The organism is Veillonella sp., from assembly GCF_018381775.1.
In the GTDB taxonomy this organism is placed as follows: Bacteria; Bacillota; Negativicutes; order Veillonellales; family Veillonellaceae; genus Veillonella.
The window spans coordinates 57,672-115,342 of sequence record NZ_JAGZRH010000002.1; the positions used below are offsets into that span (position 1 = coordinate 57,672).

Annotated in this window: 56 protein-coding genes (2 of these 56 cut by a window edge); 1 reads left to right on the forward strand and 55 read right to left on the reverse strand. The window is 37.3% G+C overall.

The genetic code is table 11. The features are described 5' to 3' along the window. The 29 genes from KH109_RS01485 to nth form a co-directional block, all read right to left on the reverse strand. Positions 1-234: the 5' end (the start) of a fimbrial assembly protein gene (locus tag KH109_RS01485; protein ID WP_295215015.1), read on the reverse strand. The gene continues 363 nt to the left of window position 1, outside the view; the window shows 234 of its 597 coding nt (coding positions 1-234); its start codon is at positions 232-234; its stop codon lies beyond the left edge, outside the window. Continuing rightward, positions 218-1,072: a hypothetical protein gene (locus KH109_RS01490; protein WP_295215017.1), complete on the reverse strand. Its 855-nt coding sequence runs from the start codon at positions 1,070-1,072 to the stop codon at positions 218-220. Before KH109_RS01490 ends, KH109_RS01485 begins: the two co-directional genes overlap by 17 nt. A 9-nt stretch (positions 1,073-1,081) precedes the next feature. After that, the gene (locus KH109_RS01495) at positions 1,082-1,489 is read right to left on the reverse strand and encodes a hypothetical protein (protein WP_295215020.1); all 408 of its coding nucleotides are present in this window, start codon (positions 1,487-1,489) and stop codon (positions 1,082-1,084) included. Next, entirely contained in the window at positions 1,470-1,934 is a 465-nt protein-coding gene (locus KH109_RS01500) for a hypothetical protein (protein WP_060924327.1), read from the reverse strand. The genes KH109_RS01495 and KH109_RS01500 overlap by 20 nt, the downstream gene beginning before the upstream one ends. 107 nt (positions 1,935-2,041) lie before the next feature. Beyond that, a complete protein-coding gene (locus tag KH109_RS01505) occupies positions 2,042-2,398 on the reverse strand; it encodes a hypothetical protein (protein WP_295215025.1) in 357 nt (118 codons plus the stop codon). A gap of 7 nt (positions 2,399-2,405) precedes the next feature. Further along, positions 2,406-2,867 carry a hypothetical protein gene (locus KH109_RS01510; RefSeq protein WP_060924232.1) on the reverse strand — a complete coding sequence of 154 codons (462 nt, stop codon included), beginning with the start codon at positions 2,865-2,867 and terminating at the stop codon, positions 2,406-2,408. Then, entirely contained in the window at positions 2,822-3,388 is a 567-nt protein-coding gene (locus KH109_RS01515; protein ID WP_295215028.1) for an A24 family peptidase, read from the reverse strand. The genes KH109_RS01510 and KH109_RS01515 overlap by 46 nt, the downstream gene beginning before the upstream one ends. Positions 3,389-3,429: 41 nt before the next feature. Then, positions 3,430-3,876 (reverse strand): prepilin-type N-terminal cleavage/methylation domain-containing protein, encoded by a 447-nt coding sequence (locus tag KH109_RS01520; RefSeq protein ID WP_295215031.1) that lies wholly within the window; start codon positions 3,874-3,876, stop codon positions 3,430-3,432. Between the two features lie 72 nt (positions 3,877-3,948). Beyond that, positions 3,949-5,124 carry a type II secretion system F family protein gene (locus KH109_RS01525; protein WP_156718983.1) on the reverse strand — a complete coding sequence of 392 codons (1,176 nt, stop codon included), beginning with the start codon at positions 5,122-5,124 and terminating at the stop codon, positions 3,949-3,951. An 8-nt stretch (positions 5,125-5,132) separates the two neighbouring features. After that, a complete protein-coding gene (locus KH109_RS01530; RefSeq protein ID WP_195185842.1) occupies positions 5,133-6,152 on the reverse strand; it encodes an ATPase, T2SS/T4P/T4SS family in 1,020 nt (339 codons plus the stop codon). Beyond that, entirely contained in the window at positions 6,136-7,146 is a 1,011-nt protein-coding gene (locus KH109_RS01535) for a GspE/PulE family protein (protein ID WP_024065659.1), read from the reverse strand. The genes KH109_RS01530 and KH109_RS01535 overlap by 17 nt, the downstream gene beginning before the upstream one ends. 188 nt (positions 7,147-7,334) lie before the next feature. Then, the gene (eno, locus tag KH109_RS01540; protein WP_024065658.1) at positions 7,335-8,618 is read right to left on the reverse strand and encodes a phosphopyruvate hydratase; all 1,284 of its coding nucleotides are present in this window, start codon (positions 8,616-8,618) and stop codon (positions 7,335-7,337) included. Positions 8,619-8,733: 115 nt separating this feature from the next. Then, entirely contained in the window at positions 8,734-10,260 is a 1,527-nt protein-coding gene (gene gpmI, locus KH109_RS01545) for a 2,3-bisphosphoglycerate-independent phosphoglycerate mutase (RefSeq protein WP_295215037.1), read from the reverse strand. Positions 10,261-10,273: 13 nt separating this feature from the next. After that, on the reverse strand, positions 10,274-11,044 hold the full coding sequence (tpiA, locus tag KH109_RS01550; RefSeq protein ID WP_295215040.1) for a triose-phosphate isomerase: 771 nt from the start codon (positions 11,042-11,044) through the stop codon (positions 10,274-10,276). Between the two features lies 1 nt (position 11,045). Further along, complete coding sequence (locus KH109_RS01555) at positions 11,046-12,224, reverse strand: phosphoglycerate kinase (protein WP_105085796.1); 1,179 nt, start codon at positions 12,222-12,224, stop codon at positions 11,046-11,048. Between the two features lie 13 nt (positions 12,225-12,237). Next, the gene (gap, locus tag KH109_RS01560) at positions 12,238-13,248 is read right to left on the reverse strand and encodes a type I glyceraldehyde-3-phosphate dehydrogenase (protein WP_004697289.1); all 1,011 of its coding nucleotides are present in this window, start codon (positions 13,246-13,248) and stop codon (positions 12,238-12,240) included. 58 nt (positions 13,249-13,306) lie between these two features. Next, positions 13,307-14,332 (reverse strand): sugar-binding domain-containing protein, encoded by a 1,026-nt coding sequence (locus tag KH109_RS01565; RefSeq protein ID WP_295215047.1) that lies wholly within the window; start codon positions 14,330-14,332, stop codon positions 13,307-13,309. Positions 14,333-14,539: 207 nt separating this feature from the next. Beyond that, complete coding sequence (gene upp, locus KH109_RS01570) at positions 14,540-15,166, reverse strand: uracil phosphoribosyltransferase (protein WP_295215050.1); 627 nt, start codon at positions 15,164-15,166, stop codon at positions 14,540-14,542. Positions 15,167-15,353: 187 nt separating this feature from the next. Continuing rightward, the gene (glyA, locus tag KH109_RS01575; protein WP_105085798.1) at positions 15,354-16,586 is read right to left on the reverse strand and encodes a serine hydroxymethyltransferase; all 1,233 of its coding nucleotides are present in this window, start codon (positions 16,584-16,586) and stop codon (positions 15,354-15,356) included. Between the two features lie 46 nt (positions 16,587-16,632). Continuing rightward, complete coding sequence (gene rpiB / locus KH109_RS01580) at positions 16,633-17,070, reverse strand: ribose 5-phosphate isomerase B (RefSeq protein WP_295215053.1); 438 nt, start codon at positions 17,068-17,070, stop codon at positions 16,633-16,635. An 11-nt stretch (positions 17,071-17,081) separates the two neighbouring features. Next, positions 17,082-17,528: a low molecular weight protein arginine phosphatase gene (locus KH109_RS01585; RefSeq protein WP_060924217.1), complete on the reverse strand. Its 447-nt coding sequence runs from the start codon at positions 17,526-17,528 to the stop codon at positions 17,082-17,084. A gap of 113 nt (positions 17,529-17,641) precedes the next feature. Next, positions 17,642-18,673, reverse strand: coding sequence for an L-threonylcarbamoyladenylate synthase (locus KH109_RS01590; RefSeq protein ID WP_295215057.1), 1,032 nt, complete (start codon positions 18,671-18,673; stop codon positions 17,642-17,644). A gap of 1 nt (position 18,674) precedes the next feature. Then, a complete protein-coding gene (prmC, locus tag KH109_RS01595) occupies positions 18,675-19,544 on the reverse strand; it encodes a peptide chain release factor N(5)-glutamine methyltransferase (RefSeq protein WP_295215060.1) in 870 nt (289 codons plus the stop codon). Then, positions 19,537-20,619, reverse strand: a complete 1,083-nt coding sequence (gene prfA, locus KH109_RS01600; RefSeq protein ID WP_295215063.1) for a peptide chain release factor 1 — start codon at positions 20,617-20,619, stop codon at positions 19,537-19,539. The genes prmC and prfA overlap by 8 nt, the downstream gene beginning before the upstream one ends. A gap of 2 nt (positions 20,620-20,621) precedes the next feature. Beyond that, a complete protein-coding gene (locus KH109_RS01605) occupies positions 20,622-21,527 on the reverse strand; it encodes a DUF1385 domain-containing protein (protein ID WP_295215357.1) in 906 nt (301 codons plus the stop codon). Between the two features lie 57 nt (positions 21,528-21,584). Next, positions 21,585-21,782, reverse strand: coding sequence for a 50S ribosomal protein L31 (rpmE, locus tag KH109_RS01610; protein ID WP_004696185.1), 198 nt, complete (start codon positions 21,780-21,782; stop codon positions 21,585-21,587). 79 nt (positions 21,783-21,861) lie between these two features. Next, on the reverse strand, positions 21,862-22,131 hold the full coding sequence (locus KH109_RS01615; protein ID WP_005386267.1) for a PC4/YdbC family ssDNA-binding protein: 270 nt from the start codon (positions 22,129-22,131) through the stop codon (positions 21,862-21,864). A 110-nt stretch (positions 22,132-22,241) separates the two neighbouring features. Continuing rightward, positions 22,242-23,681 (reverse strand): hypothetical protein, encoded by a 1,440-nt coding sequence (locus KH109_RS01620; protein WP_295215066.1) that lies wholly within the window; start codon positions 23,679-23,681, stop codon positions 22,242-22,244. A gap of 1 nt (position 23,682) precedes the next feature. Further along, positions 23,683-24,318: an endonuclease III gene (gene nth, locus KH109_RS01625; protein WP_105098328.1), complete on the reverse strand. Its 636-nt coding sequence runs from the start codon at positions 24,316-24,318 to the stop codon at positions 23,683-23,685. Positions 24,319-24,441: 123 nt separating this feature from the next. Here nth and KH109_RS01630 point away from each other — a divergent pair, with 123 nt between their 5' ends. Continuing rightward, positions 24,442-24,711 (forward strand): DUF896 domain-containing protein, encoded by a 270-nt coding sequence (locus KH109_RS01630; protein WP_295215071.1) that lies wholly within the window; start codon positions 24,442-24,444, stop codon positions 24,709-24,711. A gap of 132 nt (positions 24,712-24,843) precedes the next feature. Here the strand turns inward: KH109_RS01630 and KH109_RS01635 are convergent, their stop codons facing one another. The 26 genes from KH109_RS01635 to KH109_RS01760 all read right to left on the reverse strand — a co-directional run. Next, positions 24,844-26,091, reverse strand: a complete 1,248-nt coding sequence (locus KH109_RS01635; protein ID WP_295215073.1) for an aminotransferase class I/II-fold pyridoxal phosphate-dependent enzyme — start codon at positions 26,089-26,091, stop codon at positions 24,844-24,846. Positions 26,092-26,331: 240 nt separating this feature from the next. Then, positions 26,332-26,901, reverse strand: a complete 570-nt coding sequence (locus tag KH109_RS01640; RefSeq protein ID WP_295215076.1) for a porin family protein — start codon at positions 26,899-26,901, stop codon at positions 26,332-26,334. Between the two features lie 81 nt (positions 26,902-26,982). Beyond that, entirely contained in the window at positions 26,983-28,026 is a 1,044-nt protein-coding gene (gene ftsZ / locus KH109_RS01645; protein WP_129823114.1) for a cell division protein FtsZ, read from the reverse strand. A 138-nt stretch (positions 28,027-28,164) separates the two neighbouring features. Continuing rightward, positions 28,165-28,509, reverse strand: coding sequence for a small basic family protein (locus tag KH109_RS01650; protein WP_295215078.1), 345 nt, complete (start codon positions 28,507-28,509; stop codon positions 28,165-28,167). Continuing rightward, positions 28,506-29,201: a DUF881 domain-containing protein gene (locus KH109_RS01655; protein ID WP_295215080.1), complete on the reverse strand. Its 696-nt coding sequence runs from the start codon at positions 29,199-29,201 to the stop codon at positions 28,506-28,508. Before KH109_RS01655 ends, KH109_RS01650 begins: the two co-directional genes overlap by 4 nt. Positions 29,202-29,224: 23 nt before the next feature. Beyond that, positions 29,225-30,082: an FtsQ-type POTRA domain-containing protein gene (locus KH109_RS01660; protein WP_024065457.1), complete on the reverse strand. Its 858-nt coding sequence runs from the start codon at positions 30,080-30,082 to the stop codon at positions 29,225-29,227. Between the two features lie 28 nt (positions 30,083-30,110). Next, complete coding sequence (locus KH109_RS01665) at positions 30,111-31,043, reverse strand: D-alanine--D-alanine ligase (protein ID WP_295215083.1); 933 nt, start codon at positions 31,041-31,043, stop codon at positions 30,111-30,113. After that, complete coding sequence (gene murC / locus KH109_RS01670) at positions 31,040-32,422, reverse strand: UDP-N-acetylmuramate--L-alanine ligase (protein ID WP_295215085.1); 1,383 nt, start codon at positions 32,420-32,422, stop codon at positions 31,040-31,042. The genes KH109_RS01665 and murC overlap by 4 nt, the downstream gene beginning before the upstream one ends. Positions 32,423-32,436: 14 nt before the next feature. Next, positions 32,437-33,546 carry an undecaprenyldiphospho-muramoylpentapeptide beta-N-acetylglucosaminyltransferase gene (gene murG, locus KH109_RS01675; RefSeq protein WP_295215087.1) on the reverse strand — a complete coding sequence of 370 codons (1,110 nt, stop codon included), beginning with the start codon at positions 33,544-33,546 and terminating at the stop codon, positions 32,437-32,439. Further along, positions 33,546-34,916, reverse strand: a complete 1,371-nt coding sequence (gene murD / locus KH109_RS01680; RefSeq protein ID WP_295215090.1) for a UDP-N-acetylmuramoyl-L-alanine--D-glutamate ligase — start codon at positions 34,914-34,916, stop codon at positions 33,546-33,548. Before murD ends, murG begins: the two co-directional genes overlap by 1 nt. Before the next feature lie 84 nt (positions 34,917-35,000). After that, positions 35,001-35,987, reverse strand: a complete 987-nt coding sequence (gene mraY / locus KH109_RS01685) for a phospho-N-acetylmuramoyl-pentapeptide-transferase (RefSeq protein ID WP_024065462.1) — start codon at positions 35,985-35,987, stop codon at positions 35,001-35,003. A gap of 58 nt (positions 35,988-36,045) precedes the next feature. Next, positions 36,046-37,404: a UDP-N-acetylmuramoyl-tripeptide--D-alanyl-D-alanine ligase gene (gene murF / locus KH109_RS01690; protein ID WP_295215093.1), complete on the reverse strand. Its 1,359-nt coding sequence runs from the start codon at positions 37,402-37,404 to the stop codon at positions 36,046-36,048. Position 37,405: 1 nt separating this feature from the next. Continuing rightward, a complete protein-coding gene (locus KH109_RS01695; protein WP_295215096.1) occupies positions 37,406-38,890 on the reverse strand; it encodes a UDP-N-acetylmuramoyl-L-alanyl-D-glutamate--2,6-diaminopimelate ligase in 1,485 nt (494 codons plus the stop codon). 55 nt (positions 38,891-38,945) lie between these two features. Continuing rightward, positions 38,946-39,350: a cell division protein FtsL gene (ftsL, locus tag KH109_RS01700; RefSeq protein ID WP_295215099.1), complete on the reverse strand. Its 405-nt coding sequence runs from the start codon at positions 39,348-39,350 to the stop codon at positions 38,946-38,948. A gap of 21 nt (positions 39,351-39,371) precedes the next feature. Next, positions 39,372-40,304, reverse strand: a complete 933-nt coding sequence (rsmH, locus tag KH109_RS01705) for a 16S rRNA (cytosine(1402)-N(4))-methyltransferase RsmH (RefSeq protein ID WP_295215102.1) — start codon at positions 40,302-40,304, stop codon at positions 39,372-39,374. Between the two features lie 9 nt (positions 40,305-40,313). Continuing rightward, positions 40,314-40,745 carry a division/cell wall cluster transcriptional repressor MraZ gene (mraZ, locus tag KH109_RS01710; RefSeq protein ID WP_060924200.1) on the reverse strand — a complete coding sequence of 144 codons (432 nt, stop codon included), beginning with the start codon at positions 40,743-40,745 and terminating at the stop codon, positions 40,314-40,316. A 400-nt stretch (positions 40,746-41,145) separates the two neighbouring features. Next, the gene (locus tag KH109_RS01715) at positions 41,146-49,089 is read right to left on the reverse strand and encodes an ESPR-type extended signal peptide-containing protein (protein WP_295215103.1); all 7,944 of its coding nucleotides are present in this window, start codon (positions 49,087-49,089) and stop codon (positions 41,146-41,148) included. Positions 49,090-49,467: 378 nt separating this feature from the next. After that, the gene (gene trxA, locus KH109_RS01720; RefSeq protein WP_129823123.1) at positions 49,468-49,788 is read right to left on the reverse strand and encodes a thioredoxin; all 321 of its coding nucleotides are present in this window, start codon (positions 49,786-49,788) and stop codon (positions 49,468-49,470) included. A 9-nt stretch (positions 49,789-49,797) separates the two neighbouring features. Further along, positions 49,798-50,172: a CoA-binding protein gene (locus KH109_RS01725; protein WP_295215106.1), complete on the reverse strand. Its 375-nt coding sequence runs from the start codon at positions 50,170-50,172 to the stop codon at positions 49,798-49,800. Positions 50,173-50,297: 125 nt separating this feature from the next. Continuing rightward, positions 50,298-51,266 (reverse strand): tRNA glutamyl-Q(34) synthetase GluQRS, encoded by a 969-nt coding sequence (gene gluQRS, locus KH109_RS01730; RefSeq protein WP_295215109.1) that lies wholly within the window; start codon positions 51,264-51,266, stop codon positions 50,298-50,300. Positions 51,267-51,383: 117 nt separating this feature from the next. Then, positions 51,384-54,293, reverse strand: coding sequence for an insulinase family protein (locus tag KH109_RS01735; RefSeq protein WP_295215112.1), 2,910 nt, complete (start codon positions 54,291-54,293; stop codon positions 51,384-51,386). Positions 54,294-54,431: 138 nt separating this feature from the next. Further along, positions 54,432-54,749 (reverse strand): hypothetical protein, encoded by a 318-nt coding sequence (locus tag KH109_RS01740; RefSeq protein WP_295212603.1) that lies wholly within the window; start codon positions 54,747-54,749, stop codon positions 54,432-54,434. A 7-nt stretch (positions 54,750-54,756) separates the two neighbouring features. After that, the gene (locus tag KH109_RS01745; RefSeq protein ID WP_060924195.1) at positions 54,757-55,986 is read right to left on the reverse strand and encodes an aspartate kinase; all 1,230 of its coding nucleotides are present in this window, start codon (positions 55,984-55,986) and stop codon (positions 54,757-54,759) included. 220 nt (positions 55,987-56,206) lie between these two features. Then, positions 56,207-56,596, reverse strand: coding sequence for a class II SORL domain-containing protein (locus tag KH109_RS01750; RefSeq protein ID WP_060924194.1), 390 nt, complete (start codon positions 56,594-56,596; stop codon positions 56,207-56,209). Between the two features lie 148 nt (positions 56,597-56,744). Further along, on the reverse strand, positions 56,745-57,287 hold the full coding sequence (cobO, locus tag KH109_RS01755; protein ID WP_295215115.1) for a cob(I)yrinic acid a,c-diamide adenosyltransferase: 543 nt from the start codon (positions 57,285-57,287) through the stop codon (positions 56,745-56,747). A 2-nt stretch (positions 57,288-57,289) separates the two neighbouring features. After that, positions 57,290-57,671 carry the end of a cobyrinate a,c-diamide synthase gene (locus KH109_RS01760; RefSeq protein WP_295215117.1) on the reverse strand. 998 nt of this gene lie beyond the right edge of the window, so 382 of the gene's 1,380 nt are visible here — the last part of the coding sequence; the start codon falls outside the window, past its right edge — the gene reads right to left on this strand; its stop codon occupies positions 57,290-57,292.

Below are 57,671 nucleotides of genomic sequence, written 5' to 3' on the forward strand. Positions count from 1 at the left end.
ATACTGTTTCCCTATGGACTGATACTGTGGATTTTCTAATAGACTCAATAGTTCTGATTTTTCAGCTTTATAATGTTCGTAACTAGACCAGCAACAACCTAGAGATAATAATCCTACTATTCCGTATATAATACTCATTCCATATAGATAATATCGATATCTATGCCACATACTATGCCAATATAACGAACGAGGCATTAAATTAATGTGTCTATCCTTACCAGCCCAAGCCAATCCATTTAAGCCCCCTTGCTGCCATACCAATGGCCATATCCCAATCTAGTTGGCCTAGTTTACACCGATTACGACCACGACCTAAAAATAGTAGAGGAATATAGTCCGTCTCTCCATATATAGAAATAATAGCTTCTATATCCTTTCGTTCCTCTTCAGTTAACTGTTCTAAACCATACAGCTTAATGCCTTGTATTTCATCTACGCCAAACTCCTGCAATCTAGCCTCAAGCTGTTCTATCCCTTCTGATACATCGGTACTAGTAATTGGAATTCTACATTCTTGAATACATATATCGTTCCACCATAGCCATAAGTGTAAATCACCCTTTTCAACAACGCCTGTTACAGTCCCACTACGCCGCATCAAACTGTAACAAATAGGGATAGGCCAAAAATCGATTACATCTACTGGAGCATAAGTGTCTCGTATTCCTTGTTTTAACAGTTCTAATGAATGACGCTCTACAGCTACCATAAACATATGATAATTATGTCTTGGATATTCTCGGCGACACGCATCCATTTGGAAGCTATCTCCATCAAAGCTAAAGTAGTCCTCTACATTCCACTTGATGAACTCTTTCATATCAAAATCATGAGGATCATAAGGTGCCACATGCATTTGTGTATCAATATTTGCAACAATGCTGTAGGCACCATCATCTAAATCATACATTTCAATAAATTTTCGAATATCCTCATCAATAGGTGCACTGCGTTTCATTTCTAGTGCATCGGTAATGACCATAGTTTTATTTTCTACATGAGCTGTAACACATACAATATGTTCATCTGTAATGCATACTCCAGTATGTATTTTCTTTTTTCGTTTCATAGATTCACCTCAATATGGTTTCACCTTTATAACATGCATATTATTATCCTTATCTACCGTCACATACATATGTACTCGACTGACAATTTTGTGGCGCTTCAATTTCCCATAACTCATAACATGACGAGGGTTTTCTGATACTGAGTCAGCTTCAATCATTATTTCCACGTCCGCATCATCAGCTACTATTAACTTTTGCTGAAAGTCCCATGTATTACCCGCTCTACAATAGCCTACAAACCAATGTGCTCCACTTTGAGCTGCATAGTGTGCCTCTTCTAAATGCAATTCATCTATTGCATTACCTTCACAAATTTGACCAATACGCAGCCCCATAAAGGCTAACAATAATAAAAAAGACATTGTGAGTATCGCTACATATGTAATGAATCCAGCATTATGGGCTCCCATGTTCATGACTCGGTTCCTCATAATATTTATACCAATCATATATACTACTTTGACCTATAGAAACTTCATATATAGCTAATCCTCCATATCCAGCAGTATATTGCTTATCACCAGTAAATCGATTTGTAATATACCAACGCATGTGGATAGTTTCACTTTCATCTATACTAAATGGATGCTCTTGTGTATACCCAACATTTCGCTTATCTTTTGTACCTATAATGCGGCTACCGCTAACCGGCTGCAAGCTGCCATCCGTAAGTTTTCTATACAGCGCATGGCGTTGTACAGTTAATGTAGTCCGTTTAGTATCGTGAACATATAAAGTCTTATTTCTATCCTCTACAGTTACCTGTACAGGATTCCATATAATTTGAGCTACAACCATACGCCTTGTATACCTGCCATCCTCCATCATAGCAACACTATCTATTAATTTTGCATTCCACATAACTCCGTAAAAAACTATCCCTAATAATAAGGTTAGAACGATAGTAGAAATAGTTATACTCATAAGTGTGGAATACAAAATAAAACCACTTTGTTTATCATGAGTAATCAACGTATTTCCTCCAAAACGAGAGATAAGCTATACACAATAGTTTCATTATCTATGGCCTGTACAGTTAATCGTTGTAGGGCAATGCCATTTTCTACGGTAGGTTCTATGTGTGTTTTATAAGTAATAGATTCCCTAGGGCTCATAATAAATTGAGAGTTATGAATCCCTTCTTGAATGTGACCTGTTTTGTAATACTGGGACTTACTTTCCTCTAAATATGTTACAGTATCTTGTACTATATGATCCCAATAATAAGCCTTATAAATTGTCAAGGTAGCCATCCAAAATACAGATAGTATAACAGGCAATATAAACATAATAATGGCTGTTGATACTAAGGCATCTCCATACATAAATCCCTTAGTGTACTTCTTCCCATCGAATACGTCCCGTCTGCACAGATATCCATATACGATTTCTCTCACCACTTTCTCGATCCCGTAAAATAAGTTCCGTTCCATCATAAGGTAATCCTAGAGAAGAAAAAGAAATAATCGTTAAAGGTTGTACGTTTTCAATCCCTGTAGGTAACGATATATCGACTGTATGATGATGCGCATCCTCCTCTAAGGTATAGCTATCTTTATTTAATATGAATAACATGCGCCCTTTCCCATTCGACTTATGACCAAGCATGGACCAAAGTTGAACCTTTTTTAACATATATACTACTTCTTGAGTACTTCCATTTAAGGTATAACGACTGGGCGTCGTAACAATGGGCAAAGACAGAGAAATCAAAAGTAAAAATAAACTAATAGCAATAATCCACTCGGCTAACAAAGAGCCAAACTGATGATGTATAGGTTGTGCCTTAACCATTGATATAACACCTCCATATAGGATCCGCCATGTAAGGCACACCAAGCACCAAAGCATAGAAAGGGACCAAATGGAATATATCGATTACGATAGCTCGTTAGTAAGAGATAGAGAGAACCAACGCAAAAGGCTACGTAAAAAAAGCATATAATCTCCCAGGGCGTAAGCCACATGGAAATAGCAGAAAACCATTTCACATCGCCTAGTCCAAAACCTTTATGACTAATAAGACGAAGTCCATATGTAATAGCACCTACACTCATAACACTTATACTCGTTACAAGCATAGACTTATCATTTATAAAGCTATAAAGTATGCCACCTAAAACAAGCACTAACGCCCCTTCATCAGGCAATATATAGTAATGCATATCGATGGTAGCACCTGCTATGATGATGAGTGAAAATACAGCATACAAAGCAACGTGAATAAAGGATATTACCTGGGATGAAACTATAATAGGTAGTACTATGGATGCTATATACACGATCAGGGCTATAACATAATGAGTCCCTTTCATACCTTGTCCTTCCATACAATCAACTATAGATATAAGTTACGTTAAGGTGCATCAGGTGCTTTAACTACAACTGCTTTTGCCGTACCGCCATTAACCACTTCATAAGTAATGGTATATTCCTTATCCTTTGCAGTCTTAACATGTTCTGTAAGATAACCTTCTTTATATAGATTTTCTACAGTTGGTGGTGTATCTACATTCTTGTCGATCATATAGAGCTGCGTTGCATTTTTAATTATTTGAATATCTGCTGTTTCCTTCGCATTTCGTGCTCTATCAGCAGCCGATAAGAATTGTGGCATCGCAATAGCTGCCAATATGGCAATAACTGCTACCACAACCATTAACTCAACAAGGGTAAAGCCCCCTTTTCTCGACTTCTTGAGATTTTCCCGAACATGAGAAATATGTAAGTGGTCTAAAACCCATTGACCACATAGTTCTAATCGAGAATTTAAACCATGAACCATATGTATAACAGAACTCATAATATCCTCCTTATAATGATTAAATAACATCTATCCATTACTATTGACCTCTATTGTGCTAACTATAAATAGCTATTGTCCTCCCAACTTAGCAATAGACGTAAATAATGGATACATAACAGATACAACTAAAACGGCTACACCAATTCCCATTACAGTTAGCAAAATTGGTTCTAAAAGTCTCTCTAGTCGGGCGATATATTTTGAAAGTATAGATTCATAGTAATGTCCACAATGATGTAGCATCTTAACGAGCTCTCCACTTTCCTCGCCAATAGAAATCATTTGCCATATAAAGGAATTTCCAATATTCTCAGTTCTAAGGCTCTCTTCAAAAGAATGGCCAGTTAATAACTTTGCTTCTACTTTCTCACTACATTCGGCACCATACATATTGCCCCATAAAGGTCTTGTGATATTCATAGTATGAATAATAGAAATTCCAGAATCTAACAAAAGGGCCCAAACCTTTAGCATACTTGTATAGTAAATGCAGGTCATCCATTGGTATCTGTGAGCCAACAGCCAAAGCCAACGATGTACTTTGCGTTTTATACTATGTTGATGGTATGCAAAGACTAAAGCGCCTATCCCTACACACTGCATAATAAAGACTAATATAGGATGATTCTTTAGCCCTTGTCCTAATGCAAAGAGGGCTCGTGTCATCAATGGTAATGTAATATGCATGGTAGTAAAAACCTTCTCAAAGGATGGAATGATAAACAAGATGGTAACGAGAAAGAATACGTTCATCATGAGAAGAAGAAATATAGGATAAGAAATAGCACTCATAACCTTTTGCCGCAATTGTCGCTCCCAGTCATAGTGACGTGAAATGTATTGTAAGCTTTCACCTAAAGTGCCTGCTGCCTCTCCACTTTCTAGTAGTGCTAAGGCTATCGCAGGGCATCCTTCACTACGCAATGCTTGCGATAAGGTTTGACCTCTCTCAATCGATTCATAGAGGGCTGTATATAAAAGCCCTTGCTTCCCATGACAGAGTAACTGTAATGCCCTCCGTAAAGGTACACCAGACTCAATAAGTAGTCCTAATTGATAGGTTACATCTACCACCATGGTATGATTCCACTTATGCTTTTTCTTATTTACTTGTAAAGTGATTTTATAAATCTTGTATCCATCGCGCTTTAACCGTGTACCGACCTCCTGTTCTGAATCTGCCCACATCAAACCTTTTACTGTTTCATTATTCTCATTTTTTATGACATATTCATAAGCCTCCATATCTGCACCTACGATAATTGTTGATCTAATAGCGTATGTAGTTGATGCTGCGTTCCATATTGTGCTTTTACATCTCGTACGGCCATTTCTAGTGTTTTCATAGGCAGTTGTGTTTCTTGAATAGAGATAATTTGCGGTTCCTTACGAGTGCGTATTAAATTTGCCACTGCATGAGTGTTTAACAAAATATCACGAATGGTAATAAACTTTTTATTCCACCTAAGAAGTCGTTGACATATAACAGCACGTAACACTTGAGATATTTGACTGCGAATCTCCTCTTGTTGTTCACCCGGAAATAGTGAAATCATGCGGTGAACTGCCATCACGGCCCTTTGCGTATGCATAGTGGCCATCACAAGATGACCCGTTTCGGCCGCATGAAGTGCGGCCTCTAATGTTTCACGATCTCGAAGCTCTCCAACCATAATGACATCTGGGTCTTCTCGCAATGCATCGCGAATACCATTAGACATAGACTTAATATCGGCACCTAATTGGCGTTGATGAATTAAAGATTTCTTAGGCTTAAACTCAAATTCTATGGGGTCTTCTAAGGTAATGATATGCCGCTCCATAGTTTGATTTATATAGTCAATACAACAGGCTAAGGTAAAACTTTTCCCACTACCTGTAGGCCCGCATACAAGTAATAGACCATCATGTGCTTCACATAGTTTTTGAAGTAAATGTCCTTCACTGTTATCCTCTAACTTAAGTTGTTGATGGCACAATAACCTCAGTGTCCCACATATTGTTTGATTAGCCTTATATAGATGAACACGTATACGCACGCCACAACAGGAACAAGCCTCATCGAGAGATTGCCATTCATAAGAGGCTATACCACAACGTCGTAAAATATCTTCAATTAAGATAGTAGTACATATAAACGAAGTAGCCTTCAATCCATCACCATGTCGCAAATAGATAGGTTCACCACATTGTAGATGAATATCTGTAGATGATAATTGTATTGCTTGTTCAACAATGGTTTCTAAACTTCCACTATTACAGCATGAGTCCACAACGATGCACCTCCTCTATCGATGTAACATGCTGAGATACAGCTTCACGAGCGGAATCCTCTAATGACAAAAGTAAATGTGCTTCTAATTGATCCCAGTGAACTGAATTGGTTGGTATTTCTAAATATTCAAAGAGCGCAGTCCGTCCATGATACGTGGTGCCATCAAATTTTCGAACTAAACGTTGCGCTATTGCCCCCATTAAAGTAGCCCGTATCAAATACGGTTCTACCCCCATATCCATGAGACGCGTTACAACACCAATAGCTGTGTTAGTATGAATTGTAGATAACACACGATGCCCTGTTAAAGCAGATTTAACGGCCAGCTCTGCAGTCTCCTTATCCCTGATTTCACCAATCATAATCGTATCTGGATCTTGCCGTAGCACTGATCTAAGCCCTTTGGCAAATGTAAAGCCAATCTTCTCATTAATACCAATTTGTATGGCTCCTTTAATTTCAGCCTCTACGGGATCTTCAAGACATATGAGCTTTGTTTCCTCGAGATTTAACATGCGTAACATGGCATATAAGGTAGCCGTTTTACCACTACCGGTAGGCCCACAGATGAGTAACAATCCATAAGGACGTTTGAGTAGCCCTTCAATATGTTCAAAAATATCTGTACGCATACCTAAGGCTTTTAGATCCTTATGACTCCCTTCATTCCCCATGAGCCGACATACTAAGGTCTCGCCATACAAACTGGGTAATGTGGATACGCGCATTATTACAGATCTATCCTTATGACTCCAAGCCCATCGACCATCTTGAGGCAATCTCTTTTCACTAATATCTAATGCACTACAAACCTTGATGCGATTGATAATAAGTTCAGCCTCTTCAGAAGACACAGTCATATTTGTTCGTAGTAATCCATCTTGTCGTAACCGAACTTGGACACCACTTTTTGTGGGATCAAAGTGAATATCGCTGACATGATGTTCTAAAGCATATAGGATAATGTCGTCTAATGTTACGTCTACATACATGGTCACCTCCTATACCTTGCGGTATGTTTTTACCTCACACTAGCGTATGGCGTTATAGGTTTCGACATCATCACCAAAATCCCTTTTTTATTTTTAAAAATCCACGAAGCGAAAACTTTTCTATTTTTGGGCATACAAAAAAGGCGCCCCGAAGGGCGCCCTTATTGCACTTTTAGCTAAGACGATTTTTATTTTAAGTTATAGAAAACGTCATTACCTTTATATTGTGCTGTTTCGTATAACATTTCTTCAATACGAAGCAATTGATTGTATTTAGCTACACGTTCAGAACGAGCTGGTGCACCAGTCTTAATTTGGCCAGCATTTACAGCTACTGCAATATCAGCGATAAATGTATCTTCTGTTTCGCCAGAGCGGTGAGATACTACACATGTATAACCTGCGCGTTTAGCAAGTTCCATAGCGTCAAATGCTTCTGTTAAAGTACCGATTTGGTTTACTTTTACAAGAATAGAGTTACCTACACCAAGCTCAATACCACGAGCTAAGCGTTTTGTATTAGTTACGAATAAATCGTCACCAACGAGTTGTACACGATCGCCAAGGCGTTCTGTCAATAATTTCCAACCATCCCAATCTTCTTCAGCAAGACCATCTTCGATGGATACGATTGGGTATTTACCTACTAAGTATTCGTAGAAATCCACCATTTCAGCAGCTGTTTTAACTTTGCCTTCGCCAGCTAAATTGTATTTGCCATCTTCATAGAATTCAGAAGATGCAGAATCAAGAGCTAATTTAAAGTCTTTACCAGGTTCATAACCTGCCGCTTTAATAGCTTCACAAATTACTTCTAACGCTTCTTCATTGGATGCCAAGTTAGGAGCGAAACCACCTTCGTCACCTACGGCAGTGCTAAGACCTTTATCATGAAGTACAGATTTTAATGTATGATATACTTCTGCACAGCTACGAAGAGCTTCAGCAAAAGATTCCGCGCCTACAGGCATGATCATAAATTCTTGAATATCTACGTTATTATCCGCATGTGCGCCGCCATTCAAGATATTCATCATAGGAACTGGCAATTCTTTTGCGTTGAAACCGCCAAGGTATGCAAATAATGGCAAATCTAAAGATTCAGCTGCTGCACGAGCTACTGCCATAGATACACCAAGAATTGCATTAGCACCTAAGTTAGATTTATTGTCTGTACCATCTAATTTCAACATCAAGTTATCGATAGCTACTTGTTCAGTCGCATCATAACCAATAATGGCAGGACCGATTTTAGCATTTACATTATCGATAGCTGTTAATACACCTTTACCGGAGTAACGGGATTTATCACCATCACGTAATTCTACAGCTTCAAACTTACCTGTGGAAGCACCAGATGGAACTGCAGCTGTTGCAATAGTGCCATCTTCTAAACATACTTCAACTTCAACAGTTGGGTTACCGCGGGAATCTAAAATTTCTCTTGCAATGACTTGTTCAATTACTGCCATTTCTTCACCTCATAAAAATCTAATGGGATAACTGTCATGCGACAGATATTATATATTGAGCAAAACCATATAGGTTATAACTCTTGTTAACTACTAATATAGTGAAAGTTCTATATTATACTTTTTGTACTAAACTATGACCTGTCATAGATTCTGGTTGTTCTATACCAGCCAAGTCTAATAATGTAGGAGCAATATCACATAATTTGCCAGCCTCTAATGTAGCTGATTTTAAGGCATCACTCATTAAAATTAAAGGAACCAAGTTTGTTGTATGCGCCGTATGAACTTTGCTAGTTTCATGGTTAACCATAAGCTCCGCATTACCATGGTCTGCCGTAATTAACAAGTGACCATTCTTACTGCGTATAGCCTCAACGATACGAGCTAAACAAGTATCTACAGCCTGAACTGCTTTAACAGCTGCTTCAAAACTACCTGTATGACCTACCATATCTGGATTTGCAAAGTTCAAGATAATCATATCATACGTTTCATCTTGAATGGCTTCTACGACCTTATCAGTTACTTCATAAGCACTCATTTCCGGTTGTAAATCATAGGTTGCCACTTGTGGAGATTTCACAAGTATGCGGTCCTCACCTTCAAATGGATCCTCTTTACCACCGTTGAAGAAATACGTAACATGAGCGTATTTCTCTGTTTCAGCAATACGCAATTGACGATAGCCACCTACGCTTAGTACTTCGCCTAGTGTTTCAGATAAAATGTCCTTTTCATACACAATATGAACTGGTAAACCATCTTCATATTTGGTCATAGTCGCCATATATAAAGATAATGGTTCACGGTTAAAGCCATCAAATTCTGGCAACACTAAAGCTTTTGTAAGTTCTCGACCACGGTCTGGACGGAAGTTACAGAAGATAACTGCATCTCCATCTTTGATAATCCCTTCAGCATCAATTACTGTAGGAAGAACAAACTCATCTGCTGCATCTTTATCATAGGACTGTTGCACCGCTTCACAAGCAGAACCTGCCGTTTCGCCTTGACCATGCACAATGGCATTGTATGCTAACTCAACACGATCCCATCGATTATCGCGGTCCATTGCATAGTATCGACCACTCACAGTAGCAATCTTGCCACAGTTTAGCTCTGCCATATACGCTTCTAAGTCTTTTAAATAACCTTGTGCACATTGAGGGGCTACATCACGACCATCGAGCAAGGCATGTACATAAACGTGCTCAATACCATGATCATGAGCGCCTTTAATGACTGCCTTAATATGCTCTAAGGAGCAATGTACATTACCATCTGATACTAGACCGATAATATGTAAGCTTTGTTTTTTACCGACTTCGTATAGTTCCTGCATAACAGGGCGATTATAAAACTCGCCAGATTCAACATCTTTAGTAATACGAGTTAAATCTTGGTACACAATGCGACCAGAACCAAGGTTTAAATGGCCAACCTCAGAATTACCCATCTGTCCTTCTGGAAGTCCTACCGCAAGCCCTGATGCTTCTAATTTTGTATGTGGATACGTATCCCATAATTGATTAAAACAGAGCGGCTTCGCCTGTACTACAGCATTGGTTGTATCTGATTGATCCCCCATGCCAAAGCCATCTAAGATGACTAGCATTACGGGAGCCTTTAATTTAGCCATTTTTAACCTCATATTAAGCGCTTACTTGATTCGCCGCTTTAATAATATCAATAAATTCATCAACTACTAATGATGCACCACCTACAAGGGCACCGTCAATATTTGGTTCCCCAAGGATTTCACGAGCATTTTCAGATTTAACACTACCACCATATTGGATACGCACGGCATCAGCAGTCTCATCATCGTATAAAGAACGAATGTAATCACGAATTTCTTTACATACCTCTTCAGCTTGATCAGCAGTTGCTGTTTTTCCTGTGCCGATAGCCCAAATTGGTTCGTACGCAATAATCAATTGACTAACTTGTTCCTTTGGAACGTTAACCAAAGCCCCTTTAAGTTGAGCCGTAATCCAGTCAAGAGTATGACCAGATTCACGTTGTTCTAAGCTTTCACCAACACAGACAATGGGTGTCAAATTATGATGGAATGCGCTCTTAATTTTGGCATTTACTGTTTCATCTGTTTCGCCATAATATTCACGGCGTTCAGAGTGACCAATAATAACATAATTGACGCCTACCTCTGTAAGCATAAGTGGTGAAATTTCACCAGTGAATGCACCAGCATCATGATAATCCATGGTTTGTGCGCCTACTTCAATAGCTGTGTCGCGTGTTAGTGCTACAGCACGTTCGATAGCTGTGAAAGGCGGGCAAACAACTACATCACAGGATAATTCCATATCTTGTAACACGCTGTTAAACGCTTCGATCAGAATTGATCCAGACGCAATGGTGCCATTCATTTTCCAATTTCCTGCAATAATGGGTTTTCTCATATTATGCCTCAGACAATGCAGCAATACCTGGTAGAATTTTGCCTTCCAAGAATTCTAAAGATGCACCACCACCCGTGGAGATATGGCTAATCTTATCTGCTAAGCCACTTTTTTCAATAGCCGCTACAGAGTCGCCACCACCAACGATAGTCATCGCATCGGATTCAGCTACAGCTTTTGCTACTGCATTAGTACCAGCTGCAAAGTTTTCCATTTCAAATACGCCCATAGGACCATTCCAAATAATAGTCTTCATTGGCGCCAATGCTTCTACATAGAGCTCCCGTGTTTTAGGACCAATATCTAGAATCATCCAACCATCTTCAATATTTTCAACATCAACGATTTTAGTGTTAGCGTCATTGCTGAAAGCATCAGCTACTACAGCATCGATAGGTGTCAATAATTTAGCACCTGCTACGCGAGCTTCCATAACAAGATCTGTAGCAATAGCTTCTTGACCTTCTTCAAATAAAGAGCTACCAATGTTACAGCCTTGTGCTTTAATGAAAGCATTTGCCATACCACCACCGATGATCATTACATCAACTTTAGGCAAAAGGTTTGAAATAACAGAAATTTTATCTGTTACCTTAGCACCGCCGATAATAGCTGCCATAGGTGTTTTAGGATGAACTACAGCTGCACTTAATGCATCAATTTCTTTTTTGAGCAAGAAACCTGCTGCCATAGGGATATAGTCAGCAATACCAACTACAGATGCTGCATTTCGGTGAGATACACCGAATGCATCATTGATTGCTACATCAGCAAGAGATGCCAATTGTTTAGCAAATTCAGGATCGTTTTTAGTTTCTTCATTATGGTAACGCAAGTTTTCAAGCATCAATACATCGCCCGGTTGCAATGCTTTTACAGCTTCTTCAACTTTAGGGCCAATGCAGTCATCTACGAATGCTACTGGTTTGTTGATAAGCTCAGATAAATGTTTTGCACATGGTGCCAAAGACATTTCAGGTTTGCGTTCCCCTTTTGGACGGCCAAAGTGAGAAGCAAGAATTACCTTTGCCCCTTTTTCAATTAAATAATTGATAGTAGGTAATGCACTACGAATACGAGTGTCATCAGTGATGACACCGTCTTTCATAGGAACATTAAAATCAACACGAACAAATACTGTTTTATTATCTACTTGTAAACCTTCGATTGTTTGTTTCATCAAAGCCTCCCGATTATAAGCCTTTGCTTGCTACGAATGCTGCCATGTCGATAAGACGTTCAGAGTAACCCCATTCGTTATCATACCAAGAAACAACTTTTACCATATTGCCATCCATAACCATTGTCAAATCAGCGTCAACAATGGAGCTACGTGGATCGGAGCTGAAGTCACAAGATACTAATGGCACATCAGATACACCTAAGATACCTTTTAATTCGCCAGCAGCTGCTTTGCGGAATGCTTCATTGATTTCTTCTTTAGTAGCTGGTTTTTCAAGTTCGCAAACAAGATCTGTAGCAGATACGTCTGGAGTTGGAACGCGCAATGCAAAACCATCAAGTTTACCTTTCAATTGAGGCAATACTTTAGCAACAGCTTTTGCTGCACCAGTAGTTGTAGGGATGATAGACATAGCTGCTGCACGAGCACGGCGAGGGTCTTTATGACGTGCATCAAGAATTTTTTGGTCATTTGTATAGGAATGAATTGTAGTCATCATACCGCGTTTAATGCCGAATTCATCGCATAAAACTTTAGCAAATGGAGCCAAGCAGTTTGTTGTGCAAGATGCGTTGGAAATAATGTGGTGTTTTGCAGGATCATACATATCTTGGTTAACACCCATAACCATAGTTAAGTCTTCGTTTTTACCAGGTGCAGAAATCAATACTTTTTTAACAGTAGGTTGATTCAAATGAACCTTAGCTTCCTCTGCATCACGATATTTACCAGTACATTCCATAACAATTTCAACGCCTTCTTCAGACCAAGGCAATTTAGAAGCATCGCGGTCATGGAATACGCGAATTTTTTTACCATCAACGTAGATATTTTCTTCATCAAATGTTACTTCGTTAGGAATTGTGCCATGAACAGAGTCATATTTTAACAATAATGCAGTACCTTCATTATCGCCAGTAGCATTGATTGCTACAACGTCTACGTCAGGATTGTTAATCGCTGCACGTACTACACATTTACCAATACGACCAAAACCGTTAATACCAACTTTTACTGCCATTGTTAGATCCTCCTAATATCAAAAATATTCTAACAAAATATTTAACTACTAACTTCACTTATAACGCTGAAATTTGTAACAATTGACGCATACCTTCTGCAGCTTGCTCATCAATGATTAGTATGCCTTTGTGACAAGCTCTCATAACACCAATAATGGCACTTGATTTTTCTTGTCCGCCAGCCACCGCAATCACATTTGGGATTTTTGCAACATCTGGAAGAGATAAACCAATATTATTAGTGGAATAAATCAACTTACCATCTATATCGCAATATTGACCAAGAGCTTCGCCAACAGCATGATTATCTACCAACTGCTTACGCACATCATCAGCTATATGGCGCTGATCCGCCATGCGCATAGCTGTACCAATACCAAACAATAATACGTCAGTCCTACTAATGAGATCCCCAATTTCCTTAATTTGCGGTTCGCAAGTCATGAGCATATGCAATGAGTCTTGTGAAAGCCCATCAGGTAAATGGAGCATTTTATAGGTCCCACGAAGTCGTTCAGCCAGCACTGAAGCAATTACGTTAGCTTGATATTCAACTACCTCACCAACACCACCACGAGCGGGAACAACCGTAGGATTAAATGGTAAAATAGGCATTTCCTCCGCCACAGCTGCCATGGTACTGCCACCACTGATAGCAACTACAGAGTCAGGCTCTAATAATTCCTGTAATAGCTTTGCTGCTGCAAAACCTAACTTTTTAACCATCAACGTTCCTTCTGTAGGAGTGATGATAACCCTATCGATATGAAGTGCTTCAGTCAATCGATGTTCTAGCTCGTTAATACGATCTAATTCATTTAAAAAATTTCGCAACTTTGGAACAATTGCATGTCCCTCATCAGTGAGAAAAATCCCTGGTTTATAAATGTCTACAAGACCATTAGTACGCATTAACTCAATATGACTTCGTACGGTTCGCTCAGGAAGGTCCGTTGCAGTAGCTAATGTCCTACGGCCTATAGGCTCTTCATAAACTAGGTGGTTTAATATTTTGTATCGCTCCTTTAATACACTAACGATTTCAGGAGCAATACGTTCACATATCATTAGAAACTCGTTCATCGGGTCCCTCCTTTACCCGTTGGGATTGTATGAATCGTTTTTCGTCCCATGTGAACAAAATTCGTCCCACCTAAAATAAAAAAATACTTTTACATCTGTATTGTATACCCTATGTAGATTTTATTCAAGACTTTATAGGAGAAAACGACATAATTTAGATATTTTATACAACTTTGTACCTAAATTATGTCGTTTTATATGATTATATTATTTTGTGCCGAAGATACGGTCACCAGCATCGCCTAAACCAGGCAAGATGTAACCATGATCATTAAGTTTTTCATCAAGGGCCGCTACGTAAATAGGAACATCAGGATGTTCTTGATTTACTGCTTCTACCCCTTCAGGAGCAGCTACTAGGCACATTAATTTAATATGTTTAGCGCCTTTTTCTTTTAACAATGTAATAGCCGCTGCAGCACTACCACCAGTAGCGAGCATTGGGTCAGTTACGATAAAGTCGCGTTCACCTACATCAGATGGTAATTTGCAATAGTATTCTACAGGTTTCAATGTTTCTGGATCACGGTATAAGCCGATATGACCAACCTTTGCAGTTGGAATCAAGTTAAGCATACCATTAACCATACCTAGGCCAGCACGAAGAATTGGAATAATACCCAATTTTTTACCTGCAATACGTTTGCCAGTCATTTTAGTTAAAGGTGTTTGTACTTCTACATCCTCTAATGGAAGGTTACGAGTAATTTCATAACCCATCAACATAGTAATCTCATCAAGTAATTCTCTAAAATCCTTAGAGCCAGTTTCTGCATCACGCATCAATGTAACTTTGTGTTGAATCAACGGATGTGTCATAACATTAACTTTCATGACTGTCCTCCTATAAATAATTTACATACCCTATCGGTATCCATTTAATATTCATATTTACTCTATCACAGATTGATAAATCATGCCATAAAAATATTAAAAGGGATGTGCCTAGGCACACCCCTTTTAAGCTACTGATAGGTTTATAGGACTACAAATATATAATTGTTATAGTTAATCTAACAGATTAGTATAAAGGATACGCTTCACAAAGTGCTGCCACACGTTTGCTTGCTTCTTCATGAATTGCTTTATCTTCAGGATTTTTAAGAACAGTTGCAATGATGTCTGCAATTTCTTCCATATCTTTTACTTGTAAACCACGTGTTGTAAGAGCTGGTGTACCAAGACGAATACCACTTGTTACAAATGGGCTAGCTGGATCAAATGGAATTGTATTCTTATTACATGTAATACCTACTTCATCAAGTAAGTGTTCTGCTTCTTTACCTGTTAAACCAGTATTGCGAACATCTACCAACATAACGTGAGTATCTGTACCGCCAGAAACAATTGTTAAGCCTTTTTCTTGCAATGCAGCAGCCAATGCTTTTGCATTATCGATAACTTGTTGTGCATATACTTTAAACTCAGGTTGTAATGCTTCACCAAATGCTACAGCTTTAGCAGCGATAACATGCATCAAAGGACCACCTTGAATGCCAGGGAAGATAGCTTTGTCGATTGCTTTTGCATATTTTTCTTTGCAAAGAATCATACCGCCACGAGGACCACGCAATGTTTTATGAGTTGTTGTAGTAACGATATCAGCATATTCAACAGGATTTGGATGTAAACCTGCTGCTACAAGTCCTGCGAAGTGAGCCATATCTACCATGAAGATAGCATCAACTTCATGAGCTACATCAGCCATTTTTTTGAAGTCAATTTGACGGCTATAAGCACTACCACCAGCAATAATCAATTTAGGTTTTGCTTCTAAAACAATTTTACGGAACTCATCATAATCGATTTGTTGAGTTTCTGCATCTACACCGTAAGGTACTACATTGAAATATGTACCAGATACGTTAACAGGAGAACCATGAGTTAAATGACCGCCATGGGACAAATTCATGCCCACAATAGTATCACCTGGTTGTAATAATGCGAAATACACACCAAAGTTTGCTTGAGAACCAGAGTGAGGTTGTACGTTAGCGTGTTCTGCACCGAACAAGCGTTTTGCTCGTTCAATAGCTAATGTTTCGATAACATCAACATTTTCACAACCGCCATAATAACGTTTACCAGGATACCCTTCTGCATATTTGTTAGTTAATACGCTACCTTGAGCTTCCATTACTGCTTGAGAAACAAAGTTTTCAGAAGCAATCATTTCTAATTTATCGCGTTGGCGTGCTAATTCTTGATTGATAACAGCTTGAATATTAGGGTCTTGTTTTTCTAAGAAACTCATGAGTATCCTCCTCGTGCAAAACGAATATATAAAAGGTAATGATGTATTATTTCTCTAATGCTTTAATTTTCTCTACACGGCGTGCGTGACGACCACCTTCGAACTCAGTTTCCATAAAAATGGTTACAATGTCATTAGCTAAACCAGGCCCAATAACGCGTTCGCCCATTGTGAGAATATTTGCATCATTATGAAGTCTACTATACTTAGCGGAAAAAGAATCATGGCAAAGAGCAGCTCGAATACCTTTGATCTTATTAGCGCTAATCCCGATACCAATACCAGTACCGCAAATCAAAATACCTCTGTCTGCTTGACCAGATACGACTGCATTTGCTACAGGTACAGCAATATCAGGATAGTCGCAAGAATCAGCTGTATGGCAGCCAAAATCCTCTACTTCATGTCCCAATGCATTTAATAATTCCTTAACGGATGCTTTTAAATGTAATCCGCCATGATCACAACCAATTGCAACTTTCATAATTTCATCTCCTACGCCTTCTGAGGCACTGATGTAAGACCAGCCTCTACTAAGTGATAAATTTGTTCCGCACATTGATTATATACGGTTTGATCGGACCCATATGGATCCGTAACATCACCATCTTGACCACCCCACTCGGAAATCGTTTTGATTTTACCTTCCTCAAACGGGAATTGGCGAAGTAGTACAGATTTGTGATCTTTCGTCATACCAATGATAAGATCTGCTGCATTTACGAGCTCCATCGTCAATGGTCTCGATTCATGATCAGAAATATCTGCAATGGAACGGACGGCTTCCACGGCTTGTTCAGTTGGTTTTGCTCCATAGGCGGCAAATAGACCAGCTGATACAGTCGTCACATCCTTATGTTGCTCCGCTGCAAGGGCCCGTGTAATACCTTCAGCCATAGGGCTACGGCAAGTATTACCGGTACATACAAATAAAATATTCATAATAACATCCTTACTTAATCACATTTTGTGATTACTTTATACATTATAGCAAATTCATCCAATATGTAAAGACATATTTCTATTATCAGTGGACATTTATAATATTAGAAAAATTACTTATAAATGATATGATGACTCGATGCCTTTTCCATGCGGTTCATAATGGCAACACCAAAACCGTCGTCATCAACACCTTCTGCTAAGATTAAGGTAACATGATTTTCGTTAAAATGTAATAGGCTTTTGTAAAAGTCATGGCCTAATGATAAGGCATCACCATGATGACCAAAGCAATGGCACATAAAGCGTGTATCCTCTTTCATAAGGTTATACGTTTCATGACTCACTAAACAACCTATAGGACCTTCTATCCCCTTTGATAGCTCTTTAAAAGTACTTGCCACCCGCTCTGGACTACCTACAACAACTGTCATAGGTGCATCAGGAGCATAATGGGTATACTTCATACCAGGAGCTTTAGGCTTAGTTGTGGCATTAACGAGAGCAGTATCATACTCAACCGTAGATACAACAGCTTCAAGTTGTGCTTTTGTTATTCCACCTGGTCTCAATATAATGACCTTGTCATTATGTACTTCCACAACAGTAGACTCTACACCAATCATACATGGTCCTGCATCTAAAATATAGGAAATTCGACCATTCATATCATGGTAAACATCTTGTGCCGTTGTCGGACTTGGACGTCCAGATATATTAGCACTAGGAGCTGCTACCGGTACACCGGTACGCTCTAATAAAGCTCGACAAATCGCATGATCAGGACAACGTAAAGCAACACGAGATAAACCGCCTGTAGCACGATCTGGTACTAAATCTGATTTAGGCAATGTGATTGTCAATGGACCCGGCCAAAATGTATCCATTAATAATTGTGCCGTATTTGAAACCTCTGTTACTAAAGGTTTTATACTTTCACTATTAGGAACATGTAAAATCAATGGATTATCGGAAGGACGACCTTTAGCGGCGTAGATTTTATCCATCGCCTCCGGATCAAGCCCATTAGCGCCAAGTCCATATACAGTTTCTGTAGGAATGGACACCAATTCGCCATTACGCAAAGCGCGAGCAAGCATAGCTAATTCTTGATCTGATGGATTTGTAATAATTTGAGTATCCATATTATCCCTCATATACAGCTGTTACAACGCGGTCATTTCCACCGAGGTCAGTAATACATCGAATATTAGAGTACTGCCCTGTTTCTTCTAATAAAGCCTTTACAGCCTCAGCTTGATCAAAACCTATTTCAAAGGCAATATGGCCTTTTGATTTTAAATATGTGCCACATGTTTTTGCCAAAATACGATAGAAATCAAGTCCATCTTCACCGCCAAACAAGGCAATATGGGGCTCATTTAATACGTCTTGAGACAATAATTTGGCATCCCCAGTACGGATATAAGGTGGATTTGATACGATAAGATCAAACTGTTCATTTTTACCATCTAAGGCAGAAAACATATCGGATTCTAACAATTGAACACGATCATTTAAGTTAAATCTTTCACCATTTTCCTTAGCCAATGACAAAGCATCGGTAGATATTTCAATACCCATGCCACACGCATTCGGCAAATAGTGCAATAGACTTAATAATATCGTGCCAGGGCCCGTACATACATCAAGGATACGAATATTACTATCCTTTTGATACGTGCCTAGTACATGCTCAATCAACGTTTCTGTATCAGGTCGTGGAATCAATACCTTATCATTAACCTTAAAGGTCAATCCCATAAAGTCTTTTTCCCCAATAATAGCCGCTACACAATGCCCCTTAGCTCGTTCTTGAACGAGAGGTCTGAAAGCATCGAGTTCCTCTTGAATAAGCGGTTGGTCATAATGGGTATATAGATAGATACGATCCTTGCCTAATACGTGAGAAAGCAGTACTTCCCCATCAAGTCGAGGTGTATCCATCTCCTTGCTTTGAAAGTACTGCTCTGTCCACTGGAGAATACGACCGATTGTCCAAATCTCCTTATGCATTTGTATTAGCCTCCTGCATTTTTGCCGCTTGGTCAGCAGCATTTAAGGCTTGAATGATTTCATCTAGATCACCATTTAAAATAGCATCTAATTTATACAATGTTAAGTTAATACGATGATCTGTTACGCGACCTTGTGGGTAGTTATAGGTACGAATACGTTCACTACGGTCACCTGTACCAACCTGGCTCTTACGGTCTGCGGCCATGCTAGAAATAGCCTCTTGTTCAGCTTGGTCTTGCAATTTTGCACGCAATACACGCATAGCTTTTTCACGGTTTTGTAATTGAGAACGTTGGTCTTGACATGCTACAACGATACCAGATGGTAAGTGAGTAATACGAACAGCAGACTCAGTTTTATTAATATGCTGACCGCCCGCACCACTCGCACGATAAGTGTCGATTTTTAAGTCTTTTTCATTAACTTCAATATCAACATCTTCCATTTCTGGCAATACCGCTACTGTTACGGTAGATGTATGTACACGGCCTTGTGTTTCCGTAGCAGGTACACGTTGTACACGATGTACACCAGATTCAAATTTCATCTTGGAGTATACATTTTCACCATCTACGGAGAAAATAACCTCTTTAAAGCCACCAAGTTCAGGTTCATTAGCATCAATAATCTCGCAACGCCAGCCTTGGCTTTCCGCATATTTTGTGTACATACGGAACAAGTCGCCTGCAAATAGTGCCGCTTCATCACCACCGGCACCACCGCGAATTTCAATGATAATATTCTTATCATCATTAGGGTCCTTAGGCAATAAAAGGATTTGTAATTTCTCTTCTAATTCCTCTTTTTGAGGTTTTAGCTCTTTTAATTCCTCTTGTGCCATTTCACGGAATTCTTCATCCATGGATTTATCTTCAATAACTTCCATAGCTTCATCAATACCAGCTAATACTTTTTTATAAGTACGGAATGTTTCAACTGTTTCAGATAATTGAGAATGTTGACGTGTTAATTTACGCCATTCATCTTGGCGTGCAATCACTTCAGGGTCACTGATGCGCTGCTCCAGGTCCATAAATTTATCTTCAATAACTTGTAATTTATCTACTAACATGTTTATTCCTCTTCATATGCATCACTCTCAGGAGGGCGAACCTCTTCAAGAGCTCGTATAGCGACTTCAATTTGATCATCTTCTGGTTCACGTGTGGTCATGTACTGTAATGCAAGACCGGGTTTGATAAGAGCTTTCACAAAGGAATGCTCACTACGACCAGCAAGACGAATAACCTCGTACGCAATACCTGCCACTACTGGCATGAGAAGTACGCGGCTTACAATACGTTCAAACAAATTAGGCCAACCTAAAAAGGCAAATACAAAGATACTAACTACCATAACGATAAGTAAGAAATTTGTACCACATCGAGGATGTAAACGACTTTGTTTACGAACGTTTTCTACGGTAAGAGGCAAGTCTAATTCATAGGTATGAATCGTTTTATGCTCGGCCCCATGATATTGGAAAACTCGTTGAATATCCTTCGTAAGCCCAATCCCCCAAATATAGAGTAGAAAAAGAACTAAACGAATGACACCTTCAATGAGATTTAATACTATATGATTATCCTGTACACCAGGAATGAATTTTACGATAAATGTAGGCAATGCCAAAAATACAGCAATCGCAAATATGGTGGAAATAACCATAGTAATGGCAATTTCACTATTAGACATTTCTTCCTCTTCATCGCCAGCGGCTTTAGCGGAGAAGGACAATGCCTTCATGCCAATAACTAGAGATTCATAGAGGGCTACACAGCCCCGAAGAAATGGTTTTTTCAAAATTGGATATGTGTCAGCAATAGATTTTGTAGGCTCTTTTTGAACTACAATGGTTCCTGCTGGTTCTCGTACAGCTGTTGCTGTAACACCAGGCCCCCTCATCATGACACCTTCGATCACAGCTTGTCCACCGACAAACTTTTTAATACGTTCTGTGTTCACAAGAGCTCCTCTCATAAACAAATAGAGGCAGAGCCCATAGCCCTGCCAATAGATGCTACATTACATGACAAATTATTTGCCGTAACGTTTGTTAAATTGTTCAATACGACCACGAGCTTGAGCAGCGCGTTGTTGACCAGTGAAGAACGGATGGCATTTGGAGCAAACGTCTACACGAAGGTCTTCTTTTACAGAGCCAGTTTTGAATGTGTTGCCACAACCGCAAGTTACTGTAGCTTCTTTATAGTCTGGATGAATACCTTGTTTCATTCTATACACCTCTTTCCGACAATCAATATTATTCTTATAGATTATAGCATGACATATACACAAATGCAAGTTGCCAATACTATTCCTTGGATGCTTGTTTTTCTTCAATAGACTCAGCTAGGATAGTCTCTAAGTCACTTTCATTAAGGATGTCACGCAATGCGATGAGCTCCTCTAAAGAAAGGGTAATACCCTTTTTCATACTTGTATATTCACTATCCCAAGCACGAAGGTCAAACTTAGGATTATATTTGCCCCAGCTAGTGCATGTTAATTGTTTTTTCCAACCGTCTTTATCTTCAGATAAAGTACCGATAACTTTGAAAATTTCAAAATTAATAACTGCCATGAGTCCTCCTTTCTTACACATCTGTGTAGTATGTTTCATACCTACTATATTTAGTAGTTCATATTTTTTAGGATACGATATATTTTAAACTAAAAGCTTAAGTTTTACAATTAGTTTTTATAGTCGCTATAATCCTCAATATCAATAGATGTTGTTGGTGGCATAACTTGAGCGCCTAATTCATCTACTGTAGATTTCCAATCTTCTGTCGCTTCTGTCACAGCCTTGATATACGCTTCATCAGCCGCTTGAACAGATGTGATTAGTTGAGCCTCGTCGTTAACATCTAATACGCGTCGGCGTACGCTGCTAAGCATATAACCGAATGACTCATCTGTTTGAACGAGCATGGAAACTTCTTGAATCAATGTTTGACCAATAGTGCTACAGAAGTATGCATACCACATATAGGCTAATTCAGCATCTGGGAACATCCAATAAATGTCCTCTTTTGGTGCTTCTGTAGTAATATCTACATCTACATGATCTGTATGACGTTTAAATGTAAGGAAATAAGCGCCATTTTCAATAAGAGCATTACGACCTAACTTAGAAACTCGGCTGTCGATACAGTAAATACCATCTTGGCCTAAGGCTACATCAGTTTGACCACCTGGTAGCAAAATAGAACGCAAAGACAATCCATAATTTAACACCGTGAATACTGGTAATTGAGCAAAGACACCATGAGGTAATGGAATATAGTTAATTGTTTTCCACTCATCTCCTACGCGTTCACGAAGGCCAACACGCATCTTTTTAATATCATATTTACCATACACAATTTCGTAAGCCCCTAGTGGAGTCCATTCACGAATGGCTTCTACACGCTTTTGATTCAAGAAGAATTGCAATGCCATATTATTTAAACCCAATTGATTTTGCGCCATTGTAGCAGGTAAGAATAATTGTGCAGTTCCTTCTGGAACAAGATTATGTAAACCATTAGCCACTTCTTCCACAATATCTTCAGAGGATTGGAACATACCAACCGTTCCTGTAAAGATATGATCAAAATAACTGCGATGAGGCCATTGATTAATAATTTGTGCCATCGGATATAAACGTGTCAAAATGCTATAGCACACTGGAGATGCCGTATAAAGCACAACTTTTTTATCTTCATAAGATTGAAGGATTTCTTCAATCATACCTGCGTATTCTTCTACATAAGAATATAAAACGAGTTCTCCCGTTTTACTATGGGCTTCAATACTTTCACGAACAGGAGTCTCCCAGATAGTACCTACATCGAGGCCCTCTAAAATACCTGTGTCGCTAATAAAATCAAATAATTCGACTCTAAAGGATGGACCATATAGAGCTTGGAATGTATTCAAATCATATGGAACAGGGCCAAAAGACTCTACTGTAGATTTTTCTGCTAACGCATATAAATCATCTGCCGTTACACCCCACTCACGGGAGCTAGCATTACTAGAAATCAATTGATCTAGTACTTTAAAACGCATTAACTCATTTACAATATCAATACCTTCAATGCCATGAGTAGCACAAAGGGCAATAAATTCTTCGTTATTTACTTTCATATTAAACCTTTCCAGCTGAAGGACATAAGTGATTTAAAAAACATTCTTCACATAATGGCTTACGAGCCTTACATAGTTTACGACCATGATAAATCAACCAGTGATGGGCAGCCGACCAATCCTCTTTAGGAATTGCCTTCTGCAACTTTAATTCCATCTCTTCTGGTGTTTTAGCAATACCCAGTTTTAATCGGTTAGACACACGGAATACATGAGTATCTACAGCAATCGCTGGCGTACCAAATAATACAGATACTACCACATTTGCAGTCTTACGACCTACACCAGGTAATTCAACAAGTTGGTCAAACTCCCGTGGCACTTCCCCATGGTATTGTTCCACTAAAATCTGACAAGTTGCAATCAAATTTTTGGCTTTAGATTTATAAAGGCCACAGTCCTTAATCAGAGTTTCTAATTTAGTAACACCAATTGCTAACATCTTAGCCGGATGATTTAGTTCAGGAAATAACCGTTTAGTAACGATATTTACTCTCTCATCCGTACATTGTGCAGATAATACGACTGCCACTAATAATTCAAATTCATTTGTATACTCAAGGGCAGGTTTTGCATCAAAATAATGTTCTTGTAAGAGTTTTAACTGCTCTGCCTTTATTGCTTTTGTTACACGCATACAGCTCTCCTTTCTCACTTGTGAAAGTACAGACGCGTACAACTTATATCTTACCATACGTATTCATTTTGTTCTATGTTATAATAAATCATATTATTCTAATATAGAATACAGGAGGTCAATATGAGCAATATTAACGATACATTAAAACGCATAAATGAACTAGCAGCAAAGAAAAAATCCGGTCAAGAATTAACGCCAGAGGAGTTAGCAGAAAAAAAAGAACTATATGAAATCTACTTAAGTTTCATTCGAGGCCAAATTACAGATACATTGGACCGTGTTGAATTCGTGGATCCTGAAACAGGTGAACGTACAGCTCCTAAACGTGCGCTAGAAGACTTGGCTAAAGAAGCTGACCAAGACATTAAAGAACATAAAGAAATTCACTAATATATAAAAATATACATTAATATAAAAAACGTACGCATAAATGATACATCAAATATGCGTACATTTTTCTATTAACCACAAAAAGTCCGCTTGATCTATCAAGCGGACTTTAGTATTAGTGAAACTTATGTATTATAATTTACCAAGGCGTTTCATAGCATTATAGATTTTTTCAGCTAGTCCTGTCATTTGGAATTTAGGAATACCACAAGCAGCTATGCGAATACCATTAGCTAAAGCGATAACATAGATATGTTCTTTTTTCAACTCTTCACAGATAGCATTAGCAGAATCTGTAGGAATCGTAATAAAGAAACCACCGCGATATGGCAACATAGGAAGACCAACTTGTGCGGCTTCTTGTTTAAATATATCAGCACGATCGCGAATCAATTGATAATAGCAATTACGTTCATCTTCATAAGCTTTAAACTTAGCTGGATCAGCTACAATATTTGCCATTGTACGCATTGCAGGGCGGCAAATATTAGACCATGTAGCACGGCTTGTAGATTTGTTGATTTCTAAGAATTCATCAGCAATTTCTTCATCATCAGAAATACCAATCAAGGCACCTACACGTTGCCCATACATAGTGAAGCCTTTAGACAAGCTATAGCAAACACATGTAAGAATTTCTTTTGGCAAATGACTGAATTTACTAAAGAATGCACGAACCTCTTCTTTTTCACCAGAATAATCAAGGTATGCTACATCAATGCCAATAATTACATTATTACGGCCTATAGCAACGAGTTCTTTCAAGAAGTTAAGGATAGATTCCCAATCTTTGTCCTCTATAGAGTAACCAGTTGGGTTATTGCCAGGTGTATTAAACAAAATTACAACATTTGTTTGTTTCGCAGCTAATTCATTTACACGATTTTGGAACGCTTCATGGTTAAAGTTATTATGTTCATCAAATAAAGAATAGGTAACAAGTGTACGACCTACATCGCTACAAAGTATACGATAGGCACCCCAGTACCAGTCAGCAGTCAACACCTCATCACCAGGTTCTGTATAGTTATGAACTAAGTGATGAATACCGCCTGTACCACCTGTAGTAGCAATACTACGGATATGACCTTCTGGGCGAGATTGTCCAAAGCATTCCTCCTCTGCAGCAGCAAGGAATTCAGGTACACCTGCAATCGGAGCATAACCAATATGTTCAGAATCTGGAAGACTTAAATATTCGTCCTTAACGGTTTTAAGGAATACTAATTTACCATCTTCATCATAAATCGCACCTAATGTACCATTAACAACGTTCTCGCGACCATTTTCTTTAGCATCAGCTTGGGCTTGGCCAGCAGTTACAAAGATTACATCTTTAAGTTTTTTCCCTTTTGCATGCTTTGCAGCAACACTTGTCATAACTTGCACCATCCTATCTAAAATGAATATTACACACCTATCATACCTAAACTTATTTAATTATACAATGTGTATTTAAGAAATATATTGTATACATAAGAAAAAATACTAATTACAAACTGAATTATAAAAGAACTAAGGTTTATAGGATATATACAATATCCTATACAAAATATTTTTATAAATCATATGCTAGTATTTATAAAAAAAGACCACTCATTAGAGTGGTCTTTGATATCCTTAGAAGGAGTAGCCTACACCAGCGTGTAAACCTTTTGCAGTTTTATCGTTGCTATCTACGCTATATTTATCATAGCCATAGTATACGTTCAAGTCTACATCAGGGCGAACTTCATATTGAGCACCTACTTGGTAAGTTTGTTTAATATCGTTACCCCAACCAGCTTTAGCAAAGCCGTTTACTTTTTCTGTCAATGGCACATGACCAATAACACCAGCTTGGAAACCTAATTCTGTATCATTTGTACGAATTGCAGTACCAGCACCATATACGTTTACGTTTGGATGCACTTTATAAACTAATGCTAATTGATGATCTTTAATGTCCCCATTTTTTGCATTCAATTTATCATAAGAATATTGAACAGCAGTTTTATTGGAAAGATCGTGTTGCAAAGAAACACCGAAACCGTCGTTGCTATTGCCGCCACCTTTAGATACATGTTGTTTAAATGCATAATCAGCTTGTACTTTAGTGGAACCATCGCTAATTTTTGTTACAGGTGCCGCTGCAAATGCACTACCTGCCACAACTGTAGCTGCTAGAGTTAATAATACTAATTTCTTCATTTGTACCTCCTATACACATATCTCACGATATGTCTTACTAAGTTACTTATTTACGAATGTTTTTATTATACACTCTATAAATTAGCGTTTCATGAATACAGGGATATCTGGGATACCGCTGTTAGTTGTTGTTGTAGTGGATGCTGGACGAGATGTAGTAGTTGTTTTACCGAATTCTGGAACGCTTTTAGCGTTATTGCCAAAACCAGTTGCTACAACAGTAACTTGAACTTTATCGCCCAAGCTTTCATCGATAACAGAACCGAAGATGATATTTGCATCAGGGTCTGCTGCATCAGAAATAATTTGAGCAGCTTCGTTTACTTCAAAAATACCCAATTCGGAACTACCAGAAATATTAAGCAAGATGCCTTTTGCACCATCGATGGAAGTTTCCAATAATGGGCTATTGATAGCCATTTTTGCAGCGTCTGCAGCGCGGTTTTCACCTGTACCTTCACCAATACCCATCAAAGCTTCGCCTTGATTAGTCATGATAGTTTTAACGTCTGCAAAGTCAAGATTGATTAAACCAGGAATTTGGATCAAATCGGAAATACCTTTGATACCTTGACGAAGAACTTCATCAGCTTTGCTGAATGCATCAGATACGGAACATTTTTTATCTACAACTTGTAACAATTTGTCATTAGGAATAACAATAATTGTATCAACTTTTTGAGTCAAGAACTCAATGCCTTTTTCTGCCGCAGCACGACGGCGTTTACCTTCGAATGCGAAAGGTTTAGTTACAACGCCAACTGTTAATGCACCAACTTCTTTAGCACATTCAGCTACGATTGGAGCAGCACCAGTACCAGTACCACCGCCCATACCAGCAGTTACGAATACCATATCAGCACCTTCAAGAGCTTTAGTAATTTCTTCACGGCTTTCTTGAGCTGCTTCTTCACCGATTTGTGGGTTAGCACCAGCACCAAGGCCTTTAGTAACTTTTTCACCGATTTGAATTGTTACATCCGCTTTAGACAATTCAAGCACTTGGTTTTCTGTATTAACGGCTAAAAATTGAACACCTTTAATTTGGTTATCAACCATACGATTAACAGCATTATTACCGCCGCCACCAACACCGATAACTTTAATATTTGCAAAATCAGACATTGAACTTCCTCCTCTTATCGTTATCTATTGTATCAATATACGTCCCAATGTATCGATTTATATACTGACTATCTTATAACAATTACATTTATTTTACACTAAAATTTGAAAACTTTCCACTATATAGAATGGGATTTATTAGAACCGCTTAGTCATAATCATTTTGCGTATAGCGCCTACATTAATAAATACACGTAACCCAAATCCAATAAGGGCCACATAGTATAGGTTAATGCCTATTAAATCACCAACATATACAAGAATAACAGCTAATACCATATTTGAAAAGAACCCAATGACAAAGTTACTGAGATCAAAGGTTCTTTCCAATGCTGCTCGACTGCCACCAAATACTGCATCTAAAGCTGCTAGAACAGCTACCGAAGTATAATTCGAATAACTAGCAGGGATATGAAGTGGTGCTATCCATCCTAAGGTAGCCCCTATAATTAGGCCAATGATGGCAAAGATATAGATATTCATTCTTTACCTCCTAACTCATTAGGCTTCATATATTCTTCTCTAAAAGTACCTGTGAAAGCAGGAATCGCTACATCCTCTTCTTGCTTTATAGTTACCTTTATTCCCCAATGTTTAAGTGAATCCACTACACCACCGCGCATAGTTAGCGCAGAATTTAATGTCTTTGGATCTCCAATAGCTTTTACCGTAAAGGGAGCTCCAAAGACCTTCCCATTTACAGTAATAGTCGGTCCTGAACATCGTATTTCAGACGTTCCTATGAGGCGTTGATCATTAATAGCTATCGCTTCAGCCCCACCAGCCCGTAATTCATTAACAATTCTTAGAATATCTTCATCATGAATTACATATAAATTGGGATTTTCCCCACTTTGTACAGGCTTTAAGCTATCTTCAATCAACACACTAACGCCCGGCCCTTTAACATTTGTTAAAGCCGCTTTCATCATAAGCTGTTCATCAGCTTTACCACCGCCATTGGCACCAGATTTTTTTAGTGACTCAATTTGCTTTAACAAAGCATCACGTTCACTCTGGGCCTCTTTCAATTGTACCGCCAAATCGCCAGTCCGTTGTAAGCGAATATTTTCTTCTATATTATCTTGAGTCATCTTATATTGGGTAACAACCATGAACCCTAATATACAGCTGACTATGGCAATTGCCCACCGTTCGTGTCTCACGACAATCATCTACCTTTATATTCAACATGACCTTATCTATCTTGTTTCTTATCATCCTTCTTAGTAGATGAATTTTCTGTAGTCGGTGCTCCATTCTGATGCTTTTTAACTTCTGGCATCACATCGGTTTTAATGTACGGCGATGAAACATTAACATCTATATACTGTACATTACCATGTGTCTTTTTAATATCTTGTAACATCGACTGAGTTAGCTCTGCTTTTTTAGCTAAGTCTTTGCCATCCCCCAGTCGAATCTGTACACCGGAAACAGTATATGCCATTATCGCATCAGGATCCCCAATATTAACCTCTGCAATGTTCTTGAATGTCTCCTCATCGAGTGAGTTCAAATATTCAAGAGCCGCCAATATTGGTTTATCTACTACCGTATCACCTAATAGTATATTTCCAGCTTTCACACCAGAAATCATAGGAACAGATGTGTCTTGTATAGCTGGCTCAGATGCAATCACTTGTCCCTTACTATCAAGGGTTAAGTATCCAAACTGAGCCGGTACGACTGCAACTGCCTTGCGTTCTACTACATTTACCACCATTGTCAGTGGCAACTGATAGCTAATCTGAGCTTCTTCAACACGTAAATCTTTCGATAATCTAGTTTTTAATTTTTCTGTACTAATCTGCAATATATTAACAGGTTCATGAATATCACCAGCTACCATTACATCTTGTACAGTTACCTTATCCGATCCAGTAACTTTTAAGGATCCAAAAGGAATAGGTAGTGTAAACAACCCCACCAACACGAGAGTAACTGCACCACCGATTTTTAACACTCGTTTTCTAAATACAGCCCGTTCATCACGAACAGGTGTAGAAGACTGCATCTCCCCAGAGTTGGATGGATGGTTTTGCTTATCATCCATAGTTAACTCCTTATGTTCTATTTAGCCCTTAAAATTTCCCTATACTAGCTGTTAATAGAATTTTTTCACATAATGTTGGGAAGTCAATTCCCATTTCTTTTGCTGCTTTTGGTACTAAAGATGTTGCTGTCATACCAGGCACAGTATTGTATTCAAGAACATACATATTATCTGCATGGTCTGTCATAACATCAACACGAATTACCCCACTGCCTTGTACTTCACGATACACAAGCTCCCCTATGCGTTGCATTTCAGCAGTCATTTCTGCACTAATAGGCGCTGGCACCAAGTATTCTGTAGCACCTACAGTATATTTGCTCTTGTAATCATATTCACCAGAATGTGGACGAATTTCAATAACAGACAATGCTTTACCATCTAAAACAGATACTGTAAATTCACGACCATCAAGGAATTGTTCTACCACAAGAATAGGGTCATATTTTAGAGCTTCTTTTACAGCCTCTTCTAACTGAGCTTCATCGCGAACGATAGTAACACCAATACTAGAGCCTTGTGTAGCAGATTTTACAACTACTGGAATTGTAAAATCCTTACGAATATGCTCGATAATAGCTTCTGCAGATTCAATATTACCATTAAAGGACTCGGATGCCGCAGTAGGAATATTGGCACCTTTAAATACATCTTTACTTACTTTTTTATTCATCCCTACTGCATGAGCCATAATACCTGACCCAGTGTATGGAATTTCAGCCATTTCTAATAGGCCTTGCAACGCACCATCTTCGCCGTAACGACCATGAATTGCATTAAATACAACCTCTCCACCTAAGGCTTCAATATCTTTTAATACAGTGCGCGGATTGAGTTCTAAAGTTTGAGCATTATAACCTTTGCTTTCAAGTGCTTCTGCAATAGCAGCGCCAGTACGACGAGATACCTCAGCCTCTTTGGAAGGACCACCCATTAATACGATTATTTTTTTATCTTTCATTGTAAGCCTTCCTCCAATATAGCTAATAATTTTGGCCCATATTGATTAATAGAACCTGCACCCATGGTGATAACCAAGTCATTAGGTCTTACTACTTTCGCTAATACCTCAGGCAAATCGTCAACAGATGGTACATAATTTACATCTTGACCTGTGGCCGCTTTAATAGCATTTGGAATCGTATTACCATCAATACTAGGGATTGGATCTTCACCAGAGCTATAAATATCTGTCATATATACTTCATCAGCGCTTGTGAAAGCAGTAGCAAATTCATCCTTTAACAAACTTGTGCGAGTAAAGCGATGTGGCTGGAATACACAGATAACACGATGTTTTTCCAACTCTTTTGCTGCTTTCAATGTTGCTTTAATTTCTGTAGGATGATGAGCATAGTCATCAACAACCCATACACCTGCTACGTGACCTTTTGTTTCGAAACGACGTTTTGCACCGATAAACTTACCTAAACCTTTAGTGATAATGCGCGTTTCTACACCACAGCAATCATGAGCAACAACAAAGGCAGCCAACGAATTCAATACATTATGTTCACCAGGAACTCGTAAGCGAATGCGCTCAACATTCACACCATTATGGTATACATCATATACCAAAGTAGAGTCTACATAGTGAATATTTTTAGCTACATAGTCATTATTATCACTTAAGCCATATGTAATGAAGTTGCGATTTACACAGCTCATAACATAACGAATATTCTCATTATCTCCACATACGATTGCTTTGCCAGATTCTGGTAACGTTTCGACAAACTTACAAAATGCATTTAACAAATTATCCATTGTTTTGTAGTGATCCATGTGATCATCTTCAATGTTAGTAATAACAATAGTATGTGGGCGTAGTTTCAAGAAAGACCCATCACTTTCATCTGCTTCAACTACAGAGAAATGCCCCTTACCTAGACAACTACTACCTTTTAAATAATCTACTTCACCACCGATAATAACTGTTGGATCAGCTTCTGCTTCTACTAAAATTTGACCAATCATGGATGTAGTAGAAGTTTTACCGTGAGCACCAGCTACTGCAATGCCATCTGTTACGTCTAACACAGCTTTTACAATATCGGAACGGTGTAAAATTTTAATACCTTGCTCTTTAGCAGCTACAATTTCAGGGTTATCTTCGCGAATAGCTGTAGAACGAACTACAGCATCAACGCCTTTTACATAATCTTTATGATGGCCAATATGAACTGTAGCGCCCATATTTCTGAACTTTTCAATAACTGCAGAATCAGCTACATCTGAACCAGATACGTCATAACCTTTTTGAATTAAAATATTCGCTATAGCACGCATGCCAGACCCACCTATACCAATAAGATGAATCTTATGAATACCGTCTAACATAAAACCTCTCCTTGTTACTTTGCAATAGATAATGCTAATTTTGCAATATCATGAGCCGCATTAGGTTTACCTAACTGCAACGCTCGTTCTCCCATTTGTGACAATAAATCACGATTGGCCATAAACATTTCAATTTCCCCTATCAAATCATGGGCACTTAACATTTGATCAACAATCATATGCGCTGCCCCTTCTTGAACAAAAATACGGGCATTATAGGTTTGATGATCTTCCGCTGCGTATGGATATGGTACCAATACAGACGGAATACCTCGAACTGCTAGTTCAGCAAGACCGATAGCACCAGACCTAAAGACTGCTAAATCAGCTGCCGCCAATGCTTTTGGCATATCGTGCAAATATGGCAAGATCAATGAGGAATCACCTAAACCATCACCATCGGTAATACCAAGCTGAGATAACACAGATTGATATTCCCCATCCCCTGTAATATGGATTAATTTAATTCCTTCTGTTCCTTGAAAATGCTTATGTACATCTATCATAGCATTATTGATAGTTCTCGCCCCACGAGAACCACCGGCTATAAGAACGGTGAACGTATCATCACTTAAATTAAAATAATTACGTCCATCGTCCCTAGTATCAACTAATACATCAGGACGTACTGGATTACCAGTATATACTACGCGTTTTGCCTTTGAAAAAGATGATTCTGCATCCTTGTAGCCCATAGCGACTACATCAACAAAACGGCTTAGAATTTTATTTGTAATGCCTGCAATGACATTTTGTTCCTGTATCAACGTTGGAATATTGCGCAATGCTGCGGCCATAAGAATAGGACCACAAACATAACCACCCGTACCAATAACTACATCAGGCTTAAAGTTGGAAATGATTGTATTAGCTTTCACAAGAGAAAAAGCAGTCTTGCCTAACGTCACCAACGTACCAAAAGATAATTTACGTTGCAAACCTTGTACAGGTAATGTAGTAAATTCAATGCCTTCTTTAGGTACTAAGGTAGCCTCTAAGCCCCTTTCCGTTCCTACATATAAAACCTGTGCATCAGGGTTCTGTTTCATAATTTCCTTATATATAGTTATTGCTGGGTATATATGTCCACCAGTGCCACCACCTGAAATAATGATACGTTTCATTAATGGTGTCTCCCTTCTTGCAACATATGAACACAGTTTTTAAAATCATCGCCACGTTCTTCAAAACAGCTATACCAATCAAAACTTGAACAAGCTGGCGATAATAATACAATATCACCTTGGGCAGCCAATTTATAACCCTGTTCTACAGCATCTTTCATAGATGAAGCTCTATAAATAGGCTGAACACCAGCCTCTTTTGCAGCAGCTTCAAATCGATCCGCCGCTTCTCCCATAAAGATAACAGCTTTTGTATGATCTTTAACAAGCTGCATAAAGTCTTCTAACGGAGTCATTTTATCATGACCACCAGCTAATAAAATAACGGATTGATCAAAGGATTCCAATGCTTTTACAACAGAATCTACATTAGTAGCTTTAGAATCATTATAGAATGTAATTCCATCAAGAGTTTTAACTCGTTCTAATCGGTGTTCAACACCATGGAACTCGCTTATAATACGATGAATGGTTTCTACCGGCACACCTAACGCATAAGCTAAAGCGATAACAGTTAAAATATTTTCAATATTATGGCTACCTGGAATGTGGATATCAGCACTACCAATAACAGGTGTTGCTATACCATTCTTTGTTACATAACATTGTCCTTTATCATAGTAAGCACCATTTGAAACCACTTGATGTTGACTAATTTCAAGGATATGGCTAGGTACACGATGTTTCATGTCGGCTACAATAGGATCATCAATATTAAGCACCATAAAATCTGTGCTCAATTGATTTTCAAAGATGCGTTCCTTCGCAGCAATATAATTTTCCATTGTCTTATGACGAGCTAAATGATCTGGTGTAATATTGAGCATAATAGCACCAATCGGTCTAAAATGCTTAATTGTTTCTAATTGATAGCTGGATAACTCAGCTACCAAAAAACCATCTGCTGGCATGGAATAAGCTACTTCACTAAGAGAATCGCCGATATTACCACCAACGCGAACTGGCTTTCCAGTTCCTTCCAATACCTTAGTTAATAATGTTGTAGTAGTGGTCTTACCATTTGTACCTGTAACGGCTACAATTGGCGATTTAGATAACTCATAAGCTACTTCTACTTCACTAACCACATCAATACCACGAGCTTGAGCGGCTTTTACAATGGGAATATCTAGAGAAATACCTGGAGAAATAACAATGCGATCCACGCCATCAAGCAAGGATTCATCTTGTCTACCTGTAATAATATCTACACCTGCTGATACAAGTCTTTTTTCCTCATCTGCAGGCAGTGTAACAGGCTTATAATCATTTAACACTACATGGGCCCCAACTTGAGCTAATACCCAAGATGCGCCTATACCGCTGGCACCAGCGCCAAGAACAAGTATATGTTTATCTCCGTATTCCATCTATATCACCTAAATTATCAACAAAAATAATGTATTCCTATCTTATAAGCATACCATTATTTGCGTGTTCCGTTAAGTATTATCTTACAAAGTTATAGTCGCTAAAACGACGCCAATAACAGCTAATACAGCGCCACCAAACCAGAAGCGATTAACAACAGTTTGCTCAGCCCAACCAGATAACTCAAAATGATGGTGAATTGGGCTCATTTTAAATACACGTACACCACGAGTTTTAAAGGATATAACTTGAATAATAACGGACAATGCTTCCATAACAAAAATGCCACCAATTACAACGAGTAGCAATTCTGTTTTAGTCAAAATTGCCATAGCCGCAAAAGCACCACCTAAAGCTAAGGATCCAGTATCTCCCATGAACACCTTCGCAGGGTTTACATTGTATACCAAGAAACCAAGGCAAACAGCGGCTACAATAGCGCCAAAGTAAGCAACGCTTTCAGCACCAATAGAATTTGTTGTAGATGCAGCCATAAGACCAATCACGGAGAAAGCAATGGCTGCTACAGCAGAGGTACCACTAGCTAATCCATCAAGACCATCTGTAAGATTTACTGCGTTCGTAGCACCTACGATAATTAAAAACGCCAAAACATAATAAGCCCAACCTAGTTGAAGATGTATATCTGCTACAGGAATCCACAATGTGGTAGGAATAACCATAATTTCAGTAATACAGTAACAGAATATGGCCGCCAAAATAAATTGACCTAGCAATTTTTGCTTAGCTGTTAAGCCAAGATTACGTTTTTTAACGGCTTTTACAAAATCATCAAAGAAGCCCAATAAACAATGGCCCAATGTTAAAAACAATAACATGCCTGTACCCACATTCCATGGTGCGAAAATAGCAACACCAAGAACAAGGGCGATCATCATGAAAGCACCCCCCATTGTTGGCGTACCCGCTTTCGCTTGATGACTTTCTGGACCTTCTTCACGAATACTTTGTTGTGCGTGTAAAGAACGCAACATAGGAATAGCAATTTTACCTAGCACTACTGTAATGATAAAGGTCACTACAAAGGCTAATAGAATATGATATATCATATGAACCCTCTACTCATTAATAAACAGATGACGGCTAGATATAACTAGCCGTAACCTTTTATTCTCGATCTTTTAATTCTTCAACAACCCGTTCCATTCGCAAGCCTCGGGAACCTTTGACAAGGATAACATCCCCTTTTTCACGAATATCGCTATAGGCATTAGCCATTTCCAAATGGCTATTACAACGGAATGTAGTTAAACCTGCTTTTTTTGCTTCCTTAGCGATGAAGGCCGCAGCATCACCAAATGTGAATACTACACTATAGCCTTCTTCAGCAAGCAATTGACCAATTTCACGATGTGCTTGTTCAGTATAATCACCAAGCTCAAGCATATCACCAAGCATAGCGATTTTACGTTTACCTTCTAGTTGACCTAATGCTTTAATCGCTTCAGCCATAGAGGAAGGATTTGCATTATATGCATCATTTAAGATAACAATATCTTCAAATGGTACGATTTCTTGGCGCATAGGAGTGCCGGTAAACTCGCTTAAGCCTTTACGAATGGTATTGGATTTAATCCCCAAAACACGACCAGCTACAATTGCTGCCAATGCATCATATACATTGTGTTCACCAATCATAGGTAAGAAGATATCGAAGACTTCGTCATAACATTTGCAAGTAAACTTAATACCGTCTTTTTTATAGCGCAAATGGCTACCAATACAAGTAGCGTTGCGTTCAATACCATAGGTAATAGTTTTACCTTTAGCAAGGCTATCCATAGCCTTAACATATGGATCATCTTCATTGAGAATAGCCACACTATTTTCAGGCAAACAACGAATTAATTCACCTTTAGCTTGTGCAATGGCTTCACGAGAGCCTAGCAACTCAATATGGCTAGTACCAACATTGGTAATAATGCCCATAGTTGGTTCCGCAATCAATGCAAGCTCTTCAATTTGACCAAGGCCACGCATACCCATCTCTACGACACATGCTTGATGTTCTGCAGTTAAACGCAACAATGTTTTTGGCAAACCAATTTCATTGTTAAAGTTTTTCTCAGTTTTTAAAACATTAAATTCGGTACCGAGTACAGCAGCTACCATTTCCTTTGTTGTAGTTTTACCTGAAGAACCAGTAATAGCGACTACAGGAATATCAAAGCGACGACGATGGTACCGTGCTAAATTTTGATATGCTACCAATGTATTATCTACTTCAATGCATACAATGCCGTCCACTGCACGGCCCTTTTCTACGATTGCACCAGTAGCGCCCTTTTCGATAGCTGTATTAATAAAATCATGACCATCAAAGGTATCGCCTTTTAAGGCTACAAATAAAAAGCCTGATTCAATCGTTCTTGTATCAGTAGATACATCTAAAAACTTAATATTGTCGGTATGTGCACTCGTCCCTTGTGTGGCTTCTACCACTTGAGACAATGTAAATTCTGCCATATTAGATCTCCTTGAGGGCTGCTCGCGCCTCTTCACGATCATCAAAATGAATCGTTTTATCCTTTAAGATTTGGTAATCCTCATGCCCCTTACCTGCAATTAGTACAATATCCCCAGGTTTTGCATTGTGTATTGCATGTTGAATCGCTTCCCGACGATCAACGATAACTTCATAATGAGAGCCTTCACGAAGGCCTTCTTTAACGCCTACCTCTACATCTTTCACAATTTGCACAGGATCTTCTGTGCGAGGATTGTCAGATGTAACATATACTACATCGCCATATTGTGCAGCAATACGACCCATGATAGGACGTTTTGTAGCATCTCGGTCACCACCACAACCAAAGACTACAATAATGCGATTTTCTTGAATAGCCTTTGCAGTTTGCAAAATATTTTCTAACCCATCTGGTGTATGTGCATAGTCTACAACAACTGCAAATGGTTGACCTTCTTCAATAAGCTCAAAACGACCAGGCACAGCGCTAAATGTTTTCAATGCCTTATCGATATCTTCCATGGAGATACCTTCTAATAGACAAGCACCAATAGCGGCCAATGTATTATATACATTAAACAAACCAGTTGTATTCATAGCTACTGTATAGTCATGACCATCATAAGATACAGTATAACGACTAGATTTAGGTGTCATTTCAACATCATGAGCATTCAACGTCCCTTTACCATCAATACTGTACGTAATGATAGGCGCCGTTGTTTTTTCAATTACACGATGACCATATTCGTCATCGATATTGATGATAGCCCCTTTACCAGATTTAGTTTGGTTCGGCGCGCTAACTTGTTCAAATAATTTACATTTAGCTGCCAAATAATTTTCAAAGGTCTTGTGAAAGTCCAAATGATCTTGTGTTAAGTTCGTGAATACTGCTGTATCGTATTCAACACCAGAAACTCGACCCAATGCTAATGCATGGGATGATACTTCCATGACACAATGGGTAACACCTTCTTCTACCATTTGATGAAGAATATGTTGTAAATCTACTACATCAGGTGTTGTATTGTGAATTGGATAGGATGTATCACCAATCATAATATGAACGGTACCAATAACGCCTACTTTATGGCCTTGGCCTTTCAAAATATGACGAATCATATGAGTTGTAGTCGTTTTACCATTAGTACCAGTAACGCCGATCATACGCATGGAATTAGCTGGATAATCAAAGAAATACGGTACACATGCCATCATAGCTTTACGAGTGTCCTCTACAGTGATAACACAAACATCACCACTTACCTCTACCGGTTTAGACACAAGTACTGCTACAGCACCAGCTTCAACAGCTTTATTTACATAATTATGACCATCTACAGTGGCACCATCTAAAGCAATAAATAAACTACCTACTTTTACAGCACGAGAATCAGCTGTAATATCTAATACTTTAACAGCTGTATTACCTTCTACATGCGTTGTTTGCAAAGTTTTTATTATATCTTGTAATTGTTTCATATACAATCTCCTTTACACGCAAAGGAAAGCAGCCCAATACGAGCTGCTTTGCCTGCTAGTCTATAATTTCCTGTTTCTCTTGTACAGTGCGTTCAGTAACAGCGCTTTTTGTGCTATAAACAAAAGAATCAGGCAAAACCATCCCTAGTTGTTGTTCTGCGATTTGTTGGATACGAACGGGAGACTTCAAGGAAGCCACTTCAACATCCAAAGCATCATTATCTTTTGTTAATTGTACTACAGCTTGCTGTGTTTTAACTACTTCGTAGCCCAATTTTGTGCTGTACGCATTCATAATCATCATAATAAGCAAAAATGCAACCAATGCAGCAATACCATATACAACTTGCCACATCATAGGACTCAAATCTAGAGCCACACTTGCACTACGTTTTCTCCCTTGTGAAGCGACCAACACATCGCTTTTTACTTGGCCCACAACAGCCTTTCTCGCTAACATAAATACTAACCCCTTCCAATTCTACAACTTGACAGCTACGCGCAACTTCGCGCTTCTAGCCCTCGGATTAACCTCAATCTCCCCTGCACTTGGCTCTATAGCCTTATTCTTCGCCTTCACAACAGCTTTGTGGTTACATACACACATCGGTAGTTGTGGAGGACATATACATGCTGTACTCAACTCTTTGAAAGTTTGTTTTGTAATTCGATCTTCCAAGGAGTGAAATGTGATAACCCCAATTTTCCCCTTTGGTTTCAACATGGATACAGCATCTACAAAACTATCATGCAAGATAGCTAATTCTCTATTTACTTCAATGCGAATGGCTTGGAACGTCCGTTTTGCCGGATGCGGTCCATCTTGACGCGCCTTCGCAGGTATTGCTTGTTTAATAATTCTAACTAACTCACCAGTAGTGGTTATTCGTTTTTCTTGACGTGCATTAACGATGAATTCAACAATCCGCTTAGCCCATCGTTCTTCACCATAGTCACGGATAATTTGCAATAGTGCTTCAGCATCATATTCATTAACAACTTCCTCTGCTGTTAATGGTGCTTCCTTATCCATCCGCATATCAAGTGGACCATCATTCATATATGAAAAGCCACGTTCTGGTGTATCTAATTGATAACTTGATACGCCAAGATCAAAGATAAAACCATCTACTTCATAGATGCCCTCATTTTGAAGGGCTTCCTTTAAGTTAGAAAAGTTTGTCGGTATCGTTAACACCTGACACTTCAAATCAGATAGACGCTGTCGAGCTACGCTCAATGCATCTTCATCTTGATCTAAACCGATTATCATGCCTTCTGGGTCAAGCATTTCGCCTACTGCGTGCGCATGTCCTGCCCCACCAAGGGTACAGTCCACATAAATGCCTTTTGGATTAGTTACGACGGAGTCCACCGTTTCGCGTAAAAGTACGCTGGTATGATTAAATTCCATCATAGCCTCCTATAACATAATCCCTTCAAGCCCTTCGACTAATTCTTCCATACTTTCAGCCACTTGATCATCATAGTAATCATATTTTTCGCGGCTCCAAATTTCAACGTGATCCCCAGCACCGACAATAACGGCCTGTTTATCAAGGCTCGCATATTCACGTAGTGGTACAGGAATGAGGACACGACCTTGTTTATCATACTCAAGCTCAGCAGCACTACCAAAAACAAAACGTTTTAAGGCACGTACGCTAGCTTTAGTGGAGGATTGTGATTGTAAAGCTGTAGAAATTTTCTTCCACGCTTCTTCGGTGTAAATAGCTAAGCAGTTATCTAGGCCCTTAGTCACAATGCATACTTCGCCTAGTTGTTCACGTATTTTCGCGGGTATAATCATCCGCCCTTTTGTATCAATGGTGTGATTATATTCTCCCATGAACATACGTATCACCGCCCTTTACTATTCCTTATCCACCACTATATGGTAAATTCTACCACAATTCCCCACCATTCACAATAAAAAATCCATTTTTATCCCACTTTTTTATATTTTTCTTTCATAATCTCTATTTTTCTCGTTTTTTCTTCGATACATATGTTCGAAAATAAATAATAATTGGATCATAAAAACAACTATCTACCACCAAGAGGATTTTTTTAGTTCTATCTGTATCTAATCCCCACTACAAGGTAGCTATCCACTCCATTACACTAAATTAAAAAGGTATATATGGAAACAATCACCACACATCCACACAAAAAAGAAAACCGCGTAGCATTTCTGCTACGCGGTTTCTATACCTACGATAGATTATTATGTAACCCATCGGTTGGGAGGCATATTATTTAGTTGTTTTTACAGCTGCTTTTGGAGCTTGTTGTGGTTGTTGTGCAATCACTTTATCAAGAAGTTCACGAATTTCTTTGTTTTGTGCTTGCAAATCAGCCACTTTGTCTTCAAGAACTTTTACAGTTGCAGGAGATGCTTTAGGAGCTGTAGGAGCATTACCAATACCGATTGTTACACCAGCATTTGCCATTACGCTATGGTCACCACCATAAGCTGCACCAGCATGGATTAACAAATCAGGATTTGCATAATGAGCTACACCCAACGCAGTAGATGTTTTACCTTTGTAAGTACCAACAGCGGCCATAATTTGAGCTTTTTGACCTTCATGGTATTCGATAGGTTTCAATGCTGCCAAAGCTGCTGCATTAGCACCTACCACTTTAACATCACGTTCTACGCTGATAATGCGGCGAGAGTTTTCTGCGATTTGTGCATCGTGTTGTACAAGTGTTGCATGATCTTGTAATGCAATGTTAGAAGCTTTCAAGCTATAATTTGCAGCTTCTGCTAATGTACTGATATCTTGAGTATTTTTATTTACTTGTAAGCCCAATACATTAACTTTTTCATTATTTTCTAATGCAATAGCACCAATGTTTTTAGTTAATGTAACGTTTTCATCAACTTTAGTATTTACATTTGCAATTGCTGTTGCATTGTTAGAAATGTCTTCTGTATTTTTGTTTACTTGTAAACCTAATACACTAACTTTTTCATGATTTTCTAGTGCTAGAGTACCAACAGCTTTTGTTAATTGTGCATTTTCTTTAACTTGGTTAGCTACTGCAGTTACACGATTATCTACCTTAGTGATATTAGTAACATTAGTATCAACTTTAGCATTTAGAGTGTTGATGTTTGTAGTATTTGTATTAACTTGGCTAGATACTTTGCTAATATTGCTTGTGTTTGCATTAACTTGGTTAGTTACATTTGTAATATTAGTTGTATTTTGGTTAACAACATTATTAATATTAGCAATATTAGTTGTATTAGTATTAACTTGTTTAGATACATCGTTAATAACTTTACTATGTTCATCAACTTTGTTGATTACTTTTTGTACAGTTACATTAGTATTTTGAATTGCTTCAGCATTTTGTTTGATCGCTGCTTTGTTAATATTGATGTTTTCAGTGTTATGTTTGATCACTTCAGTATTAACAGAAACTTGGCTTTGAACATTTTTAATGCGTTCTTCGTTAGCATTTGCTTTTTGAGTATTAACATTAACTTGTTCTTTCACTTTGTTTACATCAGCGCTTACATTTTGTAAGTTCTTAATTGCTTCAGTATTTTTGCCAACTTGATCTTTCAAACCAGATACATCAGTTTTGATATTGTTGATTACAGTATTTTGATTATTAACTTTCACATCAATATCATTTACCTTGCTATCGATATTAGTTACTTTATTGTTAATATTAGTAACTTTGTTATCAATATTTGTAACTTTAGCATCAATACTCTTCACATCGTTTTTAACGTTAGTAATGTTGTTGTTTACAATATTGATTTTTTGATCAACTTTAGCATTGATGTTTGTGATATCAGCTTTAACTACTGTCACATCAGCTTTAATATTGTTTACATTCTTTTCAACGTTAACAACATTAGCTTTAATGTTATTAATATTGGAAGTATTATTTTGAATGTTTACAGTATTAGCTTGGATATTGCTGTTTTGAGCGTTAATGTTTTGAGTAATATTTTCTACTTTTTGAGCTACATTAACGATTGTAGTATTGCCTTTACCAACTTGACCTTTCAAGGATTCAATAGCTTGAGAGTTAGCATCAACTTTACCAGTTAAGTTATTAATAGCTGTTGTATTAGATTCAATACGGCCAGTATTAGCATTTACTTTAGCAGTTACATCTGTGATGTTAGCAGTGTTGCCAGCAACTTGTTTGCTAATGTTTGCAATAGCTGTTGCATTGTGAGCAATGTTAGTTGTATTATTTGTAACTTGTTTGCTTACATTAGCAATATTTGTAGTGTTAGATTCTACTTTACTGTTAATATTCGCTACATTCGCTTTGATGTCAGTAATAGATTTGCTATTATTAGCAATTGCATTTGCATTAGCTTCAACTTTAACATTTACGTCATTAACTTTGTTATTAATTGTGTTGTTAATCACTGTATTGTTTTCAGCAATCTTAGCATCAATATTTTGATCTACTTTGTTAATGATTGTTTTGTTATTTTCGTTGATTGCAGTTGTAATGTTTTTATTAATAACAGTGTTGTTGTTAGTAATTGCAGTGTTGATATCGTTTCTAATTACTGTGTTGTTAGCTTCAATCTTAGCGTTGATTGTGTTTTCAACATTAGTAACTGTTGTACCAACTTGGCCTTTTAATGCTTTAATAGCATCTTCATTAGCACTGATACGTGTAGAGTTATCTACAATATTACCTTGTAAGTAGTCTAAACGTTCATCATGACGATCTACACGACCTTTAAGGCCATCCAAATCACCTTTAACGCCATCAATCTTAACATTTACATCACCAATCTTAGTATTGATTGTATTGTTGATTTGTTTGTTGTTTTCATTGATTTTTACATCGATGTTTTTATCAACTTTGTTAAGAATTGTTGTGTTATTAGCATTAATCTTAGCATCAATATTAGTATCTACTTTATTAAGGATTGTAGTATTGTTAGCTTCAATCTTGTTATTGATAGTAGATTCGATGTTAGTGATGGTAGTACCAACTTTGCCGTTCAATGCTTCGATAGCTTTTGTATTCTTGTCGATAGCAGCTTTGTTATTGCCAATGAATGTACGGTTTTCCATTGCAATTGTACCAGCTACATTGATGTCTTTTTCATTTTGGTCAACACGTTTAGTAAGACCATTCAAGTCACCTTTAATACCGTCAACTTTAACATTTACCTTGTTAATTGTATTGTTAATTTCCTTGTTGTTTTCAGTAATTGCATTTGTGATATTTTGGTTAATTACAGTGTTGTTAGCTTCAATCTTAGTATCGATATTTTTATTAATAACTACATTGTTTTCAGTAATTTTGTTATTAATAGTAGTTTCGATATTTTGAACTGTTTTACCAACTTGACCTTTTAAATCATCAATAGCTTTAGTGTTATTAGCAATATTAGTAGTATTTACTTTAACATTATCTTCTACTGCTGTAATACGTGTAGAGTTATCTACAATGTTATCTTGTAAGTAATCTAAACGTTGGTCATGACGATCGACACGACCTTTCAAGCCGTCTACATCACCTTTAACACCATCAACTTTAACGTTTACGTTGTTAATTGATGTAGTATTTTTAGCAATATTAGTTGTGTTATTAGTAATATTTGTAGTATTTTCATTAATACGTTTGCTATTATCAGCAATTGCTACTACATTAGCTTGAATGTTTGTAGCATTGTTAACAATGTTAGTAGTGTTATTTTCTACTTTACCATTAATATTAGTAATTTCTTTTTTAATATCATTGATTACTGTAGAAGATTTACCTACTTGACCTTTTAATTCATCAATAGCTTTTGCATTAACATTGATATTTGTAGTGTTATTTGCAATAGCTACTTTGTTGTCGCCAATGAATTTACGGTTTTCAAGAGCAATTGTGCCAGCTACATTGATGTCTTTTTCATTTTGTTCTACACGTTTAGTAAGGCCAGCTACATCACCTTTAACACCATCAACTTTAACGTTTATATTGTTGATTGCAGTTGTATTGTTAGCAATGTTAGTAGTGTTAGCATCTACTTTCACATTAGTTGCATCAATACGTTTGCTATTATCTACGATAGCCTTTGCATTAGCATCAACTTTAACGTTTACATTGTTAATTGCAGTTGTATTGTTAGCAATGTTAGTAGTGTTAGCATCTACTTTCACATTAGTTGCATCGATACGTTTGCTATTGTCTACGATAGCCTTTGCATTAGCATCGACTTTAACGTTTACGTTATTAATTGCTGTAGTATTTTTAGCAATATTAGTTGTGTTATTAGCAATATTTGTAGTGTTGTTTTCTACTTTACCGTTGATATTAGTAATTTGTTTCTTAATATCGTTGATAACTGTAGAGGATTGACCTACTTGACCTTTTAACTCATCGATGGCTTTAGCATTGATGTTGATATTTTTAGTATTGTTTGCAATAGCAACTTTATTATCGCCAATGAATTTACGGTTTTCCATTGCAATTGTACCAACTACATTAATATCTTTTGCATTAGCTTTCACACCATCTTCAACTATAGAGATACGTGTGGAATGATCAGCAATATTATCTTGTAAGTAGTCTAAACGTTGATCATGACGATCTACACGACCTTTGAGGCCATCCAAATCACCTTTAAGACCATTCAAGTCACCTTTAACGCCATCAATCTTAACATTTACATCACCAATCTTAGTATTGATTGTGTTGTTGATTTGTTTGTTGTTTTCATTGATTTTTACATCAATGTTTTTATCAACTTTGTTAAGAATAGTAGTGTTATTTGCATTGATTTTAGCGTCAATGTTTTGATCTACTTTATTAATGATTGTTGTGTTATTATTATTGATTTTTTGATCAATATTTTGGTTAATAACAGTGTTGTTAGCTTCAATCTTAGTATCGATATTTTTATTAATAGTTACATTGTTTTCTGTAATCTTATTATTAATTGTAGTTTCGATATTTTTAATTGTAGTGCCAACTTGACCTTTTAACGCATCAATATCTTTTGCATTTTTATCAATTGCAGCTTTATTATCGCCGATGAATTTACGGTTTTCCATAGCGATAGTACCAACTACATTAATGTCTTTAGCATTAGCTTTAACGCCATCTTCTACTACAGTGATACGTGTAGAGTTATCTACAATATTATCTTGTAAGTAGTCTAAACGTTGATCATGACGATCTACACGACCTTTAAGGCCATCCAAATCACCTTTAACTCCATCAATCTTAACATTTACTTCACCAACTTTTTTGTTGATTGTATTGTTAATTTGTGTGTTATTTTCGTTGATTTTTACATCAATGTTTTTATCAACTTTGTTAATGATTGTTGTGTTGTTAGCATTGATCTTAGCATCAATATTGTTATCTACTTTATTGATAATAGTAGTATTGTTAGCTTCAATCTTATTATCGATAGTTTTATTAATTACTGTATTGTTTTCGTTGATTTTATTAGTAATTGTATTTTCAATATTTGTGATTTGATTGCCAACATGACCTTTTAACTCATCAATAGCTTTTTTGTTAGCACCGATAAGTGTACGGTTTTCAATAGCAATTGTGCCTGCTACGTTGATGTCTTTAGTATTTTGATCAACGCGTTTAGTAAGACCATCTAAATCGCCTTTAACACCATCAATTTTTTGATCAACTTTAATGTTATTAGCATTAATCTTAACATCGATGTTATTGTCTACTTTATTAAGAATTGTAGTGTTATTAGCTTCAATCTTAGCATCAATATTTTTATTGATTACTGTGTTGTTTTCATTGATCTTATTAGTAATTGTATTTTCGATATTAGTGATTTGTGTACCAACATGACCTTTTAAGTCGTTGATTGCTTTTTCATTATTGGAAATACGAGCAGAATTAGCATCAATACGTTTACTATTATCTGTAATAGCTTTGGCATTAACTTCAGTCTTAGCATTTACATTGTTAATGTTATTGTTAATAACTGTGTTATTTTTTTCAATCTTAGCATCAATATTACCATCTACTTTGTTGAGGATTGTAGTATTATTAGCTTCAATCTTCTTATTGATTGTAGTTTCAATATTAGTAATTTGTGTGCCAACATGACCTTTTAACTCATCGATAGCTTTTTGGTTTGCACCGATAAGTGTGCGGTTTTCCATTGCAATTGTGCCAACTACATTAATGTCTTTTGTATTAGCTTTTACACCATCTTCAACAATAGAGATTCGTGTGGAGTTATCTGCAATGTTGTCTTGCAAGTAGTCCAAACGTTGGTCATGACGATCAACACGACCTTTAAGGCCATCCAAGTCACCTTTAACACCATCAACTTTTACATCAACATTGTTAATTGCAACTGTGTTTGCTTCAACTTTATTGTTGATATTAGTGATGTTGTTTTTAATATCTTTAATATCTACTTGAACATTACCAATATTTTGACCAACTTTACCTTTCAAATCAGCAATATCTTTAGTATTGATATTAACTTGATTTTGAGTGTTAGCTACATCAGTTTTAATAGTTTTATTGTCTTGTTCAAGCGCCTGGATACGACCTTCATGATCAGCTAAAGCTTTACCATTATAATCAACTTTTGCGCTTACATTATTTACAGTATTATTAATATTTGTAATATCAGTTTTAACGGCATTGATCTTAGTATCAACATCATTGTTTACTTTATTAATAATAGTTGTGTTGTTAGCTTCAATCTTAGAATTAATTGTTTTGTTAACTTCACTAATAATGTTAGTTTTGCTATCGTTGATTTTAACATCTACATTGTTATTAACTTCGTTGATAATCTTAGTGTTATTTTCATTAATCTTATTATCAATTGTAGTGTTAATATTATTGATGGTTGTGCCAACTTTACCTTTCAATTCATCGATGGCTTTTTTGTTCTCGTTGATAGCTTTTTTGTTATCACCGATAAGTTTACGGTTTTCCATCGCAATAGTATTGTTGAAAGTAATGTTAGCTGTGTTTTCTTCAACTTTAGCAGTTAAATCAGCAATAGATTTGCTATTATTGTTAACATTAACTGTTAAATTATTAATAGCTTTTTTATTGTCATTAACTTTAATATCAACGTTGTTGATATTTTGATTGAGTTCATTTTTAACATTAGAAATGTTAGTATTCAACTCATTTTTCGTATTATTGATAGTTGTTTTAATATCATTAATCTTAACATCTACATCTTTGTTCACATTGTTAATAATAGTAGTGTTATTATTTTCAATTTTTTGATCTACTTGATTAAGAATTGTAGTGTTATTGTTTTGTATTTCATTTTTAATATTTTGATTTACTTGATTAATAATATTAGTATTATTAGCTTCAATATGTTTTTTTACACTAGCATCAATGTTAGTATTTACATTATTAACAACATTATTTGTAATCTTTGTAATTTTATTATCGATTTTTACATCAATATCATTGTTAATTTTAGTAAATTTAGCATCAATATTATTGTTAATATTTGTGATGTCTTGTTTAATGTTAGTGATTGTAGTGCCAATTTGACCTTTTAATCCTTCAATATCTTTGCTATTTTTATCAACTTTAGCGTTGATATTAGTAATATTAGCATTGATTTTATTAATGTCAGTTTTTACACTCTCAACCTTATTATTAACAGTATTAATATTAGTAGTATTGATATCTACCTTTTTATTTACAACATTAATGTTATGTGTATTTTTCTTAACATTTTCAACATCAGTAGTTACAACTGTATAGTAGTTATTAATTACGGTATTACCATTGGAACCGCCTTTTTTAGGGATTTGTTGTTGCTGCTGTTGTTGTGGCACTTGTTGTTGCCATTGTTGCTGTTGTTGTGGCACTTGAGGATGTTGATGTCGCTGTTGTTGCGGCACTTGTTGTTGCCATTGTTGTTGCTGTTGTTGTTGCTGTTGCTGTTGTTGCTGTTGTTGCTGTTGATCTAATTGTTGTGGATCAACTTGATGTTGATCTTGCATATGACCCCAAGCATTTTGATCAGGTGTTAACCATCTTTGGCTACCAATAAGATCAGCTCTAGCCCAATCCTCAGGGCTGGATGCATTAGCAACACCTCCAGAAAAGCTAGCCGCCAAAATAACGGCTGCTACAATTGTAGTAGCAGATTTTTGGTGAGACTTAGCTAACTCGGACGTTACGACATAAGCGTGCTTCGTTGCACTCCATACAACTTTGAATACCTTATTCATATTAAGTTCCCTCCCAACATTTGTGGCTCTCACCCCACAATGAAGAAATAAATCAAATATTGCACTCTTTTCACTAAACATTCACAATATTTAACATAATACTACCATATATTATTTTAAATTTCCATAAAAAAATTAATAAGTTAAACTTATGCTTCATTTTTCACTCATTCAAAAATAAATAATTATCCGCATAAATACTGTGTTATTAATAATATTGAATTATGTAAAATGAAAATTTATATTTTAATTTAATTTTATATTTATACGATACTTTTTATTTACCTCTATAAAAATTATGAAAAAAACCTCATCAATGTATGCTTTATACATTGATGAGGTTTTTTTGCCTCTATTTATATAGTTTTATACCGATTATTAGAATTTAGATTCAATAGCACCTTGAAGGTCGCCTTTTGGCATGAAGCCAATTTTGCGGTCTACTACTTCGCCATCTTTTAAAATAACGAATGTTGGCAATACTTCAACTTGTAAGTTACGTGCTAATTCAGGTTCTTCATCAGCATTTACTTTTACAAAGTTAGCTTTACCTTCAAGTTCACCTGCGATTTCTTCGATGATTGGCATCATACGTACGCAATAACCGCACCATGGAGCCCAGAAATCAATAACAGTAACGCCACCTTGATTTACTAAATCTTGATATTCAGCAGTTTTTAATTCTTTTAATTCGCTCATTGTACCCTCCTACGGTAATTGAACTAATACACAATCTTGAATGACATGCAAGTTTAAAGCATGTGCTTTTTCAACAACAGATGGTTTATCCGCTCCCGGTTGCAACCACACAGTAGAAATGCCAAGTTCTTTACATTCATCAAGTGCAGCTAAGCCTGCTGCTTCTGGCACAACAAAATCTACCACAGCTGGTACAACAGGAAGTGCAGAAAGACTAGGGTAACATTTGTTACCATCTATCTCTGCAACATTAGGATTAACTGGATATACTTCATATCCGTGATCTTTAAGACATTTATAAATCTTATAGCCGAACTTTTCGGTTTTATGAGTGGCTCCAATAACGGCCCACACTTTTTGATCTAAAGCTTGTTGAATTGTCATTTTGACCACCTCTTATATACTATTATAGCGGAATATCGAATATTGTCAATATAATATATCGAATTTTATAGTTGAAGAATTATACTCTTTTAGCAAATATTTCAGAACTAAAATCAATGTATCTATTATCGCTCAATAACAATTGTTTTTTGTCTTAAACTAGAACACGATAGATCTAAATTCATTAACTCAGAAAGATTTATTTCTCGATGAGTATATCTGTCTCCATCTATAAGACCACCAGCGACAGCTAATTCCCATAAAATTCTGGATGCTGACCATTGCTGTTCTCGTAGTTCACGTATTGTAATACTCTTTTGACGCTTAGAAAGTCTATTTCCATCTGCATCTACTAAAAGTGGTGCATGACCATACTTAGGAACTTCTATATTTTTATAGGAATAGCATTGTTGTAATGTATTATATAAATATAATTGTTGCCCTGTTGTATCAAGTAAATCATTACCTCGAATAACTTCAGTTATTCCCATAGCTATATCATCTAATACAACTGCCAAATTATAAGCATACATACCATCACCACGACGTAGTACATAATCATCTAGTTCACCTTCCAAATGAATATGCTGTGTACCTTGCCAGCGATCATCAAATTCTAGATTGCATGAATCTATAGCTAAACGTAAGGATGGTTCTTTTATAGAGGATAATTCGTCTACTGCATTCTTGCTTAAATGGCGACATTTACCATCATAACGATGAACTACTTCTCCTGCATGAGGCGCTGATGCTATAGATTGTAGCCGTGCTCTATTACAAAAACAAGGATAAATTAGTTTTTCTAATGCTAGAGATTCTAGTATGTCTGCATAATATGTTTGTCTTTCACTTTGCCAATAAGATACCTCAGGTCCACCTACACGAGGCCCTTCATCCCATTCAAAGCCAAGCCATTCTAAATCATCTAGTAAAGCTTCACCTAATTCTCGTTTTGACCGTTGCAGGTCTATATCCTCCATCCGTACAACATATTTTCCTTTTTGTTGGCGTGTGGAGATATATGATAAAAGTGCTATCCACACATTACCAAGATGAATATATCCTGTTGGACTAGGCGCAAATCTACCTTTCATGAGAACACTCCTATAGCAGAAAACAAGTGGCATATTCATTATGAATATGCCACTTATCCATCTAAAGATATGTCAAACTAAAAATTAAAGCAATATCATTTATAGATATAAAATTATTTAGCCTAAAGACACAATGTTATCAAAAACATTACCAGCATCTTTAATTTTTTGTTCGTTACCCATTGTGCAAATATGATTATCATTCAATACAGGTTCTACCACATCTGCTAGTGCAACAATATCTTCGGGCTTACATGCGATTACTTGTTTACGGAACTCTACTTTGTCCTCTAATTTAGCACCGCTGAAGTACATACCCATTGCACGTGGTCCACGCAATGCAGGTGTCATTGGCAAGTCTAAAGAACTCATAGTACCAATAATATACTTACGCATTTCACGATCAGTCAATGTGAAGTCACGAAGGTATTGAGGCAACTCTTTATATACATCTAAAGTTTCTAACAAGTTAGGATCACGATAACTACAGAAAATCATATTGCCATCATCATAGAAATTAGCAAATGCTCCGTAAGCGCCACCTTGAACACGAATACGAATCCAAAGGTATTCATAACGTAATATTGTTTCTAATACGCTCATGGGACCAACATGTTTGAAACCATGATCGATGAAATTACCACCTTGAGCTACGTATTGAACCTTACCAGCTGTAACGATACCATCATTGCCGGAAAGACGAGTGATTTGTAATACATCATTACTCAATTCGGTAGTATCCCAAGTGTCAACCAATGGTTTCATTAGGGTTTTAAAAGCTTCTAATTCGCCTTCTTCACCGACAAACATAATATCTACATTATTAGCACGGAAAATTTTTCGAGCTACTTCAGCTAATTTTTCTGGTAATAATGGCAAAGCTGCTGGATTAGATGCTAGCTCGCTGATTTTTTGATAGTACCCTAAATTGCCATTGTCTCTAAACTTGCCAACTGCAGATACTTGAGCCATAACACGTTGACTTACGATAGAATTACCGCGGCGGAATGCCTCATTATCCCAAATAGCTTTGCTTTCTTGAACAAGCTCAGTTAAACGGCGATCATCACTGTAATCTGCCTTTTGTACCACTTCATTAATCAAGCGGCATAAATCAGGTAGTTTAGCATGTAATGCTTTTGCACGCACAATCATAAGAGGTGTAAACTCATCGCGCTTACCATCTTTACTGATGGCCGTAATGTCAGAACTCAATCCACCTAAATTCATATTGATATCTTTAGCCAATGCTTCATAACCGCGTTCGGATGTATCAACACGACCTAGGATGTCACTTAAAATATCAGCGTAGAATAAGTCATCTTCTGTGAGGCAGTTCAATTTAAAGTACAAGCCTACATAATTGATACCCTTTGTGAAAGTAGGTACAAAATGTACTGTAGTATTACCGATTTTACTTTCACGGCGTTCTACAGCTTCCATATTAGGATTTAAATCAGATAACTCGAGCAATGGAATAGATGCTAGAGCTTCATCGCTATCTGGTGTTTCTTGACGAATTTTAAGGCGTTTTGTTTGTTCTACAATCGCATCAATCTCCTCTTTTGTCATATTCGCTTTTACAGCAGCTAAATGTTCTTTAACCTCTGCATCTTTGCGCTCTTGAAGACCACGTTCAGGATAGATAGATACAAGAACTTTATGGTTGTTATTCAAGATAGAATGACGAATTAAATCTTCGAAATATGTACCAGCTAAGCCGTTTCGAATATTCGTTAACGCCTCTTCATAGTGTAATAGTTCCAACGGGTCATTATCGTATAGCCAATTATCCATCATACGAATAATATACGCCAAACCGATAGGACGTCCACCGAAATCACTTTCACGAAGAGCAAATTCAATGCTATTCAAAGAAGCCTCTAATAATTCTTTATCTAAGCCTTTGTCACAAAGATCTTGTAATGTAGATTCTACAATGCGTTGCAAGTCAGCTTGTTTATCTAGATTAGAGCCAGTTGCTTGTACAGTCCACATAGGTTGGCGAATGCTATCTAAATAATAGCCACTCACGTCAGAGCCGATACCGGCTTTTATCAAAGCTTGTTTAAGAGGCGCTGCTGGAGATGTCAACAAAGCATGTGTTAACACTTCAAAAGCCAAGCTATGTTCAGGTGTTACATTAGACAATACATAAGCAAAGGAATGCAATGTACGATTATCTGTAGGCTCTTCAGAACCTACACTATACGGATAGCTCACTACTTTACCTTCTGTAAATGGAGCTTGTAGAGTTACCTCAGTATGAACCTCAATAGCATCAAAATGACTTAAGTACTCATCATTCAAAAATGCTAATTGCTCTTCAATATTCATATCACCATACAAGAAGATATAGCTATTAGATGGATGATAGTGAACACGATAGAATTCTTGGAATTCTTCATATGTTAAATCTGTAATATAATCAGGATCCCCACCAGAGTCAACACCATAGGTCGTATCTGGGAAAAGCTCGCGCATCATTTGTCGTTCCAATACAGAGTCAGGAGATGAGTAAACACCTTTCATCTCATTGAACACAACACCTTTATAGGTAAGTTCATCATCTGCATTTTCGAGCTCATAATGCCAACCCTCTTGCATTACGATTTCTGCATCTTCACGAACACGTGGGTAGAATACTGCATCAAGATATACATCCATCAAATTATGGAAGTCTTTATCGTTCTTGCTGGCTACAGGATACATTGTTTTATCCGGATATGTCATAGCATTCAAGAACGTATTTAAAGAACCTTTTACCAGTTCAACAAAGGGCTCTTTCAATGGGAATTTTCGAGAACCACATAATACGGAGTGCTCCATAATATGCGCTACACCAGTACTATTGTGAGGTGTTGTTCTAAAAGCAATATTGAATACTTTATTAGAATCTGGTGAATCGATATAAATTAATCGTGCACCAGACTTTTCGTGCTTCATTTCATAAGCGGTACCATTGATCTCATCAATGCGCTCAATGCGGTCAAGGCGAAAGCCAGAATAAACCTTATTTATTTCCATGCTGTCCCTTCTTTCTATATAAATAAAATGATTTCTTTCTTAACAATTAATTATACCATATCGATGACTTTATATATAGATGTTAAGAATAATTATCGAAACACAAAACCCCATAGGCATAGGCCTATGGGGTTTATATTATTTAGTATGTTGCATTTGCCACTTTTGATTGCGGCGCAAGGTTAATAAGCCTTCTAACACTGCTTGGAATTGTACAAAGCTTAACGTATACGGTGGGTACATATCAGGTACTACCTTATAAGAAATAGTAACTTCGGCCTTATCATAATCGTAGAAAATGCCATGTAAATTACTTACCGTAGTATAACCAGTTTGAGCTTGCTCCAATGTTGGAATAGGCTGATTTTTTAGATTTCCTAGTAGATCGCTAATGAAACCTTCCTTACGACCTTGGTCATTGAGCATTTCATCCATAAAACTACGTAGACTATCCATAAATAGCTTAACCTCTTTGGTCTAACAATAAGCCATTGTGAATTACACGAACAGCATCTTTAACGCGGTCTTCAGCAACAAGGCAAGAAATACTAATTTCAGAAGTAGAAATGATTTCAATATTGATGCCCTCTTGGCTCAAAATATCAAACATTTGAGCTGCCACGCCTGGTTGACCTAACATACCTGCACCAATGATAGATACTTTTGCCATTCTTTCGTCAATATTTACAGCTTCAATATCAACAGTTTTTTGTAATTCTGCTAATACTTCACGAGCTAGTACAACATCATCCATAGCTACAGTGAAGATGAGGTCAGTTTTAGGTTCACCTACGGCGCGAATAGATTGAACAATCATATCAACATCCACGTTTTTTGCAGCCAATGCTTTGAACACAGTTGCTGCCACACCTGGTTTATTTTCAACGCCTACAAGGGCTACTTTTGCTGTATTAGTATCATCAGCTACGCCAGTAATTACGTGTTTATTTGCTTCCACAGTATAATCCTCCCGAATAATAGTACCTGTATTGTCACTAAATGTTGAACGTACGTGAATAGGTACACCATAACGGAAACCCATTTCTACGGCGCGAGGTTGCATTACACCTGCACCAAGACGTGCCATCTCAAGCATTTCGCCATATGTTACTTCTTCTAATTTGAAAGCCTCTTTTGCAACGCGAGGGTCTGTAGAGTAAACGCCTTCAACATCTGTGAATATTTCACAAACATCAGCTTTCATAGCGCCTGCCAATGCAACAGCAGTTGTATCAGAACCACCGCGACCTAAAGTAACCATATCACCATATTCAGTAATACCTTGGAAACCTGCAACCACTACGATATTGCCTTCATCCAAAGCTTCAAATACGCGATTTGGATCAACGCCTAAAATACGGCCTTTATTGAATGTATCACTACTTGTAATACCTGCTTGATCACCTGTTAAGGACATAGCTTTATGACCACGTTCGTTGAAAGCCATCGCCATTAATGCAATCGTTACTTGCTCACCTGTAGATAACAAGCGATCCATTTCACGACCATAAGGCTTAGATGTTACTTCTTTAGCCAATGCTACCAAGTCATCTGTTGTATCACCCATAGCGGATACAACTATAACGATTTTATCGTCTTCTTTCTTCTCACGAAGGACGCGATCAACAATATTAAATATTTTTTCTGGTGTAGCTACGGAACTACCACCAAATTTTTTAACGATTAAGGCCACAATAATCCCTCATTTAACTTATCTACTAAAAATCAATATGCATATACTTTACCACAAACAAATAGCACTGTAAAGGGATATAACGCAATTTATCCACTGCGCAAAAACAAAACTCCTTCGAGTGCGGACACAACTTTAGTATGATTATTTCAGTTATTATTAACATTTACAGACAAAAAGACCAGCCTTATGGCTGGTCTTTATTAGTTGATTAAGTTAATTAAGCAACTGTGATTGCTTTTTCGGATTCCCACAAACCGTGGATGTTGCAGTAGGATACAGCAATTAATTTACCAGATTTATTCAAGGAAACTGCCAAAGAACCTTCAGAAATTGCATGTACAGGGCCTTCGTTTGCAGTTGCGCCATCACCATGTACGTTGAAAGAAATTTCACCAACTTCGAATGGCAATTGAGTACCTTCAGCTACGAAGTACAATTTGATCCATTCAATGTGATGTTCTACAGTGTTAGGATGTGCGATGTCTTTACCAACGGACAATGTTACGTGGAAAGTTTCACCTGCTTTTACAGTGTCAACAGTCTCGATAACAGGAACGTGTTTTTCAGTAGCGAAATCGCCGGATTTAATGTAATCATGTACAGCCATAGTTAACCTCCTGGTTAGTGTTATATACATACTTAATGTCAAGAATATTCAGCACCTTGTGCTTATGACTATATTATACATTTTCGATATAGTTTTAGCAAGGGCTTTTTCGAAAATTTTAGATTTATTTATATTCAAGCTCTCCGTATTAGAACTCAATCCCTTTAGCAGCCTTAATTCCTTTTTCATAGGCATGTTTTACTACATTCATTTCTGTTACTGTATCAGCTATATCAATGATTTCAGGCTTCGCATAACGGCCCGTTAAAATAACGTGTAAACGCTTAGGTTTATGTTTAAGCATATCTACTACAGAATTTACATCAATCAGTTCATAATTAATGGCATTATTGATTTCATCCATAATGATAAGATCCCATCGGTCGGAATTTACCTCTCCAACCAGTGTACGCCAAGCCTCTTGTGCTGCCTCTTTGTGACGTGCCAATTCAGCGTCGCTAACCTCATCCCGTTTATAGTAAATAAAGCCTTTACCCATGGAGCGAATTTCTACTTGGTCACCTAATTTGGCAAGCCCCGCTAGTTCACCATAGCCATTACCACTTTTAATGAATTGTAAGATTAAAACCATAAAACCTTGTCCAACAGCACGTAATGCCACGCCTAATGCAGCCGTTGTTTTTCCTTTACCATTGCCAGTATTAACTAAAATTAAGCCTCGTTCACTCATATTTAGCTCCTTTTAGCTTTATAGTTAGCACATATATCAACAAAATGCTGTGCACCTTCATCAGAACCAGCAAAGTTCAAATGTAAATACGATGCTAATACATTATCAGTTGCATAGCCACCATCATAAGATTGAGGTCTTCGACCTCCTTCTAAGTGAAAGGCCCAAGGGAAATTCTCTACAGTTGGTTCCATCGTAGAGAAATGGAACTCATGCCCACGAAGAGATGTATCTGCAGCACCTAATAAGGTATCTCGCTTAGCTGTAGCCGTAACATACCCTACTTTTTGTAGCTTTTGTTGCATAATGCAATTAGCAGGTACAATACCTACTGTATTATATACGGCGCCCTCAAAATCGTGGATACTTTCACATAAATACATG

Bases quoted from the DNA above. Each gene is read 5' to 3' on its own strand.
- KH109_RS01490 (WP_295215017.1), bottom strand. From the start codon at position 1,072: ATGAAACGAAAAAAGAAAATACATACTGGAGTATGCATTACAGATGAA.
- KH109_RS01495 (WP_295215020.1), bottom strand. From the start codon at position 1,489: ATGAACATGGGAGCCCATAATGCTGGATTCATTACATATGTAGCGATA.
- KH109_RS01500 (WP_060924327.1), bottom strand. From the start codon at position 1,934: ATGTGGAATGCAAAATTAATAGATAGTGTTGCTATGATGGAGGATGGC.
- KH109_RS01505 (WP_295215025.1), bottom strand. From the start codon at position 2,398: ATGTATGGAGATGCCTTAGTATCAACAGCCATTATTATGTTTATATTG.
- KH109_RS01510 (WP_060924232.1), bottom strand. From the start codon at position 2,867: ATGGTTAAGGCACAACCTATACATCATCAGTTTGGCTCTTTGTTAGCC.
- KH109_RS01515 (WP_295215028.1), bottom strand. From the start codon at position 3,388: ATGAAAGGGACTCATTATGTTATAGCCCTGATCGTGTATATAGCATCC.
- KH109_RS01520 (WP_295215031.1), bottom strand. From the start codon at position 3,876: ATGAGTTCTGTTATACATATGGTTCATGGTTTAAATTCTCGATTAGAA.
- KH109_RS01525 (WP_156718983.1), bottom strand. From the start codon at position 5,124: ATGGAGGCTTATGAATATGTCATAAAAAATGAGAATAATGAAACAGTA.
- KH109_RS01535 (WP_024065659.1), bottom strand. From the start codon at position 7,146: ATGTATGTAGACGTAACATTAGACGACATTATCCTATATGCTTTAGAA.
- eno (WP_024065658.1), bottom strand. From the start codon at position 8,618: ATGGCAGTAATTGAACAAGTCATTGCAAGAGAAATTTTAGATTCCCGC.
- gpmI (WP_295215037.1), bottom strand. From the start codon at position 10,260: ATGGCTAAATTAAAGGCTCCCGTAATGCTAGTCATCTTAGATGGCTTT.
- tpiA (WP_295215040.1), bottom strand. From the start codon at position 11,044: ATGAGAAAACCCATTATTGCAGGAAATTGGAAAATGAATGGCACCATT.
- KH109_RS01555 (WP_105085796.1), bottom strand. From the start codon at position 12,224: ATGAAACAAACAATCGAAGGTTTACAAGTAGATAATAAAACAGTATTT.
- gap (WP_004697289.1), bottom strand. From the start codon at position 13,248: ATGGCAGTAAAAGTTGGTATTAACGGTTTTGGTCGTATTGGTAAATGT.
- KH109_RS01565 (WP_295215047.1), bottom strand. From the start codon at position 14,332: ATGAACGAGTTTCTAATGATATGTGAACGTATTGCTCCTGAAATCGTT.
- upp (WP_295215050.1), bottom strand. From the start codon at position 15,166: ATGAAAGTTAATGTTATGACACATCCGTTGATTCAACACAAAGTTACA.
- glyA (WP_105085798.1), bottom strand. From the start codon at position 16,586: ATGAGTTTCTTAGAAAAACAAGACCCTAATATTCAAGCTGTTATCAAT.
- rpiB (WP_295215053.1), bottom strand. From the start codon at position 17,070: ATGAAAGTTGCAATTGGTTGTGATCATGGCGGATTACATTTAAAAGCA.
- KH109_RS01585 (WP_060924217.1), bottom strand. From the start codon at position 17,528: ATGAATATTTTATTTGTATGTACCGGTAATACTTGCCGTAGCCCTATG.
- KH109_RS01590 (WP_295215057.1), bottom strand. From the start codon at position 18,673: ATGGATACTCAAATTATTACAAATCCATCAGATCAAGAATTAGCTATG.
- prmC (WP_295215060.1), bottom strand. From the start codon at position 19,544: ATGCATAAGGAGATTTGGACAATCGGTCGTATTCTCCAGTGGACAGAG.
- prfA (WP_295215063.1), bottom strand. From the start codon at position 20,619: ATGTTAGTAGATAAATTACAAGTTATTGAAGATAAATTTATGGACCTG.
- KH109_RS01605 (WP_295215357.1), bottom strand. From the start codon at position 21,527: ATGAGAGGAGCTCTTGTGAACACAGAACGTATTAAAAAGTTTGTCGGT.
- rpmE (WP_004696185.1), bottom strand. From the start codon at position 21,782: ATGAAACAAGGTATTCATCCAGACTATAAAGAAGCTACAGTAACTTGC.
- KH109_RS01615 (WP_005386267.1), bottom strand. From the start codon at position 22,131: ATGGCAGTTATTAATTTTGAAATTTTCAAAGTTATCGGTACTTTATCT.
- KH109_RS01620 (WP_295215066.1), bottom strand. From the start codon at position 23,681: ATGAAAGTAAATAACGAAGAATTTATTGCCCTTTGTGCTACTCATGGC.
- nth (WP_105098328.1), bottom strand. From the start codon at position 24,318: ATGCGTGTAACAAAAGCAATAAAGGCAGAGCAGTTAAAACTCTTACAA.
- KH109_RS01630 (WP_295215071.1), top strand. From the start codon at position 24,442: ATGAGCAATATTAACGATACATTAAAACGCATAAATGAACTAGCAGCA.
- KH109_RS01635 (WP_295215073.1), bottom strand. From the start codon at position 26,091: ATGACAAGTGTTGCTGCAAAGCATGCAAAAGGGAAAAAACTTAAAGAT.
- KH109_RS01640 (WP_295215076.1), bottom strand. From the start codon at position 26,901: ATGAAGAAATTAGTATTATTAACTCTAGCAGCTACAGTTGTGGCAGGT.
- ftsZ (WP_129823114.1), bottom strand. From the start codon at position 28,026: ATGTCTGATTTTGCAAATATTAAAGTTATCGGTGTTGGTGGCGGCGGT.
- KH109_RS01650 (WP_295215078.1), bottom strand. From the start codon at position 28,509: ATGAATATCTATATCTTTGCCATCATTGGCCTAATTATAGGGGCTACC.
- KH109_RS01655 (WP_295215080.1), bottom strand. From the start codon at position 29,201: ATGATTGTCGTGAGACACGAACGGTGGGCAATTGCCATAGTCAGCTGT.
- KH109_RS01660 (WP_024065457.1), bottom strand. From the start codon at position 30,082: ATGGATGATAAGCAAAACCATCCATCCAACTCTGGGGAGATGCAGTCT.
- KH109_RS01665 (WP_295215083.1), bottom strand. From the start codon at position 31,043: ATGAAAGATAAAAAAATAATCGTATTAATGGGTGGTCCTTCCAAAGAG.
- murC (WP_295215085.1), bottom strand. From the start codon at position 32,422: ATGTTAGACGGTATTCATAAGATTCATCTTATTGGTATAGGTGGGTCT.
- murG (WP_295215087.1), bottom strand. From the start codon at position 33,546: ATGAAACGTATCATTATTTCAGGTGGTGGCACTGGTGGACATATATAC.
- murD (WP_295215090.1), bottom strand. From the start codon at position 34,916: ATGGAATACGGAGATAAACATATACTTGTTCTTGGCGCTGGTGCCAGC.
- mraY (WP_024065462.1), bottom strand. From the start codon at position 35,987: ATGATATATCATATTCTATTAGCCTTTGTAGTGACCTTTATCATTACA.
- murF (WP_295215093.1), bottom strand. From the start codon at position 37,404: ATGGCAGAATTTACATTGTCTCAAGTGGTAGAAGCCACACAAGGGACG.
- KH109_RS01695 (WP_295215096.1), bottom strand. From the start codon at position 38,890: ATGAAACAATTACAAGATATAATAAAAACTTTGCAAACAACGCATGTA.
- ftsL (WP_295215099.1), bottom strand. From the start codon at position 39,350: ATGTTAGCGAGAAAGGCTGTTGTGGGCCAAGTAAAAAGCGATGTGTTG.
- rsmH (WP_295215102.1), bottom strand. From the start codon at position 40,304: ATGGAATTTAATCATACCAGCGTACTTTTACGCGAAACGGTGGACTCC.
- mraZ (WP_060924200.1), bottom strand. From the start codon at position 40,745: ATGTTCATGGGAGAATATAATCACACCATTGATACAAAAGGGCGGATG.
- KH109_RS01715 (WP_295215103.1), bottom strand. From the start codon at position 49,089: ATGAATAAGGTATTCAAAGTTGTATGGAGTGCAACGAAGCACGCTTAT.
- trxA (WP_129823123.1), bottom strand. From the start codon at position 49,788: ATGAGCGAATTAAAAGAATTAAAAACTGCTGAATATCAAGATTTAGTA.
- KH109_RS01725 (WP_295215106.1), bottom strand. From the start codon at position 50,172: ATGACAATTCAACAAGCTTTAGATCAAAAAGTGTGGGCCGTTATTGGA.
- gluQRS (WP_295215109.1), bottom strand. From the start codon at position 51,266: ATGAAAGGTAGATTTGCGCCTAGTCCAACAGGATATATTCATCTTGGT.
- KH109_RS01735 (WP_295215112.1), bottom strand. From the start codon at position 54,293: ATGGAAATAAATAAGGTTTATTCTGGCTTTCGCCTTGACCGCATTGAG.
- KH109_RS01740 (WP_295212603.1), bottom strand. From the start codon at position 54,749: ATGGATAGTCTACGTAGTTTTATGGATGAAATGCTCAATGACCAAGGT.
- KH109_RS01750 (WP_060924194.1), bottom strand. From the start codon at position 56,596: ATGGCTGTACATGATTACATTAAATCCGGCGATTTCGCTACTGAAAAA.
- cobO (WP_295215115.1), bottom strand. From the start codon at position 57,287: ATGAGTGAACGAGGCTTAATTTTAGTTAATACTGGCAATGGTAAAGGA.